Source organism: Hyphomicrobium sp., from assembly GCF_003987855.1.
Classification (GTDB): Bacteria; Pseudomonadota; Alphaproteobacteria; order Rhizobiales; family Hyphomicrobiaceae; genus Hyphomicrobium_B.
Genome location: NZ_RXIZ01000004.1, coordinates 8,220 through 64,328 on the forward strand (window position 1 = coordinate 8,220; position 56,109 = coordinate 64,328).

General features: G+C 60.6%; 56 protein-coding genes, 1 tRNA gene and 1 pseudogene (1 of these 58 cut by a window edge). 28 read left to right on the plus strand and 30 right to left on the minus strand.

The genetic code is table 11. The annotated features are described in order from the left end of the window. The 6 genes from EKK30_RS02235 to EKK30_RS02260 form a co-directional block, all read left to right on the plus strand. Positions 1-622, plus strand: a 622-nt coding sequence (locus EKK30_RS02235) for a hypothetical protein (protein WP_290979628.1), incomplete at its 5' end; no start/stop codon positions are given. Between the two features lie 74 nt (positions 623-696). Further along, a complete protein-coding gene (locus EKK30_RS02240; RefSeq protein WP_290979631.1) occupies positions 697-1,023 on the plus strand; it encodes an NIPSNAP family protein in 327 nt (108 codons plus the stop codon). After that, positions 1,024-1,647, plus strand: a complete 624-nt coding sequence (locus EKK30_RS02245; RefSeq protein ID WP_290979634.1) for a DNA-3-methyladenine glycosylase — start codon at positions 1,024-1,026, stop codon at positions 1,645-1,647. A 149-nt stretch (positions 1,648-1,796) separates the two neighbouring features. Further along, complete coding sequence (locus EKK30_RS02250) at positions 1,797-2,021, plus strand: hypothetical protein (RefSeq protein WP_290979637.1); 225 nt, start codon at positions 1,797-1,799, stop codon at positions 2,019-2,021. 287 nt (positions 2,022-2,308) lie between these two features. Further along, positions 2,309-2,689 carry a hypothetical protein gene (locus EKK30_RS02255; protein WP_290979639.1) on the plus strand — a complete coding sequence of 127 codons (381 nt, stop codon included), beginning with the start codon at positions 2,309-2,311 and terminating at the stop codon, positions 2,687-2,689. 81 nt (positions 2,690-2,770) lie between these two features. Further along, positions 2,771-3,505: a hypothetical protein gene (locus EKK30_RS02260; RefSeq protein WP_290979641.1), complete on the plus strand. Its 735-nt coding sequence runs from the start codon at positions 2,771-2,773 to the stop codon at positions 3,503-3,505. Positions 3,506-3,615: 110 nt separating this feature from the next. Here EKK30_RS02260 and EKK30_RS02265 read toward each other — a convergent pair whose 3' ends face one another. Beyond that, positions 3,616-4,995 carry a sensor histidine kinase gene (locus tag EKK30_RS02265; RefSeq protein WP_290979644.1) on the minus strand — a complete coding sequence of 460 codons (1,380 nt, stop codon included), beginning with the start codon at positions 4,993-4,995 and terminating at the stop codon, positions 3,616-3,618. Positions 4,996-5,473: 478 nt separating this feature from the next. After that, positions 5,474-8,065: an ATP-dependent chaperone ClpB gene (gene clpB, locus EKK30_RS02270; RefSeq protein ID WP_290979647.1), complete on the minus strand. Its 2,592-nt coding sequence runs from the start codon at positions 8,063-8,065 to the stop codon at positions 5,474-5,476. Positions 8,066-8,260: 195 nt separating this feature from the next. Here clpB and EKK30_RS02275 point away from each other — a divergent pair, with 195 nt between their 5' ends. Further along, positions 8,261-9,034, plus strand: coding sequence for an MOSC domain-containing protein (locus tag EKK30_RS02275; RefSeq protein ID WP_290979650.1), 774 nt, complete (start codon positions 8,261-8,263; stop codon positions 9,032-9,034). A 105-nt stretch (positions 9,035-9,139) separates the two neighbouring features. On the opposite strand, the gene EKK30_RS02280 is transcribed toward EKK30_RS02275, so the two are convergent. The 6 genes from EKK30_RS02280 to EKK30_RS02305 all read right to left on the minus strand — a co-directional run bounded on the left by EKK30_RS02280 (position 9,140) and on the right by EKK30_RS02305 (position 17,257). Continuing rightward, positions 9,140-10,159 carry a DUF4167 domain-containing protein gene (locus EKK30_RS02280; protein WP_290979653.1) on the minus strand — a complete coding sequence of 340 codons (1,020 nt, stop codon included), beginning with the start codon at positions 10,157-10,159 and terminating at the stop codon, positions 9,140-9,142. 433 nt (positions 10,160-10,592) lie between these two features. Next, a complete protein-coding gene (gene prmC, locus EKK30_RS02285) occupies positions 10,593-11,462 on the minus strand; it encodes a peptide chain release factor N(5)-glutamine methyltransferase (protein WP_290979656.1) in 870 nt (289 codons plus the stop codon). Positions 11,463-11,493: 31 nt separating this feature from the next. Continuing rightward, a complete protein-coding gene (gene prfA, locus EKK30_RS02290) occupies positions 11,494-12,573 on the minus strand; it encodes a peptide chain release factor 1 (RefSeq protein ID WP_290979659.1) in 1,080 nt (359 codons plus the stop codon). An 81-nt stretch (positions 12,574-12,654) separates the two neighbouring features. Further along, complete coding sequence (locus EKK30_RS02295; RefSeq protein WP_290979661.1) at positions 12,655-13,512, minus strand: helix-turn-helix domain-containing protein; 858 nt, start codon at positions 13,510-13,512, stop codon at positions 12,655-12,657. 102 nt (positions 13,513-13,614) lie between these two features. Then, positions 13,615-15,906 (minus strand): phosphoenolpyruvate--protein phosphotransferase, encoded by a 2,292-nt coding sequence (ptsP, locus tag EKK30_RS02300; protein WP_290979664.1) that lies wholly within the window; start codon positions 15,904-15,906, stop codon positions 13,615-13,617. An 88-nt stretch (positions 15,907-15,994) separates the two neighbouring features. Then, a complete protein-coding gene (locus EKK30_RS02305; protein ID WP_290979667.1) occupies positions 15,995-17,257 on the minus strand; it encodes an aspartate kinase in 1,263 nt (420 codons plus the stop codon). Positions 17,258-17,459: 202 nt separating this feature from the next. On the opposite strand from EKK30_RS02305, the gene ubiG reads away from it, so the two are divergent. Both ubiG and EKK30_RS02315 read left to right on the plus strand, forming a co-directional pair. Beyond that, positions 17,460-18,227: a bifunctional 2-polyprenyl-6-hydroxyphenol methylase/3-demethylubiquinol 3-O-methyltransferase UbiG gene (gene ubiG / locus EKK30_RS02310; RefSeq protein ID WP_290979670.1), complete on the plus strand. Its 768-nt coding sequence runs from the start codon at positions 17,460-17,462 to the stop codon at positions 18,225-18,227. 45 nt (positions 18,228-18,272) lie between these two features. After that, positions 18,273-18,932 carry a rhomboid family intramembrane serine protease gene (locus EKK30_RS02315; RefSeq protein ID WP_290979673.1) on the plus strand — a complete coding sequence of 220 codons (660 nt, stop codon included), beginning with the start codon at positions 18,273-18,275 and terminating at the stop codon, positions 18,930-18,932. Between the two features lie 66 nt (positions 18,933-18,998). On the opposite strand, the gene oxlT is transcribed toward EKK30_RS02315, so the two are convergent. Beyond that, positions 18,999-20,273 (minus strand): oxalate/formate MFS antiporter, encoded by a 1,275-nt coding sequence (gene oxlT / locus EKK30_RS02320; RefSeq protein WP_290979676.1) that lies wholly within the window; start codon positions 20,271-20,273, stop codon positions 18,999-19,001. Positions 20,274-20,434: 161 nt separating this feature from the next. Here oxlT and EKK30_RS02325 point away from each other — a divergent pair, with 161 nt between their 5' ends. Next, positions 20,435-21,439: a 2-dehydropantoate 2-reductase gene (locus EKK30_RS02325; protein ID WP_290979679.1), complete on the plus strand. Its 1,005-nt coding sequence runs from the start codon at positions 20,435-20,437 to the stop codon at positions 21,437-21,439. Positions 21,440-21,478: 39 nt separating this feature from the next. Next, positions 21,479-22,999 (plus strand): acyl--CoA ligase, encoded by a 1,521-nt coding sequence (locus EKK30_RS02330; protein ID WP_290979683.1) that lies wholly within the window; start codon positions 21,479-21,481, stop codon positions 22,997-22,999. Between the two features lie 82 nt (positions 23,000-23,081). Here the strand turns inward: EKK30_RS02330 and EKK30_RS02335 are convergent, their stop codons facing one another. Then, a complete protein-coding gene (locus EKK30_RS02335; RefSeq protein WP_290979687.1) occupies positions 23,082-24,386 on the minus strand; it encodes an MFS transporter in 1,305 nt (434 codons plus the stop codon). A 533-nt stretch (positions 24,387-24,919) separates the two neighbouring features. Then, on the minus strand, positions 24,920-25,201 hold the full coding sequence (locus EKK30_RS02340) for a hypothetical protein (RefSeq protein WP_290979690.1): 282 nt from the start codon (positions 25,199-25,201) through the stop codon (positions 24,920-24,922). Between the two features lie 2 nt (positions 25,202-25,203). Here EKK30_RS02340 and EKK30_RS02345 point away from each other — a divergent pair, with 2 nt between their 5' ends. From EKK30_RS02345 to EKK30_RS02365, 5 genes are all read left to right on the plus strand, one after another. Continuing rightward, positions 25,204-25,575, plus strand: a complete 372-nt coding sequence (locus tag EKK30_RS02345) for a hypothetical protein (protein WP_290979693.1) — start codon at positions 25,204-25,206, stop codon at positions 25,573-25,575. A gap of 100 nt (positions 25,576-25,675) precedes the next feature. Next, positions 25,676-25,939, plus strand: coding sequence for a hypothetical protein (locus tag EKK30_RS02350; protein ID WP_290979696.1), 264 nt, complete (start codon positions 25,676-25,678; stop codon positions 25,937-25,939). 241 nt (positions 25,940-26,180) lie between these two features. Continuing rightward, positions 26,181-27,617: a cytochrome ubiquinol oxidase subunit I gene (locus EKK30_RS02355; RefSeq protein ID WP_290979699.1), complete on the plus strand. Its 1,437-nt coding sequence runs from the start codon at positions 26,181-26,183 to the stop codon at positions 27,615-27,617. A gap of 9 nt (positions 27,618-27,626) precedes the next feature. Next, positions 27,627-28,634, plus strand: coding sequence for a cytochrome d ubiquinol oxidase subunit II (gene cydB, locus EKK30_RS02360; protein ID WP_290980602.1), 1,008 nt, complete (start codon positions 27,627-27,629; stop codon positions 28,632-28,634). Continuing rightward, positions 28,580-28,780, plus strand: coding sequence for a DUF2474 domain-containing protein (locus EKK30_RS02365; protein ID WP_290979702.1), 201 nt, complete (start codon positions 28,580-28,582; stop codon positions 28,778-28,780). The genes cydB and EKK30_RS02365 overlap by 55 nt, the downstream gene beginning before the upstream one ends. 4 nt (positions 28,781-28,784) lie before the next feature. On the opposite strand, the gene EKK30_RS02370 is transcribed toward EKK30_RS02365, so the two are convergent. The 4 genes from EKK30_RS02370 to EKK30_RS02385 all read right to left on the minus strand — a co-directional run bounded on the left by EKK30_RS02370 (position 28,785) and on the right by EKK30_RS02385 (position 33,081). Beyond that, positions 28,785-29,318 carry an RNA pyrophosphohydrolase gene (locus tag EKK30_RS02370; protein WP_290979705.1) on the minus strand — a complete coding sequence of 178 codons (534 nt, stop codon included), beginning with the start codon at positions 29,316-29,318 and terminating at the stop codon, positions 28,785-28,787. Between the two features lie 167 nt (positions 29,319-29,485). Further along, positions 29,486-30,019 carry an RNA pyrophosphohydrolase gene (locus tag EKK30_RS02375; protein ID WP_290979708.1) on the minus strand — a complete coding sequence of 178 codons (534 nt, stop codon included), beginning with the start codon at positions 30,017-30,019 and terminating at the stop codon, positions 29,486-29,488. A 90-nt stretch (positions 30,020-30,109) separates the two neighbouring features. Then, positions 30,110-31,561, minus strand: coding sequence for a S41 family peptidase (locus EKK30_RS02380; RefSeq protein ID WP_290979711.1), 1,452 nt, complete (start codon positions 31,559-31,561; stop codon positions 30,110-30,112). Next, a complete protein-coding gene (locus tag EKK30_RS02385) occupies positions 31,561-33,081 on the minus strand; it encodes a peptidoglycan DD-metalloendopeptidase family protein (protein ID WP_290979714.1) in 1,521 nt (506 codons plus the stop codon). Before EKK30_RS02385 ends, EKK30_RS02380 begins: the two co-directional genes overlap by 1 nt. Positions 33,082-33,408: 327 nt before the next feature. Here EKK30_RS02385 and EKK30_RS02390 point away from each other — a divergent pair, with 327 nt between their 5' ends. The 5 genes from EKK30_RS02390 (at position 33,409) to EKK30_RS02410 (ending at position 37,212) form a co-directional block, all read left to right on the plus strand. Then, positions 33,409-33,597: a twin transmembrane helix small protein gene (locus EKK30_RS02390; RefSeq protein ID WP_290979717.1), complete on the plus strand. Its 189-nt coding sequence runs from the start codon at positions 33,409-33,411 to the stop codon at positions 33,595-33,597. 95 nt (positions 33,598-33,692) lie between these two features. Continuing rightward, positions 33,693-34,274, plus strand: a complete 582-nt coding sequence (locus EKK30_RS02395) for a cob(I)yrinic acid a,c-diamide adenosyltransferase (protein WP_290979720.1) — start codon at positions 33,693-33,695, stop codon at positions 34,272-34,274. A gap of 272 nt (positions 34,275-34,546) precedes the next feature. Further along, complete coding sequence (locus EKK30_RS02400; RefSeq protein WP_290979723.1) at positions 34,547-35,302, plus strand: electron transfer flavoprotein subunit beta/FixA family protein; 756 nt, start codon at positions 34,547-34,549, stop codon at positions 35,300-35,302. 2 nt (positions 35,303-35,304) lie between these two features. Next, positions 35,305-36,249 carry an FAD-binding protein gene (locus tag EKK30_RS02405; RefSeq protein WP_290979726.1) on the plus strand — a complete coding sequence of 315 codons (945 nt, stop codon included), beginning with the start codon at positions 35,305-35,307 and terminating at the stop codon, positions 36,247-36,249. A 33-nt stretch (positions 36,250-36,282) separates the two neighbouring features. Further along, positions 36,283-37,212, plus strand: coding sequence for a 3-hydroxybutyryl-CoA dehydrogenase (locus EKK30_RS02410; protein ID WP_290979728.1), 930 nt, complete (start codon positions 36,283-36,285; stop codon positions 37,210-37,212). 12 nt (positions 37,213-37,224) lie between these two features. On the opposite strand, the gene EKK30_RS02415 is transcribed toward EKK30_RS02410, so the two are convergent. Beyond that, the gene (locus tag EKK30_RS02415; protein ID WP_290979731.1) at positions 37,225-38,058 is read right to left on the minus strand and encodes a zinc ribbon domain-containing protein; all 834 of its coding nucleotides are present in this window, start codon (positions 38,056-38,058) and stop codon (positions 37,225-37,227) included. A gap of 130 nt (positions 38,059-38,188) precedes the next feature. Here EKK30_RS02415 and EKK30_RS02420 point away from each other — a divergent pair, with 130 nt between their 5' ends. Further along, positions 38,189-38,947, plus strand: coding sequence for an SDR family oxidoreductase (locus tag EKK30_RS02420; protein WP_290979734.1), 759 nt, complete (start codon positions 38,189-38,191; stop codon positions 38,945-38,947). Positions 38,948-39,087: 140 nt separating this feature from the next. Here the strand turns inward: EKK30_RS02420 and EKK30_RS02425 are convergent, their stop codons facing one another. From EKK30_RS02425 to argB, 6 genes are all read right to left on the minus strand, one after another. Beyond that, a complete protein-coding gene (locus EKK30_RS02425) occupies positions 39,088-39,642 on the minus strand; it encodes a fasciclin domain-containing protein (RefSeq protein WP_290980605.1) in 555 nt (184 codons plus the stop codon). 125 nt (positions 39,643-39,767) lie between these two features. After that, entirely contained in the window at positions 39,768-40,484 is a 717-nt protein-coding gene (locus EKK30_RS02430) for an anti-sigma factor (RefSeq protein WP_290979737.1), read from the minus strand. Beyond that, positions 40,481-41,020 (minus strand): sigma-70 family RNA polymerase sigma factor, encoded by a 540-nt coding sequence (locus tag EKK30_RS02435; protein WP_290979744.1) that lies wholly within the window; start codon positions 41,018-41,020, stop codon positions 40,481-40,483. Before EKK30_RS02435 ends, EKK30_RS02430 begins: the two co-directional genes overlap by 4 nt. Before the next feature lie 130 nt (positions 41,021-41,150). Further along, entirely contained in the window at positions 41,151-41,819 is a 669-nt protein-coding gene (locus tag EKK30_RS02440; RefSeq protein WP_290979749.1) for a LysE family translocator, read from the minus strand. 11 nt (positions 41,820-41,830) lie between these two features. Next, on the minus strand, positions 41,831-42,568 hold the full coding sequence (locus EKK30_RS02445) for a pyrimidine 5'-nucleotidase (RefSeq protein WP_290979752.1): 738 nt from the start codon (positions 42,566-42,568) through the stop codon (positions 41,831-41,833). Further along, the gene (argB, locus tag EKK30_RS02450; RefSeq protein ID WP_290979754.1) at positions 42,568-43,521 is read right to left on the minus strand and encodes an acetylglutamate kinase; all 954 of its coding nucleotides are present in this window, start codon (positions 43,519-43,521) and stop codon (positions 42,568-42,570) included. The genes EKK30_RS02445 and argB overlap by 1 nt, the downstream gene beginning before the upstream one ends. 323 nt (positions 43,522-43,844) lie before the next feature. On the opposite strand from argB, the pseudogene EKK30_RS18140 reads away from it, so the two are divergent. Continuing rightward, positions 43,845-43,949 (plus strand): annotated as a pseudogene (locus EKK30_RS18140) (hypothetical protein); the annotation flags it as partial. Here the strand turns inward: EKK30_RS18140 and EKK30_RS02455 are convergent. Then, the gene (locus EKK30_RS02455) at positions 43,908-44,348 is read right to left on the minus strand and encodes a hypothetical protein (RefSeq protein ID WP_290979757.1); all 441 of its coding nucleotides are present in this window, start codon (positions 44,346-44,348) and stop codon (positions 43,908-43,910) included. The pseudogene EKK30_RS18140 and the gene EKK30_RS02455 overlap by 42 nt on opposite strands. 879 nt (positions 44,349-45,227) lie before the next feature. Between EKK30_RS02455 and EKK30_RS02460 the strand changes: the two genes are divergently transcribed. Then, complete coding sequence (locus EKK30_RS02460; RefSeq protein ID WP_290979760.1) at positions 45,228-45,947, plus strand: hypothetical protein; 720 nt, start codon at positions 45,228-45,230, stop codon at positions 45,945-45,947. Between the two features lie 11 nt (positions 45,948-45,958). Here the strand turns inward: EKK30_RS02460 and yihA are convergent, their stop codons facing one another. The 4 genes from yihA to rpmH form a co-directional block, all read right to left on the minus strand. Then, positions 45,959-46,618 (minus strand): ribosome biogenesis GTP-binding protein YihA/YsxC, encoded by a 660-nt coding sequence (gene yihA / locus EKK30_RS02465; protein WP_290979761.1) that lies wholly within the window; start codon positions 46,616-46,618, stop codon positions 45,959-45,961. Between the two features lie 51 nt (positions 46,619-46,669). Beyond that, the gene (yidC, locus tag EKK30_RS02470) at positions 46,670-48,565 is read right to left on the minus strand and encodes a membrane protein insertase YidC (RefSeq protein WP_290979763.1); all 1,896 of its coding nucleotides are present in this window, start codon (positions 48,563-48,565) and stop codon (positions 46,670-46,672) included. 90 nt (positions 48,566-48,655) lie between these two features. Further along, entirely contained in the window at positions 48,656-49,063 is a 408-nt protein-coding gene (rnpA, locus tag EKK30_RS02475; RefSeq protein WP_366927317.1) for a ribonuclease P protein component, read from the minus strand. Positions 49,064-49,105: 42 nt separating this feature from the next. Next, entirely contained in the window at positions 49,106-49,240 is a 135-nt protein-coding gene (gene rpmH / locus EKK30_RS02480; RefSeq protein WP_024275086.1) for a 50S ribosomal protein L34, read from the minus strand. A gap of 307 nt (positions 49,241-49,547) precedes the next feature. Here rpmH and EKK30_RS02485 point away from each other — a divergent pair, with 307 nt between their 5' ends. The 3 genes from EKK30_RS02485 (at position 49,548) to EKK30_RS02495 (ending at position 52,795) form a co-directional block, all read left to right on the plus strand. Then, positions 49,548-51,008, plus strand: coding sequence for an FAD-dependent oxidoreductase (locus tag EKK30_RS02485; protein ID WP_290979767.1), 1,461 nt, complete (start codon positions 49,548-49,550; stop codon positions 51,006-51,008). A gap of 29 nt (positions 51,009-51,037) precedes the next feature. Continuing rightward, positions 51,038-52,552, plus strand: coding sequence for a HAMP domain-containing sensor histidine kinase (locus tag EKK30_RS02490; RefSeq protein WP_290979770.1), 1,515 nt, complete (start codon positions 51,038-51,040; stop codon positions 52,550-52,552). A 166-nt stretch (positions 52,553-52,718) separates the two neighbouring features. Further along, positions 52,719-52,795: transfer RNA gene (locus EKK30_RS02495), tRNA-Arg, on the plus strand. 325 nt (positions 52,796-53,120) lie between these two features. On the opposite strand, the gene EKK30_RS02500 is transcribed toward EKK30_RS02495, so the two are convergent. The 3 genes from EKK30_RS02500 to EKK30_RS02510 form a co-directional block, all read right to left on the minus strand. Beyond that, positions 53,121-54,284, minus strand: a complete 1,164-nt coding sequence (locus EKK30_RS02500) for an acyltransferase (protein WP_290979773.1) — start codon at positions 54,282-54,284, stop codon at positions 53,121-53,123. Between the two features lie 305 nt (positions 54,285-54,589). Then, positions 54,590-54,796: a hypothetical protein gene (locus EKK30_RS02505; RefSeq protein ID WP_290979776.1), complete on the minus strand. Its 207-nt coding sequence runs from the start codon at positions 54,794-54,796 to the stop codon at positions 54,590-54,592. Positions 54,797-54,991: 195 nt separating this feature from the next. Then, positions 54,992-55,486, minus strand: coding sequence for an isoprenylcysteine carboxylmethyltransferase family protein (locus EKK30_RS02510; protein ID WP_290979779.1), 495 nt, complete (start codon positions 55,484-55,486; stop codon positions 54,992-54,994). A gap of 102 nt (positions 55,487-55,588) precedes the next feature. On the opposite strand from EKK30_RS02510, the gene EKK30_RS02515 reads away from it, so the two are divergent. Next, a protein-coding gene (locus EKK30_RS02515; RefSeq protein ID WP_290979782.1) for a TetR/AcrR family transcriptional regulator crosses the window boundary here: on the plus strand, positions 55,589-56,109 show its 5' portion. 79 nt of this gene lie beyond the right edge of the window; the window shows 521 of its 600 coding nt (coding positions 1-521); the start codon lies at positions 55,589-55,591; its stop codon lies off the right edge, out of view.

The window sequence follows — 56,109 nt, forward strand, 5'->3', positions numbered from 1 at the left end:
CGAGCGCAAACCGATTTGGGTGATCGTCGCGTTCGCCGTAGCTTGGAATGCCATTGTGCAGACGCTTCCGCCTCCCTTCCCAAATCTTTGGAAGGTCTTGCTGGGAGACATTCCGGCGCATCTCCTCTACGCCCCCGCCTTCTTCGTGGGATTTCTGATCGCAGGCAGCGAGCGCTTCTGGAACGGACTCACCGATGCGCGCCGATCTCTCGGCCTCTTGGCTCTCGCTGCGATGTTGCTGAACTTGACGTTGCTTCGCTTTTCACAGGTCCATCCCTCAGTAGAGGCGAACTTGGTCGCCAACATTTCGAAGGGCGTCTTTGGCGGCGCGATGGTCTTCGCCGTTTTTGCCTGGGGGCGATGGGCACTGTGCGAGCCGATTCCAGGCTTGGCATATGCGACCGACGCTATTCTTCCCGTCTATTTGTTGCATCAGACCGTGCTCGTCGTCGTCGCCTACGCATCCGGCGCAATTCATTGGCCCGTCATCCTCGCAATGCCATTTCTCGCGCTGACGTCATTTGCCCTGCCCCTGCTCGTTTATCATCTCCTCATCCGCAACGTGTCCTGGCTGCGTTTTCTTTTCGGCTTGAAGGCTCACCCCGCCAAAGCCGCCGCGTAGCTAAGAATTCGCCTCGCCTGTTCGATGTCTGCTACACGTCTCCCGATCGTTTAAGCACTGTCGGAGATTGAGCGATGATTTACGAGCTGCGCGTCTATCATGCGGTCGCCGGGCAGATGCCCAAGCTCCTCGCGCGGTTCAAGGACAAGACCATCCCGATCTGGGAGACACACGGCATTCGGCCCATCGGCTTCTGGACGACGCTGATCGGCGAGTCGAACCACGAGCTGACCTACATCCTGCAATGGGACTCGCTTGCCGACCGCGAGCAGAAGTGGGCCGCCTTCCAGAACGATCCGGTCTGGCATCAGGCGCGCGATGAGAGCGAGCGCAACGGCCCGATCGTCGCCTCGATCGCCAACCAGATCCTCACGCCCACCGCATTCTCGGCGCTGAAGTGAGTGGCGCCGCCTGTGGACCTTCCCCTAACGGTCAAGCCGCTTCCCCGCGAGCATCTGCCGAGTGCGACGCTCGCAATGGCGCGATTTCTCATCGGCAAGACGCTGGTCCATGAGTCGCCGGAAGGGATGCTCAGCGGCCGCATCGTCGAGACGGAAGGATATCCGCCGGGCGACGCCGCCAGCCACGCCTTTCGCGGCAAGACGAACCGCAATCAGACTTTGTTTCTCGGCCCCGGCCATTGCTACGTCTATTTCACCTACGGCTCGTCCTTCATGGTCAATGTCAGCAGCGAGGAAGCCGGCATCGGCGCAGGCGTTCTTCTGCGCGCGCTCGAACCCCTCGAAGGAATCGAGATCATGCAGCGCAACCGCAAGAACGCCTCCGTCCGCGATCTGACGCGCGGGCCCGGACGCCTTGCCCAAGCCCTGCAGATCGACAAGCGATATGATGGCGTCGATCTCTTTGCGAAGGGCACGCTCTGGCTCGGCACCCCCGCGCGCCGCACCGGTCGCATCGCCACCAGCATCCGCATCGGCATCACGCGCGAGGTCGATCGCAAGCGCCGCTTCTTCGAGGTTGGCAATCCGAATGTCAGCGGCCCGCGTGCCCTGTCGTTGTCCTGACACGGGCGAGTGAGAGATCGATGAAGTTTTATGCGACCTCGTTTAATACGACACGCTCGGCGTTAATGCAGGCTTCAGGATATCGAGTGAAACTGCGCGCCGCGTAACCGAACCGGTCTATATCGCGCCGTCCCCAAGGAGATGCTTACATGAACAAACTTTTCGCACCCCTCTTCGCTCTCGCTCTCATCTCGATCGATATGTCGGCTGCTGTCACGCCGGCTTCGGCTCTTGGCGGCTGCGGCCCGAACCGCCATCGCAGCAGCGTCACCGGCCGTTGCATCTGGGGCGGCCAGAACCAGTCTTGGTGTGTTCGCCACACCGGCCATCGCGCCGTCCGCACGCCGAGCGGCCGCCTCGTCTGCGTTCGCTAAACGCGCAATCCCAAAGACGACACCCGGACGCGATGCACCCGCATCGCGTCCTTTTCTTTTTCCGGCGCGCTCGATCGAGCAACGCTCAATCATACAGTCTCGTGACGAGACCGCCGCAATTTCGCCCGGGACGAACTCGCGCATCGCTGTCTGAGATAGATCCGTGAACGGCCTATGAATGCCTTGTTCAGACGCTCGCTCTGGCCGCAGCGGTAGATTGAAATCGTTCGACCGACATCGGTTGAACGATTTGAGGAGCGATCCGGCAAATCAAGGAGCATGGTCAAATGTCTCGAAAGGTCACCGGCATTGTCGGTACCGTTGCGGCCGTCGTCATGTGCGACGCCTCGGCGGCAGTTGTGCAAGCTCAACCCAATCCGGGAGATGCATTGCGCGCTGAATCTTACGCCGATCTGCTTACACCGATACCCAATGCGCTCGCAGTCCTGAAGGCTGTCGATCGAAGTGACGACGCTCAAGCGCCGCGCGTGCAGCTCGCTGATTACTATCATCACCACCACCATCATCACCGCTATTGGCAGCGGTGGTACGGTGAGCCCTACTATTATCACCACCATCACCATCATCATCACGGCTATTGGCGCTGGAGATACCATCACCACCATCATCATCACCACCGTTACTACCGTGACTGGGACGACAGATAGCCTGAGCGTCTTGAGAGCGTCGTCCATGCGGGCGACGCTCGCTTCTCCAACTGCAGTCTCGCCCGAAGCAGAGAAACTTTCATGCAAACCATCCGATTTCGCGCCTTTCAATCCGGCCTCAATCCGCGCCGAACGAAGCTTGAGGTGCCCGGATGGGGCGGCCCCGCTGAGCCCCGCCGAGACGGATCGCACGAGCAGGCCTGGCACTGCACGCCCTTCACCGAAGGCGCACAGTATGGGATCGAGGTCTTCTATCCTTACGCAAACGAACTGCGCGTTACGAAAGTCGGTGGCAAAGTCCATCTCGATGGAGATTTCGGTCCTCCGCCCGATGACGATCTACAGTGGCCGCCGTTTCGCGCTTTCGGCGACAACTACTATACCTATCAGCTGCTGTTGGATCTGAAAGTCTCTGACGACTTTGCGGTGCGTGCCGAACCGCATCCACGATTCTATACGTCCACGAGCGATGACGTGCCTCTCGCCGTGCCTGCGCTGGTCCGCACGAGTTGGTGGCCGATGTTATCGTTCGTCGTCTTCAAGGCGCCGCCGGCGGGCGTAACGCACATCTTCCGTCCCGGCGAGCCGTTCATGCAATTTCTCGTCATTCCGGCCGACTCGTCTTTCGAACTCAAGGAGATGGACATCGAGGAATCGGCCGAGCGCGAATTGCGCGGTCGCCGCATTCATGCTTCGCGCGAAACGCTCGGCAAGGATTCGACCTGGGTGTCGGCGACGAACACGGTATTTGACGGCACCTACCGGCGACTGCATCGCGCAGCGAAGGACCAGGCGCGTTCCGCCAAAGCGAAGTAGCCTGCCCACATCCTCTCGCAATTCAGCCAACGCGATCGCCGGCCGGCGATCCTTTAGCGGAACACGGATCTCCCTCCGCGGCCATGACGTTTTGTCGAAGAACTCTTGCGTCAGCCCAGCGCCCGAACGCTCGCGAGCGGCGCTGCGAAGCGCCAGAAAAATCCTTCGCGCGGGAAGCCGAGTTCGACCTCAGCATTCAGTGACATCTTCGGGCTGCGGCCGATCATGACTGTGCCAAAACCGGTGCGCAGCGGCGCAATAACCGGCGGCCCGCCCGACTCCATCCACTCGATCAGCAATCTGCCTTGCTCTCTATCGCCCTGGACGGAGCAGGTTATACGCACTTCGCCATTCTCATTAGAAAGGGCGCCATACTTCGTTGCGTTCGTGGCCAGCTCATGGATGGCGAGCCCAATCGTTTCTGCAGCGGAGGGCGAAAGGGTGAAGTCCAGCTGCCCGCTCACACGCACCCGGCTGCCCACGAGATCCGAAACCGAAGCGAGTTGAGACTCGATCAGGTCGCCAAGGGAGGCCCCTCCCCAGTTTCGACTGACGAGCAGATCCTGGTTCCGGCCCACGGCTCGTAGCCGCGCCGCTAGGCTTTCTCCGAAGTCCCTGCCGGCCGTACGCGAGACCAGCGCCTGAATGACGGAGATCATGTTCTTCGCGCGGTGGTTGACCTCTTCCATCAGCATTTCGATCTGCTGCTGATTGCGACGCTGATCAGTGATGTCGGTATTAGTGCCGAACCAGCGAGATACACGACCGTCACGCCCGCGCAGAGGCATGGCTCGTGATAAAAACCAGCGATATTCACCGTCGCGGCCGCGCAGTGGGAAAGTGTCTTCCCACTCCTCGCCGGTGTCCCAGCTGCGCTGAATGCGGATTTTCACTCTCTCGACGTGATCGGGGTGGTGGACACGCGTCCATCCCCACCCCTGCATGTCCTCGATGGTCGATCCGGTATACTCAAACCAGCGGTCATTGTACCAAAAGATCGAGCCTTCATTGTCCGCCATCCATGCGAGTTGCGGAATGCTGTTCGCCAGCAGCCGGAACTGATCGTCGCTTTCGCTCAACCGGTTGCGGGCTTCCACTAAGTACGTAATATCGTGCGCGATCTTAGAGGCGCCCACCACGACTCCAGCCGCGTTGACCACCGGCGAGACGGTGATCTGAACCGGCACAAGAGATCCTCGTTTGTGGACACGCACCGTCTCGAATTTGGAGACGACCTCTCCTGCTCGAATACGCTCGCGAATGCTGGCTTCTTCTCTCGCGCGATCTTCCGGTATGATGATGTCAATAGGCCGGCCGATGACTTCCGCCGCCGACCACCCGAAGACCCTTTCAGCCGCAGGGTTCCAGCTGTGAATGTTTCCGGACAGATCCTTCGATACGATGGCATCGAAGGAGTGAGCTAAGATTGCTGAGAAATGAGCACTCCAAAGGTCCGGCTCTAGGATCTTTGGGTTCGCTTCGTCCGACATACGCCCAGCCCCTGATCTCCGTCAGAGAGATGACAGCACACTGATGAAAATTCCATAAGTGGCGATTTAGCACGCAGTAAATTTTTTCAAAGGGGCGTGGTCTATGTCGATTTATGGCAGACATGCCAAAATTATTGAACCACGATAATGTCATACAACATCTTTATTTTGGCCGACGAGACGCAGGCGGGGCGAATAAGGAGCCTCCCCTTCGCCTCTCCCATTGGGAGAGGCCGACGCGACAGCGTCGGGTGAGGAGGGCGTCGATGGCGCACGAAAAATACGCGCCCCTCACCCTGACCCTCTCCCCAAGGGGAGAGAGAAAAGGTGCCAAGCTCGAAGCGAACAAAGACTCCGCAAGCCCGTCCCCGGGGGCCGGCTGCGCGGTCGCCGGGGACAACTAATGCGTCCGAAGAAAGAATCACCGAGCCCGCGCGGGCGGCCGGCTCCCCGTTAGGGGAGTCGCCCGCGCCAAAGATCAAGCCGCAGCTTTGATCGGCCAGCCGTTGATCGTCAGCGAGCCATCGCGCACCGACACGCGCACCGTATCGCCATCCTTCACGCCGCCCGCGAGGATCTGCTCGGCGAGCGGGTCCTGCACGTTGCGCTGGATGACGCGCTTCAACGGCCGCGCACCGTACGCGGGATCGTAACCGCGATTGGCGAGCCAGCTCTTCGCCTGCTCATCAAGCTCGATCGTGATCTTGCGATCGGCCAGAAGCTTTTGCAGGCGCGCCATCTGGATATCGACGATCTTCGTCATGTCCGCGCGCTGCAAGCGGTGGAACAGGATGATGTCGTCGAGACGGTTGAGGAACTCCGGCCGGAAGCGTGAGCGCACTTCCGCCATGACTTCCTCGCGCACGGCTTCCGTTTCCTCGCCTTCCTTCTGCTCGACGAGGTACTGCGCACCGATGTTCGACGTCAGCACGATCAGCGTGTTCTTGAAGTCGACGGTGCGGCCCTGGCCGTCGGTCAGGCGACCGTCGTCCAAGACTTGCAGCAACACGTTGAACACGTCCGGATGCGCCTTCTCGATCTCATCGAACAGGATGATCTGATACGGACGACGACGCACAGCTTCCGTCAGCACGCCGCCTTCCTCATAGCCGACGTAGCCCGGAGGCGCGCCGATGAGACGAGCGACCGAGTGCTTCTCCATGAACTCCGACATGTCGATGCGCACGAGCGCGGTGTCGTCGTCGAAGAGATAGCCCGCGAGCGCCTTCGTCAGCTCGGTCTTGCCGACGCCGGTGGGCCCTAAGAACATGAACGAGCCGATCGGCCGGTTCGGGTCCTGCAGGCCGGCGCGCGCGCGGCGGACGGCCGTCGAGACTGCGATGACCGCCTCCTTCTGACCGATGACGCGCTTGCCCAGCGCATCCTCCATCTTGAGAAGCTTGTCGCGCTCGCCCTCGAGCATCTTGTCGACGGGAACGCCCGTCCAGCGCGACACGACGGCCGCGATCTGATCCGGCGTCACCGCTTCCTCGACGAGAGCGCCCTTGCCCTCCTGGGCTTCGACGTCGGCGAGCTTCTTCTCGAGTTCGGGGATCTTGCCGTAGCGGAGTTCGCCCGCGCGTGCGAGATCGCCCCGGCGCTGCGCCTGTTCGAGCGCGTTGCGCAGGTTGTCGAGCTCTTCCTTGATCTTCTGCGCCGACCCGAGCTTTTCCTTCTCGGCCTGCCAGCGCGCCGTCATCGCCTCGGACTTCTCTTGCAAGTCCGCGATCGATTTCTCGAGCCGCGCCAGGCGATCCTTGGAGGCCGCGTCGGTTTCCTTCTTCAGGGCTTCGCGCTCGATCATCATCTGCATGAGATCGCGATCGATGGCATCGAGCTCTTCGGGCTTGGAATCGACCTGCATGCGCAGCCGCGATGCCGCCTCGTCGACGAGGTCGATCGCCTTGTCGGGGAGGAAGCGATCCGTGATGTAGCGGTTCGAAAGCGTCGCCGCGGACACGAGCGCGCTGTCGGTGATGCGCACGCCGTGATGCAGCTCATACTTCTCTTTCAAGCCGCGCAGGATCGAAATGGTATCTTCGACGTTCGGCTCGTTGACGAAGATCGGCTGGAACCGGCGAGCGAGCGCCGCATCCTTCTCGATGTGCTTGCGATACTCATCGAGCGTGGTTGCGCCGACGCAGTGCAGCTCGCCGCGCGCGAGCGCCGGCTTCAACAGGTTGCCCGCATCCATCGAACCTTCGGTCTTGCCCGCGCCGACGATCGTGTGCAGCTCGTCAATGAAAAGGATGATGTCGCCCTCGGCTTCGACCTCGGACAACACGGCCTTCAGACGCTCTTCGAACTCGCCGCGATACTTCGCGCCCGCAATGAGTGCACCCATGTCGAGCGACAGCAGCTTCTTGTGCTTCAGGCTTTCCGGCACGTCGCCCTTGACGATGCGCAAGGCGAGGCCTTCCGCGATCGCCGTCTTGCCGACGCCCGGTTCACCGATCAGCACGGGATTGTTCTTCGTCCGCCGCGACAGCACCTGGATGGTGCGGCGGATCTCTTCATCGCGGCCGATGACCGGATCGAGCTTGCCGCTGCCAGCCGCTTCCGTGAGGTCACGCGCATAGCGCTTCAGCGCGTCATACGCCTGCTCGGCGTTGGCGTTGTCGGCGGTACGGCCCTTGCGGATGTCGTTGATGGCGGCGTTGATCTTGTCCGGCGTCACGCCCGCATCGCGCAAGATCTTGCCCGCGTCCGTCGCGGTGTCGAGCGCCAGAGCAAGCAGCAGCCGCTCGGCGGTGACGAACTTGTCGCTCGCCTTGTCGGCGAGCTTCTCGACGGAATCGAACAGGCGCGCCAGTTCGGGCGAGACGTAGACCTGCCCCGATCCTCCGGTAACCTTCGGCTTCTTGGCTAGGTTCGCCTCGACCGCCTTCAGGGCCGCGCGGGAATCCCCGCCGGCCTTCTGGATCAGGCCGCTCGCGAGCCCTTCCGGGTCGTCGAGCAGGATCTTTAAAAGGTGCTCAGGCGTGACCTGTTGATTGTTTTCGCGGAGCGCCAGCGATTGGGCCGATTGAATGAAGCCCTTGGCGCGGTCCGTGTAGCGTTCGAAATTCATGTCGCGTTCTCCAGCACATTCGCTCCGCCCCATGAGGCTCGGAAAGAATGCCATGCGATTTGATATTTATCACCCGAGCGCGGCCAAAGACCCGATGTTCGGCATCCCCACCCGCCCGTAGACTGCTTCCGATATAGGATGGGGCAGCGCCCGAAAAAGAGGCACTGGCAACAAAATCTGAGGGATATGCGCAGCATGGCTACGTCCGGGACAGGCACGATCGAAGCCCTTTATCGCTATCCGGTTAAGGGTTTGACGCCGGAACCGCTCGAAAGCGTCGAATTGGTACCGATGGGCACCCTTCCCTTCGACCGTGCCTATGCAATCGAGAACGGGCCGGGGCCCTTCGACCCCGCCAACCCGCAGCACCTGCAGAAAATTCACTTCGTCATGCTGATGCGGAACGAGGAGCTGGCAACCGTCCGTTCGGCCTTCGACGACGAGACCGAGACGCTGGTCATCAGCAAGGCCGGCGCCGAAATCGCCCGAGGCGACCTGCGGACGGAAGCGGGACGCGCCGCCATCGAGGACGCCATCATCCGGATCGTGACGTCAGGTCTTCGCGGCAGGCCACGGGTCGTTGTCAGCCCCGGCCATAGCTTTTCCGACGTCAAGGACAAGTGCGTGCACATCGTCAACCGGCAAAGCCTGGCCTCGCTCGAAGGCATGCTCGGAACCCCTCTCGATGCCCGCCGCTTCCGCCCCAACCTCGTCGTCGACAACATCGCTGCCTGGAGCGAACTCGACCTCGTCGGCAAGAAGCTGCGGGTTAACGGCACGACGCTCGAAATCTTCAAGCGCACCGAGCGCTGCGCCGCCACCAACGTCGATCCCGAGACCGGCGCGCGCGACCAGAAGATCCCCTCGTTCCTGTCGAAGACGCTCGGCCATACCGACTTCGGCGTCTACGCCCGCGTGCTCGACGGCGGGCGCCTCACTGTAGGCGACAGCTTCGAAGTGACCGACTGAGCAATGTAGGTCGATAGCACCTTCGGTTCACCGTCTCTGGCGGCCGGCTCCGCGCAGCGGAGTCGCCAGGTCCAAAAAAAAGAGCCCGAACCGGGCTCTTTCTGATTACTCGCTGTCTTCGTTTGCTGCCGGCGGCACGGCCGGAGCTTCAGCTGGTTCCTCCCGGCGCGGTCGGCGAACCGGACGGCGCAGGAAGGCCGGTTGCTCCTGCTCAACCGCCGCCGGAGCTACCGCTTGCGGAGCGGCGCGCTCGGCCACAGCCGGCTGCGGCGGGGCTGCCGGTTGGAAGCTGCCGCCATTGGCGTGCTCGCGATCGGCGCCGTTGCCATTGCCGCTGTTCGGACCCTGATAGCGTTCGCGCCGGCGGAAGCCGCCCTCGCCTTGCGAACCTTCACCGCCATTGTTGTGCGGCCTGCGATCGTCGCGATCCCTGAAGCGGCCCTCGCCGCCACTCGAGCCGTTGCGCGGCTCGTAACGGTCACCGCGATCACCACGATCTCCGCGGTAATCCTGCCGGTCGCCACGGTCGTTCCTGTCGAAGCGCTGACCATCCCCACGGTCGCCCCGATCGCGATCACCGCGATCTCCACGATCGTGCCGGTTGTTGTTGTTGAACCGGTCGTGGCGCTGCGGACGATTGTCGTAGCGGTTCTGGTTATCGTAATTGCGCGGCTGTTGTTGCTGCGGGAATGCCTGACCCATATCCGGCTGGCCGCCCTGACCAGCGGTTTGCGGCTGCTGGCCGGCGCCGAACTCGTCGCCCTCGTCGTCGCCGAACTCATCGCCGTCAGCGCCTTCCGGCCCTGCAAGCGAATGCGTGCGCGCGGCGCCATTCCCCATCGGGTCCATGCCGCCCTGTTGCGCCATCTGCTCGCGATAGCCAAGGATGATCCGATTGTAATGCTCAGCGTGCTGCAGATAGTTCTCAGCAAGCACCGGATCGCCCGACGACAACGCATCGCGCGCCAAGCTGATGTACTTCTCGGCAATATGCGAGGGCGTACCGCGGATCTTTACGTCCGGCCCCGAGCTTTCAAAGCTGCGCATCAGGGGATTTTGCGATTTGCGGTTATTGTTATTGTTGTTGCGTCCGCGACCGCGACGGTTCTGTTGACCTTGCCTCATGGGCTCCCGTTCATGCTCGTTGGTATTAATCTCGGCGCCGCCCGGCTTCCTGCCCAGCTGTGCCTTTGGATCTTCCGATCCAATTCAAAAATTCGGTTCTAATGTCGCCAAGAGACGTGTCCCATGGATCGCAGCCCAGGCTCCCGCTCTGCGGCCTCGGGCAAAATCGCACTAATCCCAGTCATCACGCCTGCTAAGATACTAGAGCCGTCCTCAAAGGAGCTGTCTCAGCACGCGCGCCGGAATACTTAGGCCCGGCACTCCCCGTCAGCGGACTGATTGCCCGCGAAAGCTTGTGCTGATGATCTTGAGATGGGAAGGCAGGCTCGGTCGCCGCTTCAGCGGCATCATTGGCCACGCACATCCGATCAAACTCTTCATCCAGATATTACCCCGGAAACGTATTTCCGCAAATAAGAAATGAGCGGCCGGTTCAAGGATGTATCTCCAGCGCCACAGCCCGAATGTGACCACCGAGATCCTTGCGCTGGCCCACCGGCCGCGCCCCGACATCTGTAAACAATCGCTCAACTTGCCCGGCCTGGGTCGCGCCCACTTCAAGCACCACCAGCAAAGGCCGGATCAAACTCGCGGAATCACGGGCGATCTTACGGTAAACGTCCAGGCCGTCACCGCCGCCGTCGAGCGCCAGGAGGGGGTCATAATCCCTAACGGCGCGCTCAAGTCCGCCGATCTCTTCTGTGGATATATAGGGCGGATTGGAGACTACAAGGTCGAAAGGGCCCTGACAGCCTTCGAGACTTGATGTCGCAACAAAACGCACCCGGTCAGTCACCCCATGGATCTCGGCGTTTCGGCGGGCGACGCTGAGCGCCGCCTCGCTGAGATCGGTCGCCACACCCTGCGCCTGAGGAAGCTCCGCCAGCAGCGTAACCATGAGAACACCGGAGCCTGTTCCAATATCGGCGATCGAAAACGGCCGCTCCAATAGGCCCCGCGCCTTGAGCAGGTCCATCGCCAATTCCACCACCGCCTCGGTGTCTGGGCGCGGATCGAGGACGTCCGGAGTCACGATGAACTCGCGCCCATAGAACGCGCGCTGGCCGAGGATCCGTGACACGGGCTCATGCGCCATGCGGCGCCGGGCGGCATCTTCGACTCGTGCCGCGTCGGCCCCGAGTAAGCGGGTGCCCCCGCTGATGAGTAGCGCGCCGCCAATTTTAAGAAGTCCCTGCAGCAGGAAACGCGCATCGCGCTGTGGCGCATCGATTCCGGCTTCGACCAGGAGACGCGTGAGCTCGGCATGCGCATCTGCCAGGGATTGATCGGGACGAAAACGCATCGGCAAGACCTGTCGGCGCTAAGCGCGAGCGCTAGGCTGCGCTCAGCTCGGCGAGCATCGTCGCCTGATGATCCGTGATCAACGCATCGACGAGCGCATCAAGACCGTTTCCAGCCATGACCTCTTCGAGGTTGTAAAGCGTGAGATTGATGCGATGATCGGTAACGCGCCCCTGCGGAAAATTGTAAGTCCGGATGCGCTGCGAACGATCGCCCGAACCGACCTGCAATTTGCGCGCGTCCGATCGCTCCGTCGCCGCCCGCTCGCGCTCCAGTTCGTAGATGCGCGATTTGAGAACCGCCATCGCCAGACGCCGATTTTGATGTTGCGATTTTTCCGCCGAAACGACGACGATTCCGGTCGGCAGATGCGTCATGCGCACGGCGCTGTCCGTCTTGTTGACGTGCTGTCCGCCCGCGCCGCCTGCACGCATCGTATCGATGCGGATGTCTTCCGGCCGGATGTCGATATCGATGTCTTCGGCCTCCGGCAGCACGGCCACCGTCGCCGCCGAAGTATGGATGCGTCCGCTCGCTTCCGTCGCTGGCACCCGCTGTACGCGATGCACGCCGGACTCAAATTTCAGCCGCGCGAACACGCCTGATCCCGTGATCGACGCAATGATTTCCTTGTAGCCGCCGAGGTCATTTTCAGAAATGGAAATGATCTCCGTCTTCCAGCCTTTGAGATCGGCGTAACGCGAATACATGCGAAAGAGATCGGCCGCGAACAGCGCTGCTTCATCGCCGCCGGTTCCGGCCCGGACTTCAAGGATCGCGCTCTTCTCGTCAGCCGCATCCTTCGGCAGAAGCGCGATACGCAGCTGCTGCTCGAGTTCCGTGATCCGCTCCGCCAGCGAGGAACGTTCGGCATAAGCGAGATCGACCATCTCCTTGTCGGCCGACGGATCGCGGATCATCTGTTCGAGGTCGGCACTCTCCGCTTCCGCCTTCCGAAGCGCATCGATTTGCGCCACCACCGGATGGAGTTCCGCCAGCTCCTTCGAAAGCTTGACGAACTCCGCCTGCGGCACGCCGTGGTTCAGCAGGTCCTGAATGGCCAAGAAGCGTTCAGATAAACGTTGGAGTTTCTCGCGGGGTAGGGCTGACATGTATCCGATGAGGTTCAGGGCGGCGGATGAACTCCGGCCGCAAAAGAAATAGCGCGCGCCTAAGGCGCTCGGCGGCGGTATCTAATACGAACCGCCCGTAATCTGCAATTTATCACCCCGCCGGGTGCGCGGGTCGTCAACTTCTATATAGCGCAAACCGTCCCGGACCGGGCCGTAATGCTCTTGCATGTAAGTGCTGACCCACTGCACGCCCAGGCTGAACGGCTTGGAAATCGTCGCGAAAATCGACGAATGCATCAAAATGAAGAGCAGTCCGAGCGGCAGAGACAGCGCGTAGAGCGCCCGTTGCGGCCGCGCCCGCACACTGTCGATCGCCTCCTGGGGCAGCCGCCGCGCACCGCTCGCGATCGCTGACCCGGCCCTTAGAAGATTTCTGCTGGAATTTGCGAGCCGCGACTGGGCGGCATCGGCCTCGGCCACCTGGGTCGGCCTGGAAATCTGACGCGCTGGCAACTGCGCCCGTGGCTGCGGCTGAGGCGGGTACGGCTGCCGCACGAGAGGATGCGGCTCCTCGTAAAACTGAGGTGCGGCGGGGCGGTATTCGAGCTGTGGCAGCGCGGCCGGTGCTGCAGGAACGGATATATGCGTCAGCAGCGCGCCGACAGCGTTGAGCACCGGTCGGCCGTTGACCCCGGCCATGGACGTGTAGGTCATGATGATCGCGGACGTCTCGGACCAAGCCGGCAGATATTCGACCTGGCCCGTCTCGAGCGCTTCGACGAATTCCGGCCGAACCGCGAGATAATGAGCAGCCTGCGGCACCGTCAGCCGGAGCGCCTGCCTCAAATCGATAAAGAAACGCGCGATTAGTGCTCGGCTTTCCGTCTGCGCCTGTAAAGACGCGTCGTAGCGGCCCTGAATGGCCGGCCCACGCTCATGACTTCCAACCGAAACGTTCCGCCCAACGCCCCGACGCATACCCTCTTCCCGGCTAATACCCAGCCGAGCCCCTGTTAAGGATATCCTTGGCGAAAAAACGCTTGTTTGTCAAAGCCCAAAGCAAAAACGGGCTCGCGCGCGTTAACCGTCGATCGCGACGCGTTCATTTTCTGCAAACTGCTGCAAGGACATGCGCACGTCCTTCGCACCCTCTTTCAAAAGATTGTCGACGAGCGCGGTCACCTTCGCCGCGTCGAGCGTCAGCACCATGGATTTTATCGGACCGATCGAAGCCGGGGCCATCGACAGAGAACGGAAGCCCAATGCGATGAGCGTCATCGCCTCGAGCGGGCTCCCCGCCATCTCGCCGCACAACGTCACCGGCACGCCGTGGACGTTCGCCGTTTGAACAAGCGAACGAAGCGCCCGCAACGGCGCCGGCGCCAGCACGTCGAAGCGGCTGGCGACTCGAGCATTCGTCCGGTCGGCAGCGAAGAGGAATTGCATCAGATCGTTGGAGCCGACGGACACGAAATCGACGCGCGACAGGAAGGCGTCGAGCTCGAACAGCAGCGCTGGAACTTCAAACATCGCGCCGATGAGGATCGTGTCGGGTAGCTCGTGGCCATGTTCGGTGAGGAACGCTTTCTCCCGCTCGATCAGTGCGCGGATCGCACCGAGTTCGTAGCCAGCCGACACCATCGGAATCATCATGCGCAGCTCTCGCCCCGCCGCTGCCTTGAGCAGCGCGCGCACCTGCAAGCGGAACAGCTCCGGCCGATCGAGCGCCATGCGAATGGCCCGCCAGCCCATCGCCGGGTTCTCTTCCTTCGGCTGGCGCAGATAAGGAAGAACCTTGTCGCCACCGATGTCCAGCGTACGGAAAACGACGGGTTTGCCCCGCGCCTCGTCGATCACGGACTTGTAGAGCTGCGTCTGCCGGTCCAGACGCGGGAACGCTTCCGACAGCATGAACTGCAATTCGGTGCGATAGAGCCCGATGCCGTCCGCGCCCGATTCCTCAAGATGCGGAAGATCGACCAGCAAACCCGCGTTCATCATCAGCGCGATGTTGACGCCGTCCTTGGTGACCGCCGGCCGGTCGCGCAGCGATTGATAGCGCCTTTGCCGTCGAGCGCGAAACCGCACCTTGTCCGAGTAGGCCGAGATCAACTCGGCCGTCGGCCGCAAATGCACTTCACCCGTTACCGCATCGATGATCGCGGCATCGCCTGCCGAGACGCGATCGACGATGCCGGTCGCTTGTCCGACCGCAGCTATGCCCAGCGCTTTGGCGACGACCGCAACATGGCTCTGGCTCGAACCGTCCTCGACGACGAGACCGCGCAAGCGGCTACGATCATAATCGAGGAGTTCCGCCGGCCCCATCGTCCGCGCGACTAGAATGGTGTCAGGCGGCAGCCCGCCATCGTCCTCGGAACTCTTGAGGCGCCCGGCAAGCACCCGCAACAAGCGATCCGACAAATCGTCGAGGTCCCGCTGCCGCTCGCGCCAATAAGTGTCGTGCTGGCGGAGCATGCGCGTGCGCATGGCGTTTTGAACGCGGTCGACGGCGGCTTCCGCGGTCAAGCCGCCCTCGACGGCCTCACGCAGCCGCCGGTGCCAGCCCTTGTCGTGCGCGAACATGCGATAGGCTTCGAGCACGTCGCGATGCTCGCCGACGTTCGACAAATGCTCCTGCTCGAACATCTCGTCGATGTTCGCCTGGAGCTTATCGAGCGCGATCGCCAGGCGCTCCAGTTCGAGCGCGGGATTTTCCGACAGCAGCTGCGTGACGACGATGCGCGGCTCGTGCAGCACCACATGTCCGAGCGCGATACCCTCGGACAGCGGCTCGCCTTCGACGAGCAGCGGCTGCGATCGTGATGCCTCGACGGCCGCGACCGTGCCGGCGACCGCACCCGAGACAAGGTTCTCCGCGATCACCATCGCGGTCGCCTGCATCACCTCGACGTCCTCGTCGGAATACTCCCTCGGCGTACGATTCTGAATGACGAGCACGCCGAGCACCTGCCCTGAGCGCGCAATCGGAACGGCCAGCAGTGAGTGATAGATTTCCTCGCCCGTCTCCGGACGATACGAGAAGGCCGGATGGCTCGAGGCTTCCGGCTCGTTGACGGTGACCCCCAGCTCGGACGCCCGGCCGACGAGGCCCTCGCCGCGCTTCAGCCGCGTGGAGTGGACGGCAGTGGGATTGAGCCCTTCGGATGCGAACAGCTCCAAGGACCCGTCCTGCCGCTTCAGATAGATCGAGCAGACCTCGGCGACCATGACGCCGGATATCTGCCGCACGATGCGATCGAGCTTATCCTGCCCGTCGCCCTCGTCGGACATGATTTCCCGCAGATGGCGCATGATGACCCGGAGCGAGGTTTCGCTCGGAAGGGGTCTCGGATCGTCGCGCCGTACCATCTTGCCTGCCCATCGTCCCGCCGGCACGAGCTGTCCGGCAATGCTACTTAGTCACAAAGAGACGAGGCTGGTAAAGAGCGCTGCGTCTCTAGTCGTTGTCGAGGCCGTAAGCCGAGTGCAACGCGCGAACCGCGAGTTCAGCGTAGGCGGCGTCGATCAGCACGCTCACCTTGATCTCCGACGTCGAGATGGCGTGGATGTTGATGCCTTTTTCCGAAAGCGTCTTGAACATTTGCGCCGCAACACCCGCGTGGCTGCGCATGCCCACGCCGATAACCGAAATCTTGACGACGTCCGCCGAGCTTTTCACGTCGACGTGGCCGATTTCGCTTTTCGCTTTCTTGAGAACGTCGAGCGTGCGCGGCAGCTCGGCGGCCTGGACGGTAAAGGTCATGTCGGTATGCTTGCCGTCCGCTGATATGTTCTGGACGATCATGTCGACGTTGATGTTCGCATCCGCGAGCGGCCCGAAGATGCGCGCCGCGATGCCGGGTTTGTCGGCAACATTGAGAAGCGTGATCTTCGCTTCGTCCTTCGCATACGCGATACCGCTTACGACCTGCTGTTCCACGATCTCATCCTCGTCGCATACGATAGTGCCGATGTTTTCCATGTTGTCGGCATTGAAAGGTTGCATGGCGTCCGGAGCCACGAAACTCGAGAGAACCCGGGTTTTGACTTTGTAGACCATGGCAAGTTCGACAGAGCGCGTCTGCAGGACCTTCGATCCCAGCGACGCCATCTCCAGCATCTCTTCGTAGGAAATCTTCGACAGACGTTTCGCCTTCGAGACGATCCGCGGGTCGGTGGTATAGACGCCATCGACATCGGTGTAGATGTCGCAGACGTCGGCCTCTAGCGCGACGGCAACCGCAACCGCGCTGGTGTCAGACCCTCCCCGCCCCAGCGTCGAAATGCGGTTCTCGATCGGCTCGATCCCCTGGAAGCCGGTGACGACCGCGACCTCGCCGCCCTCGATCTGCTTACGGATGTTCTCTCCCGGAATATCGAGAATGCGGGCGGAGCCGTGCGCGCCGTCCGTCTTGACGGGCACCTGCCAGCCTGTCCACGACCGGGCGCGAAGCCCCATCGCCTGCAACGTGATCGCAAGGAGGCCGGCTGTCACCTGCTCGCCCGTTGCGACGACACTGTCATATTCCCGTGCGTCGTACAGCGGTGAGGCTTCCTTCACCCACGCAACGAGCTGATTGGTCACCCCGGCCATAGCCGAGACGACAACCGCGACTTTGTTGCCGGCGTCCACCTCACGCTTCACGTGACGTGCGACGTTCTGGATGCGCTCGATGTTGGCGACCGACGTGCCGCCAAATTTCATGACTACGGTCGCCATTCCCGAAAACGCTTCCTATGGCTATGCGCACCCGCTCGGTCCCAACTCAATGAGCCCGATGAGCGTTAAGATTTGGATTGAGTCCGGCGCTTATTAGCGGCTCGCGAGCCCCCCGGCAACAGCCGAAAGTCGGCCTTGCCAGGACAATCACTTGACAAGATGAGCGACCGGTTGACGTGTAGAACCGACGACGGAGACGCAAATGACGGCAACGCAGCAATCAGGCGCCGGAAAAAGCACGCTCGACCGCGAAGAGGTCGAGCGCTTTTCGCGCCTTGCCTCCGAATGGTGGAACCCGAAAGGCAAGTTTCGACCACTGCATCAAATCGGCCCGCCCCGGCTGTCGTTCATCCGCGACAATGCGGTCGAACGGTTCGGACGCGACCCTAAAGGACTGCGGCCCTTAACTGGCCTCTCGGCCGTCGATATCGGCTGCGGAGGCGGCCTCGTCTCTGAGCCGCTCGCCAGGATGGGAGCCACGGTCACCGCAATTGACCCGTCGGAAAAAAACATCGCTATCGCGAAATCGCACGCTGACGGTCAAGGCCTGACCATCGACTATCGCCCGGCCCGCGTCGAGGATCTCGTTGCCGAAGGCCGGACGTTCGACATCGTCGCCTGTCTCGAAGTTGTCGAGCACGTTCCCGACCCGGCGAAGTTCGTCGGCGAGTGCGCGGCTCTCGTTTCCCCGGGCGGCATCGCGGTGTTCTCCACTTTGAACCGCACCTTCAAAGCCTGGGCGCTCGCCATCATTGGCGCCGAATACGTGCTTGGCTGGTTACCACGCGGCACGCATCAGTGGGATCGGTTCATCAAACCCGACGAACTCGCGGGCTATGCGAAGGCGGCCGGCTTGGACGACATTCGTTTCGAGGGCATCACGTACAATCCGCTGCAGGATGTCTGGTCGCGCAATCCGGATACGGACGTGAACTATCTGATGTCGGCACGCCGGCCAAAAGCGCCGTAAAAACGTTCATTGGTTGCGTTGGGGCTTTAAGAGGGGAAGAGCACCATGTTTCCTATTGGCGACGATGACTCGCAGGTTCGAACATCGCCGATCATCACCACTGGATTGATCGTTGCCAACGTCCTCCTTTTTCTCGTTGAGCTGAACGGTGGCGACGCGTTCATTCAACGCTGGTCTTTCATTCCGAGCCACTTTGCTGCCGATCCCGCTTCGAACTGGCCGACGATATTCTCGGCGATGTTCATGCATGGCGGCTGGATGCATCTGTTCGGCAACATGCTTTATCTCTACATCTTCGGCGACAACGTCGAAGAGAGCTTCGGGCATGTGAAGTTCCTCGCCTTCTATCTGATCGCTGGAATCGCGGCGACGTTCGCGCAATTCTACTTCAATCCCCATTCCAACATTCCCAACGTCGGCGCATCCGGGGCGATCGCCGGCGTGCTCGGCGCCTACATTCTGCTGTTCCCACAGGCGCGCGTCGACGTGCTGGTCGGCCGGATGGTCTCTTCGATGCCCGCGCTCGTGGTCATCGGCTTCTGGTTCGTGCTCCAGCTGTTCAGCGGCGTGGGCTCGGTCGCGCGCACGGATGAGACTGCCGATACGGGAGGGGTCGCCTATATGGCGCACGTCGGCGGCTTCGTGGCCGGCCTCGCCATAGCGCTGCTGTTCAGAGGTCGCGGCGGCCCATCGCGGATCGCTTAAAGCTGAAGAAACAAAAAGAGCCGGAACAAGGTCCGGCTCTTTGCGATTTCAAGGCACTTCGCAAATTTAAACCCGCTGAGCCATCCGTCTGCGCAGTGGCCCCAGCACGAGGATGGCAAGCACCGCCGCGAGAATGTTCATCGCCGCCGCCGTATAAAACACTGCATGCCAGCTCCCCGTCGCCTTCGTCAGCAGGCTTGAGAAGGGTACGAGCAGAGACGCCGTGCCCTTCGCGGTATAAAGCAAACCCGCGTTGGTCGTGGCGAACTTCGATCCGAAGGTGTCGCCGCACGTCGCCGGGAAAAGGCTGTAGATCTCGCCCCAAGCGAAAAATACGAGGCCCGTCAGCAGAACGAAGAGAACGGGATCGTGTCCCAGATGCGCCAGCGACAACAGCCCGAGACCTTCGATACCGAAAGCTATGAACATCGTCGTCTCTCGCCCGATCTTATCGGACACCCAACCGAAGAACGGCCGCGTGATACCGTTGAGAACGCGATCGAGGGAAAGCGCAAACGTCAGCGCTGGCAGGGTAATGCCGACGAGCGACACCGGGATATCCGCGACTTTGAAATCCTTCGCGATCGGCGCGAGCTGCGCGGTTGCCATTAGGCCGCCGGCCGCCATCATCACGAACATGAGATACATGACCCAGAAGACGGGTGTCTTCAGCATCTCGAAGGGAGCGAACGAGCGTTTCGCCGACACGAGCACCGCTCGCGACTCCAGCGCTTCTTTCGACGGCGAGCGCAACAGGAACGAGGCAATGACGATGACGACGCCCTGCAGCACCCCAAAGTAGAGGAAGGCAGTCTCATATCCGCGCGATGCGATGAGCATCGAGATCGGAATGATCGTCAGCGCTGAACCCATGCCGAAACCGGCTGCGGTAATACCGGCTGCAAGTCCGCGACGATCCGGAAACCACTTGAGCGCATTGCCGACACATGTGCCGTAGACAGCCCCAGCACCGATGCCGCCGATCGCCTGCGCGACATAGAGCAGCGTGAGCGAATCGGCGAAGGAATTGAGAATCCAGGACAGCCCAACCATGATGCCGCCGAACAGCACGAGCGGCCGCGGCCCCAAGCGATCTTCCAGATACCCTTCGAACGGGATGAGCCACGTCTCAGTTAGAATGAAGATCGTAAATGCCCACTGGATAGCGGCCATTTCCCAACCGAACTTGGAGGCGATCGGATTAACAAAGAGCGTCCATCCATATTGCAGGTTGGCGATCATCGTCATGCACAAGACGCCGAGGGCAAGCTGCAGCCAACGGCTGGTCGCTGACGTCGCAATGCTTGATGCCGGGGCACGTGACCCCGCGTCGATAGTCATCCTTGGCAACCCCCTCGGACTTGTATTTGTTTTTCATTTCGCACTAAAAGCGCTGCGCACATAAAACGTGAAAAAACACATTCGACAAGTGCAGCGATAAAGCGAAGCGCCAACAAAGTTTTCTTGCTGCAACGCCACATGAAATCGAGGGACGAAACTAAATGAAAATTTGCGTCGTTGGCGCGGGCGGAATTGGCGGCCTGCTTGCCGCGCGCCTTGCGCAATCCGGCGAAGATGTCACCGTCATTGCGCGCGGTCCCCACCTTGCGGCGATCCGTGCCAATGGTTTGAAGCTCATCGAAGAGGACCGCACCGAGAACGTGTCGAAGATCGCCGCGACCGACAAGATCGGCGAGGTGTCGGAGCAAGATCTCGTTATTCTCGGAATGAAAGCGCACCAGGTTGCAGCGGTCGTCCGTGAGCTTCCCGCGATGTATGGTCGCGAGACGGCTGTGCTCACGGCTCAGAACGGAATCCCGTGGTGGTACTTCATGCGCGTCGGCGGCCCTCATGAGAACCGCCGTCTCGAAAGCGTCGATCCCGGTGGCGTCATCGCTGACAACTTGCCTGCCGAACGGGTGCTTGGCAGCGTGGTGTATCCGGCAGCCGAAATTACCGAGCCGGGCGTTATTAAGCATATCGAGGGAAATCGGTTTTCGATTGCCGAGATCGATAACTCCAAATCGGAACGCGTTACGCGCGTGTCGGATGCGTTGCAAAAAGCCGGGTTCAAAGCGCCAGTGGTCTCCGATATTCGCGCCGAAATCTGGACCAAGCTCTGGGGCAACTTGAGCTTCAATCCGATCAGCGCACTGACACATGCAACGCTGGAGGACATCTGCAGGTTTCAACCCACCCGCGACGCCGCCGCCCGCATGATGCGCGAAGCCCAGGCCGTGGGCGAGGCGCTCGGCATCCGCTTCCGCATACCGCTCGAAAAGCGCATCGCCGGCGCTGAAGCCGTTGGCCCGCACAAGACTTCGATGCTCCAGGATATCGAAGCCGGACGCGGCATCGAAGCCGACGCGCTGATCGGCTCGGTCATCGAACTGGGACAAGTCGCAAACGTACCGACACCTCAGATCGAAACGGTTTACGCCTGCGTGAAATTGCTTGCCGCGACCCTGGCGCGCGAGGGCGGACGTTTGAAAGTCGAAAAAGCTTGAAGATGCCGCGAAGGCGCGGGCACGGAGATTGAGAGACCGATGGCAACGACGACGACACTTCATCAACTCCTGAACGCCGGGGCCGATGCCGCTCCTGCGATTCGCGCGTCCGGCGTCCCGCCGCTCACCTATGCCGCTTTTCGAAATCTGGTCGCACACACGATCGATCAGTTGAACAGCTTTGGCATCGGCCGAGGCGATCGCGTCGCCATCGTTCTTCCGAACGGACCCGAAATGGCGACGTCGTTCGTGGCCGTCGCATCGGCCGCGACTGCCGCGCCGCTCAATCCTGCCTACCGCCATGATGAGTTCGACTTCTACATGTCGGATATCAACACCAAGGCTCTGATCGTCGAGGAGGGCAGCACCTCTCCCGCGGTGCGTGTCGCTGAAGAACGCGGCATCATGTGCATCACGCTGAAGCTCGATTCGCAGAATGGTGCCGGCGCGTTCACGCTCACCGCCTCCGGGTCAGGAACGCCCCCGTCTCAAACCGGCGCCGCTGAGAGCGGCGACATCGCGCTGATCCTCCACACGTCAGGCACAACGTCTCGTCCAAAGATCGTTCCCCTGAGCCATCGCAACGTGGCGGCATCCGCTGGAAACATCGCGACCGCTTTAGGCCTGACCGCCGACGACCGGGCGCTGAACATTATGCCGCTCTTTCATATTCATGGATTGATTGCCGGCGTTCTCGCGCCGCTGTCTCGCGGAGGCTCGATCTTCTGCACGCCGGGCTTCAACGCGCTGAAGTTCTTCCATGCGATGGATGAAGCCGCACCGACTTGGTACACGGGCGTGCCGACGATGCACCAGGCGATCCTCTCGCGCGCCAGCCACAATCAGGAGATCATCGCCCGTCACAAGCTGCGGTTCATCCGCTCTTCTTCGTCGTCGTTGCCGCCGCAGGTTTTGAGCGAACTCGAAGCAACCTTCAACGCGCCGGTGGTCGAAGCCTACGGCATGACGGAAGCAGCCCACCAGATGGCGTCGAACCCGATCGGCGCCAAGCGCAAACCGGGCACGGTCGGCATCGCCGCGGGACCGGAAGTTGCCATCATGGATACGGACGGCAATTTGTTGAAGGCTGGAGAGATCGGTGAAATCGTCATTCGCGGTGCCAACGTCACCGGCGGCTACGAGAACAATGCGAAAGCGAACGGCGAAGCCTTCACCAATGGTTGGTTCCGCACCGGCGATCAGGGCACCATCGACGCGGATGGCTACATCACGATCACCGGCCGCCTGAAGGAAATCATCAATCGCGGCGGCGAGAAAGTTTCACCGCGCGAAGTCGATGAAGTCCTGATGGATCATCCTGCCGTGTTGCAGGTCGTCACGTTTGCCATCCCGCACGACAAACTCGGTGAGGACGTCGCCGCAGCCGTCGTCCTTCGCGAAGGCCAGGAGGCGACCGAACGGGAATTGCGCGACTTCGCCAACGAGCACCTCGCGCATTACAAGGTCCCGCGCAAAATCCTGTTGTTGCCGGAGATCCCGAAAGGCGCGACGGGCAAGCTGCAGCGCATTGGCCTTGCGCAGAAGCTCGGGCTCGCCTGAGCTTCCCCCGCATTAAAACCCAAAAACGAAAACGCCCGGACAACATGCCGGGCGTTTTGTTAAGCGGTGAAAAGCGCCGCCGCTACTGAAGTTGGCGGCTGAGGCCAAGCGCAAGAAGCGTGCAGACGGCGCCCGACAGCAGATAGAGACCCGCAGCCATCAGTCCGAAGTGGCTCGACAGCCAGAGCGCAACGAATGGGGCGAACCCGGCGCCGAAAAGCCAGGCGAGATCGGCTGTGAAAGCTGAGCCGGTGTAGCGGTAGACCTTCGCAAAATTCTCAGCGAGCGTGCCGGATGATTGTCCGAACGACAAGCCGAGGAGAATGAAGCCGAGCACCATGAAGGCCACTTCGCCGGCATCTCCGCCGCTGAGGAGCTGAGGCGCGAAGCCGCTGAACACGGCGATCACGGCAGCGGTCGCAAACAGCAGGTTTCGGCGGCCGACGAGATCGGCGACGTATCCCGACAGCACGATCGTGATGAGACCGACGATGGCGCCGATAAGCTCGATGACAAGGAAGCGCGCCGGGCTCTGGTTCGTATAGAGGAACACCCACGACAGCGGAAAAACCGTGACCATGTGGAACAGCGCGAAGCTCGCCAGCGGCGTGAACGCGCCAAGCACCACATGCAGCCCTTCATGTCTCATCGTCTCGCTGATGGGCTTGGGCTCCAGTTCCCGCTTGCCGAAGTGTTCAACATATTCAGGCGTATCGACCATGCGCAGACGGGCGAAGAGAGCGACGACGTTGATCGCGAACGCGACGAAGAACGGATAGCGCCAGCCCCAATCGAGGAAGTCCTCGCTCGACAGGTTCGAAGCGAAGTAGGCAAAGAGCGCGGCAGCCACCATCAGACCGAGTGGCGCGCCAAGCTGAGGGATCATCGCGTACCAGCCGCGGCGGTTCGGCGGCGCGTTCATCGCGAGAAGCGACGGCAGGCCGTCCCATTCGCCGCCGAGCGCCAATCCCTGCCCCGTGCGGAAGACCGCGAGCAACAGCGCCGATACCCATCCGATCTGCTCGTAGCCGGGCAAGAAGGCGATCGCGACGGTACAGGTTCCGAGCAGAAAGAGCGTAATTGTGAGTTTCACGCTGCGGCCGTAGCTGCGATCGATGGCCATGAAGACGCCGGTGCCGATCGGGCGCGCAATGAAAGCCAGCGCAAAGATCGCGAACGAATAGAGGGTTCCCGTCAGCGGATCGAGATGCGGAAACACCAGCTTCGGGAATACGATCACCGAAGCAATTGCGTAGACGAAAAAGTCGAAGAACTCCGACGTACGTCCGATGATGACGCCAATCGCGATTTCGCCCGGGCTGACGTCGCCATGTCCGCTATGCGCTGAACGCCCATTCCGTTCGAATGTGGCTGAGGCTCCACTCATCGGCCGTTCCGCTCCTTGAATAGATCAACGGGCAGCGTGCAACGTCTCGCGAGCCCTCTTTTTAGCTTCTTGTCCCGGCATTATCCATGAGGGCATTGGGCAAATTGTCCAACGTGCCGATGCCGCAGCGCATACGCTCTCGTGCGCCGCGGATCGAAAGCCGGACCCGGACGGCTTTGGCTTATTGGCGATGATCGCCTCAGCAGTCCTGGGAAGCGCCGCCCGCGAGTGACGAGTTGGCGGCCGCAGGTGCAGCGTCGAGGCCGCGGCGGCGCAGCCATGTCCCGTCCAGCCATCGATGTCGAGGGTGGGAAAGCTTGTAAATCAACAGCCGTGCACGCTCGGACCAGCTCGGACCGACCTCAATCAATACGCGGCGTCTCTGATAGCGCAGGGGAAGCATCAACTTGTCTCTCAGACGATGCACCAAATTTAGGAGAGGCGATTTAAAACCCCATTCCGAAGATCGTCGGGATTTTACGCATCGACCGCCTATTCTCCGAGGTGGCACAGACTAGACGGCCGCCGGTCGGTTAACGGTTGCTGTCGCGCTGCTCGGACGGGGGCTGCGGAGGCGGAACCTGGAGCGGCAGATCGTCGCCGCTCTGTTCATCTTTCCCGAAGTCGCGGTGGTGTGCGTTGCCCCGCTCGATCGGCCGTACCGGCGCTGTAGCGTAGGCCTTTTCAGCTTGCTCCTGGATTCGGATGCTCTCAGGAACCGAATCCGCCAACGAAAGCGCGGCCAGGGATGAAATACCCGCTCCGGCCATCGTGATCATAAGACAACCGCGCCAAATGTTGCTGAGACGCCGCATCTATGAAGCTCCTCAACCCTCGGAAGACTTCTACCGTCTGCCGCCCAAATTACGCGAAAGAGCTGGATTATTCAAACGGATCGGTCATTTCCGAACGTTATTTTGATGTCATTGGTAAGCGCGCCCAGGGGAGATACGAACCTTCACCAAACATCAACGAACTCTCCCTTGAGTTCGCCCGGCCTTTGAAAATGCGACTAAAGTTTTTTGCATACTGGCTTCAAAACTCTTCCAATTTGAATCGATCGATGTCCAATTTTCCAGATCCTCCAGACAAGCGCCAACGTCCGCCGGCAAGCAGTCCGGTTTTGCTGGCGCTTCTCTGCGCTGTTCTAGTTGCGCTTGCCACCTGGACGATTTTTCTCGTCCGCTGAGAGTGCGAGGCCGCACGTTTTTTGCGGCGCGTTCTCGCTTGCGGCGAACCGGTCAGACCCCATGTACGTTTCAGGTGGCCGATATGAGGAGCGCCGGACCATGAGCCCGATAACGAAAACTGTTTTGATCTTGGCGGTCACGTGCGCGGCATCGTTCGAGGCACAGGCGCAAACAACTGCAAATCCGCAAACGCAGGGTGGATCGGGTTCGATCATTCGTATGCCGCCGAGCACGGGTGCAAGCAGCGGCAACTCCGGCAACATTGCACCGGCGACGCCCTACTATCCCCCACCCGTTCGAAACCTCACAAATCCCGCGACTGGCTATCCTAGGTACGTCGCACCCAACGGGCAGCGGCGTTGAGTTGATCCAGTCGCCTTTCATGCGCCTAGCGCATCGGCCGGCATACGCGAGCACGCATCGCATTCTGTAGCGCCTGCTCGCGCGTCTCGCGGTTTGTCTTTCCCGACAACTTCACGATCCACGCGCTGAACTCGTTGAAACACCGGCTTCCTATTGCTCGACAACTGGCTCAAAAAGGAGCCGCAGTTTCGCCGCCCTGATTCTCGCAGGGCGACGCGGAGCTGGAGCAACGACCAGGAAGGTGCCAGCAGTGAGCGCGCTCGATCTCGCCCGTATCCAATTCGGGTTCACGGTTTCCTTCCACATCCTTTTCCCGGCGATCACGATCGGGCTTGCGTCCTACCTCGCGGTACTCGAGGGCCTGTGGTTGGCAACGCGGGACGCGGTGTATCGCGACCTGTATCACTTCTGGTCGAAGGTGTTCGCCATCAACTTCGCGATGGGCGTCGTCTCCGGATTGGTGATGGCCTACGAGTTCGGCACCAACTGGAGCTACTTCACGGCCTTTGCCGGCGGCGTCACCGGTCCCCTGCTCACGTATGAGGTGCTTACCGCATTCTTTCTCGAAGCGGGATTTTTGGGCGTCATGCTATTCGGCTGGAACAAGGTGGGCCCTGGGCTGCACTTTTTTGCAACCTTGATGGTGGCGCTCGGCACGCTCGTTTCCGCTACCTGGATCTTGGCGTCCAACAGCTGGATGCAAACACCTCAAGGGTTCGAGATCGTTAACGGACGGGTCGTTCCTGTCGATTGGTTGAAGGTCATTTTTAATCCATCCTTCCCATATCGGCTCACCCACATGGTCTTGGCGTCGTTCTTGTCGACCGGCCTATTCGTCGGCGCGTCCGCTGCTTGGCATCTCCTGCGTGGCCGGTCGTCACCGCCGATCCGAACCATGCTTTCGATGGCGATGTGGTTGGTTGCAGCGCTCGCGCCGCTTCAGATCCTGGTCGGCGATCAACATGGTCTCAACACCCTGAAATACCAGCCTGCCAAGATCGCGGCCATGGAAGGCCATTGGCAGAACACTCCGGGCGAAAGCGTGCCTCTCATCTTGTTCGGATGGCCGGATATGGCCGCCGAGACGACGAGATACGCGCTCGAGATTCCATATCTCGGCAGCCTCATCCTCACGCATAGTCTCGATGGCGTCATTCCTGGCCTCAAGGAATTCAAGCCCGAGGACCGACCGGATTCGACTGTCGTCTTCTGGACGTTCCGTATCATGGTCGGATTGGGAATGCTGATGCTCGCACTCGGCGCCTGGAGCCTGTGGCTGCGCTGGAAGAAAGACCTATTCTCCTCCGAGTTGTTCCTTCGCGCGGCACTGGCGATGGGACCTGCCGGACTGATCGCGCTGCTCGCTGGCTGGGTGACGACGGAGATGGGACGTCAGCCATGGGTCGTCTACGGCATCATGCGGACCAAGGACGCCGTCTCGAACCATTCCGCCCTCGCCATTACGATTACGCTGACAGCTTTCATCATTCTCTACTTCGCCGTGTTCGGCATGGGCGTAGCGTACATGATGAAGGTCATCGCCAAGGGACCTGACGATGATAGCGGCGGTGGTCAACCCGATCCGGAAACCGATCCGCACGTGCGCCCGGCCCGACCGTTGTCGGCCATCAAGACGCCCATGGATGCGCCGTCCTTTTCAAATCTGCGGGGAGAGTGAGCCATGGATATGGGTATCGATCTTCCGCTGATCTGGGCCGGCATCATTGGCTTCGGGTTGATGATGTACGTCATCATGGACGGATTCGATCTCGGCATCGGGATCCTCTTTCCCTTCGTCCAGGATCCCGGCGACCGCGATACAATGGTGAACACCGTGGCGCCGGTGTGGGATGGCAATGAGACCTGGCTCGTGCTCGGCGGCGCCGGTCTCCTCGCCGCATTCCCCATCGCCTACTCGGTCATCCTGTCCGCCGCTTACCTGCCGATCATCGCCATGCTCATGGGCCTGATCTGTCGCGGCGTCGCCTTCGAGTTTCGCTTCAAGGCGGACGAAGCGCACAAGCCGATTTGGGACCGCGCCTTTACCGGCGGCTCATACGTGGCGACGTTCTCGCAAGGCGTCATCCTCGGCTCATTCATCAACGGCTTTTCGGTAACCAACGGCGCTTATTCCGGTAGCCCGCTCGATTGGCTGACGCCCTTCGGCATCTTCTCTGGTTTCGGCCTGATCATCGCCTACGCGCTGCTGGGTACGACTTGGCTGATCCTCAAGACGGAATCGGACCTGCAAACGCGGATGCGTTCCCTCGCTCGCCCCATCGCCTTCGCGCTGCTCGCGACGATCGCTGTCGTCAGCCTCTGGACGCCACTCGCGCACCCGGAAATCTCGTCGCGCTGGTTCTCGTTCCCCAACATCGTGTTCTTCTCACCCGTTCCGATCCTGGTCGTCCTCTCGACCTTCGCGATCCTTTGGGCGGTCGGCCGCGATACGCACGCGCTTCCGTTCGTTCTCGCGCTGATCCTCATCTTCCTTGGATACACCGGCCTCGCGATCAGTCTTTGGCCGAACATCGTGCCGCCATCGATCTCGATCTGGGAAGCAGCCTCTCCGCCTCAGAGCCTCGGCTTCACACTCGTGGGGGCGCTCTTCATCATTCCCTTCATTCTCATTTACACGGCGTGGGCCTATCACGTGTTCCGAGGCAAGGTGAAAGCGGGCGAGGGCTATCATTGAAGGCCGATGACCAGGGAACGCACCGGCCGTCGTGGACACGCCGGTTCGGCTGGCTCGTGCTGATCTGGACCGCGAGCGTGCTCGCCCTCGCCGTGGTCGCGGGAATTATTCGACTTTTGATGTCTTGGGCCGGCCTGACAGTATGAAGACTTAGTCGGCCTTGGGCCGCGCCAAGTGCGCGAAACCTTGGGTCACTTGCTCGTAGACGCCGCGCTTGAACCGCACGACGAGGTCGGGAACCGTCTCGATTGGCGCCCAGCGCCACGTGTCGAACTCGGCCTTGGTGCCAACTTTCGGCGAGATGTCGATGTCGCCGTCCTCGCCTAGGAAGCGCATTGCGAACCACTTCTGCCGCTGCCCGCGATAGCGTCCCTTGAGCGCGACCCCGAGCAGTTCGGGCGGAAGCTCATAGCTCAGCCAAGTCGGGTATTCCTGCAGGACCTCGACCTGGGTGACCCCTGTCTCCTCACGAAGCTCTCGCAGGGCCGCGATGCGCGGAGCTTCGAACTTCTCGATCCCGCCCTGGGGCATCTGCCAGATATGCGCCTGCTGGTTTCCCGCCCACTTCGGACGACGACGTCCAACCCAGACCAGACCGTCCCGATTGAGCAGCATGATGCCGACGCAGATGCGGAACGGCAGGCCGTCGTGTGCGAGACTGGAAGGGTTGGTCAGCAACGTCATGTCTTCGGAGCACCCGACAGGATTTCGATGCGCAATTTCGTTACGAATCACATCTCCGCAGAAATTCGTAGCAGGCATATGACATTAGAGTGTCATATATGGGGGCAAGGCAACTTCAAGCGGCATTTTTAGGCAATACGTGCTGAATTGCAGCCAGTTCCCCGCTCCTATCCACCGATTGGGCGCGCTAGCGGACCAAAATCAGCGAGCACCTGCCGGTAGACCTCCCGTTTGAAGGGGACGATCGAATCGAGAAGTTCGTCCGGCCGTGACCACCGCCAAGCGATGAACTCGCGCTCGAGACCCGGCCCCGGCTCGATGTTGATCTCGCTCTCGTCGCCGATAAACCGGTACGCGAACCACTTTTGCTTTTGTCCCCGGTACCGGCCGCCCCAAGCGATGCCAATCAGCTCCGGCGGGAGGTCGTAGGTCACCCAACCAGACTGCTCCCCGATCTGTTCGACCGACACGATGGCCGTTTCCTCGAAAAGCTCTCGGCGCGCGGCAGCGGCCGGATCCTCGCCAGGATCTATCCCGCCTTGCGGCATTTGCCACCACGTTCCGCGGCCTTCGGCATCACCTGGAGTGTCGGCACGGCGCCCAACCCATATGAGCCCCTCGCGATTGATGACCATCTGCCCGACGCAGAGGCGATAAGGCAGATCGTCCGCATTGATCGTTGGCTTGGGCGTGTCCGTCATGGCGCATTCCTGTGATTGTTGCGCAGGCCAGATAGCACGAAGGGCGCCACAGGGGACGCCCTTCGCAATTCTCGAAAGTTGCCGAAGCCGTTAGTTCGGAGTGACCTTCTTGTCGTCATCTGACGAAGGCACCGGAACCTTCTTATCCTTATCCGTACCGCTCGAAGGAGCGGCGGCCGGCGCGGGAGTTTGGCCCGACGGCGTCGCGCTGGACGTCTCCGGTCCCTTCGCCTTGCCGTCGAGGAAGCTGATTGCATACTGCAACTGCGTATCCTTGTCGGCGTCCTTGGCGACGTAGGACGGCGAGCCTGAAGGTTCGCCCAGATCATCGTCCTTGGTCTGGTCGCTGCCATCGGGGTTCTTCAAGTGGCCGCGAAGGCTCGCTTCACCGCGCGGCTTCTCCGATGCGATCTTGTCCTTGAGATCATCCGGCACGGCTTCCTCGACCGCGATGTCCGGATCGATGCCCTTGGCCTGAATCGACCGGTTCGACGGCGTGTAGTAGCGCGCCGTCGTCAGACGGATCGCCCCATTTGCGCCGAGCGGAATGATCGTCTGCACCGAGCCCTTACCGAACGAACGCGTGCCGATGACGGTCGCGCGCTTATGATCCTGCAACGCGCCCGCGACAATTTCCGATGCCGAAGCCGAGCCGCCGTTGATCAGGACGACCATCTTCTTGCCGTCGGTGATGTCACCCGGACGAGCGTTCGCACGCTGCGTCTCCTCGTTGTTGCGGCCCTTCGTCAGAACGATCGCACCCTGCTCGAGGAAGTCGTCGGAGACGGCGATGGCCTGGTCGAGAAGTCCGCCCGGATTGTTGCGCAGATCGATGATGTAGCCCTTGATGTTCGGGCCGATTTGCTTGTCGAGGCTCTCGATCGCCTTCACGAGGTTGGCGTGCGTCTGCTCGTTGAACGTCGAGATCTTCACGTAGCCGATGTCGCCTTCGACACGCGACTTGACCGGGTTGATGCGGATGACGTCGCGGGTGACCTTGACGTCGAATGGCTCATCTTTGCCCTTGCGGACGATCGTCAGCGTAATCGGCGTGTTGACCGGGCCGCGCATCTTTTCGACGGCCTGCTCCAGCGTCAGACCCGAGATCGCTTCGTTGTCGAGATGCGTGATGAGGTCGTTCGCCTGCAGACCGGCCTTGGAGGCGGGCGTATCGTCGATCGGAGACACGACCTTGATGACGCCGTTCTCCATCGTCACCTCGATGCCAAGCCCGCCGAACTCGCCGCGCGTCTGGACTTGCATATCCCGGAAGTTCTTCGGGCTCATGTACGAGGAATGCGGATCGAGCGATGACAGCATGCCATTGATCGCCGATTCGATCAGCGCGGTATCGTCCGGCTTGTCGACATAATCGGACCGCACGCGCTCGAGCACGTCGCCGAAAAGGTCGAGCTGCTTATAAAGTTCCGAATTCTGCGATGCCGTCGCTGAGTACGTTTGGGTGACGTTGAGGAGCGTCGTCGCCCCGGCCAAACCCGTCATCAGCAGGAATGTCCAGAATGCATAGTCTGTCTTGCGCATTAGCCTTGTACCTTCTGCTGACCTGATGCCCACCAGGGATCGGGATCGATAGGACGTCCATCTTTACGAAGTTCAACATATAAAACGGGTCCGCTTACTGGTGTCGCGGACGACGAATTCTTTTGACCACCACTCATTGTACCGACGGGCTCCGCGGTCAGCACGAACTGTCCCGGCTGGACATCGATCTGAGACAATCCCGCGAGAAGGACATGATAGCCGTCGCCCGCGTTGATGATCAAGAGTTGCCCATAGCTGCGGAATTCACCCGCATAGACCACCCACCCGTCGCACGGCGAAGTGACCTGCGCGGCCGACCGCGTCTCGATCACGATACCTTTCGACTGTCCGCCAAATTGTGTTCTTTCGCCGAACGTTAAGGCCCGTCGGCCCTGAGCGGGCAGAGGCAGCTTGCCCCGCGCATCCGAAAAGGGGATCGCTGGTTTGATTCGCCCAGCGCTGCCGGGGATAAGCGAGGCGCCAGCTGGTGCGAGCTCGACCATAGCGACTTTTTGGCCATCGGCAGTCGGCCTAGTGCTGCTGGCAGAGGCGGCAGCAATCTGCGGAGCTGCATCGGCGGCAGCGGATTGAGGCGGCGCTGGCGCTTTGGAATTGCCAGCGGCGTTGGATGCGGCCTTTGCGGCAACGGGCGCCGCTGCTGTCGCCTCAGCCGTCTTGGCAGCAGCATCAACCGGCGGCGGCATGATGATTTGCGGGCCGGACGCCACGGCAGCTGACGCGGACCGGATACCTTCGGCCTGATGACGCTTCTTCAGCTCTTCGTCGTAAGCGCCGAGACCGGTTTTCTCGGTCACCGCGGCGTCAAGCTTGTCGATGAGATCTGACAGACCCGACACGCGTTTGGAGATGTCTGCCGATTCCTGTTTGACGGCAGCCAGCTGCGATTGTCTGTCCGCCAGCGTCAGCTTCTTGGCTTCCATCAGACTAGCGAGCCGCGTCCGTGCTTCGTTGAGCCGGTCCGTCTCCGCCTGCAGCCGCGCGCCTTCCGTGCGGATGTTGCCCATCACGCGCTGGAGGTCCGCGAGTTGCGTTCCAAGGCTCAACGCCTGATCGCGAAGATCCGGAAAGGCCGAAGCAAGCAGCATCGCGCTGCGCACCATCTTGAGAGCATCCTCGCGCCGGGTCACCAGCACCGGCGGAGGATTGCGGCCCATCTTCTGCAAAGCGCTGAGCAGAGCCGCGATTTCACCGTGACGCTGCGCGAGCGACCCCCGGACAATACGTTCCTGCTCTTCGAGTTCGGACAGACGACCCTCGATTGCCGTCATCTGGCCTTCGCTGCGCTGAATGAGACCTGCCGTGTCGATGAGGCGGCTGTTCAGCCGCTCGCGCTCCGCGCCGAGTTCCATGACGTCCGACTGGATGGTCAACTGCTTCGCGCTGTTGACGTCGAGTTCGTGTTTCTTCTCCTGGAGAATGCGCTTTGCCGTTTGCGGATCTGTCGGCATCGCATCTTGGGCGAAGCCCGAATGCGGCAGGAGGAAGAGCGAGGCGGCCATGAACCCGGCGATTCCGGCACGCGACGTCGCCTCGCCAAAGCGAGACCGATATGTGCGCGACGCCGGTTGGTTCTTTGACACGAGGCCTCAGATCTCAGGGTGCTCAGGACCGGGAAGATCGGTAGGTGCCCGTCTTGAAGCCGGAAGTGCGGATAATGCCGCCGAAAAATTAAGGCATTTGCGGCCGAGAGCAAATTTCAAATGCGTAATGCTTCGCCGACGGACGCTTTTGCGCGTTAACCGCTGAGGACGCCAGCCATATTGAAGATTGCCGGCCTCCCCCTGAAGGCTTAAGCAGCTTGATCGCTCCGATCGCGGATACGACAGATGCAAACATTTCTCTACCATGCCACGACGGTTGCCGTTTTCGCCGTCCTCATCGTGTTGCTGCTCGGCCTTTGGAACATGATGAGGGGCGGTAATCCCAACCTCAGCCAAAAACTGATGCGCCTGCGTGTCGGCCTGCAGTTCGTGGCAATCCTCATTATCATTGCCTACGCCATTGTGACCCACTAATGGCCGCTTCCGGTCGCACCGGGGGCAAATCCTAGGGCGCCGGTGTAGTATTCACCGTTTTCTCGGGCAGGTAAGCCAACGCAGGTAAGATACCCATGGTCGTTCTCAATCGCATCTACACCAAGACCGGCGACGCCGGAACGACGGCCCTCGGCAGCGGCGAGCGCGTTCCAAAGACGTCCCCACGCATCGCCGCCTACGGCACCGTCGACGAAACCAACGCCGCAGTGGGCGTCGCTCGCACCCATCTTGCCGGCCGCGAGCCTGAAGTCGATGCGATGCTTCTGCGCATTCAGAACGATCTGTTCGATCTCGGCGCCGATCTCTGCGTGCCTGACAAGGGCGAGAAGCTTCCCTACGAGCCGCTCCGCGTATCCGAAAGCCAGGTGACGCGGCTCGAGTCGGAGATCGATCAGATGAATTCCGAACTCGAACCTCTGAGATCCTTCATCCTGCCCGGTGGTACGGCCGCCGGAGCCGCTCTGCACGTCGCCCGCACCGTATCCCGCCGGGCCGAGCGCCTGATGGTCGAATTGGCGAACGTTCCAGGCGAGACCGTGAGCGCCCCCGCCCTGAAGTACGTCAACCGCCTCTCCGATTTCCTTTTCGTCGCCAGCCGCTACGTCAACGACCGCGGCAAGGCGGATATTCTCTGGGTACCAGGGAAAAACCGCTAGGTATCGCCAAGGCAGTGCCTAAACCGGAAACACGTAACTTAACTGACTTTTTTGCCCACGCCGCGACGCACGCGACGATTGACTTGAGCAAAACCCACCCGTAGCTTTCGCTCTTCGCAGTTGCGAGAATTGCCCTTTCAACCAGAATGTGTGTTCCGGCGCGAGGGCATTGATCACACTTAGATTTGTGGACCCGCGCTGCAAAGAAACCCGCGTTCGTCCGAAACGCGGGAAACAACAAACAGGGGAGCGCCAGCATCCTGGCGAGTGGCATGAAGATCGTTGTGCCGGTCAAACGCGTCGTCGACTATAACGTTAAAATTCGCGTCAAATCCGACGGCTCGGGCATCGACCTGGCAAACGTCAAGATGTCGATGAACCCGTTCGACGAAATCGCCGTCGAAGAAGCCGTGCGTCTGAAGGAAAAGAGCGGCGCGCAGGAAGTCATCGCGGTCTCGATCGGCACCACGAAAGCGCAGGAAACACTACGCACTGCCCTGGCCATCGGCGCTGATCGGGCCATTCTGATCGAAGTTCCCGAAGGCACCACGGTCGAACCGCTCGCAGTCGCCAAGCTTCTGAAGGCCCTCGTCGAAGCCGAAAAACCCGATCTCGTCATTTTGGGCAAACAGGCGATCGACGACGACAGCAATCAGACAGGCCAGATGCTGGCGAGCCTGCTCGACTGGCCGCAAGGCACGTTCGCGTCCAAAGTCGTGACTGAAGCTGGATCCGTTTCCGTCACCCGCGAGGTCGATGGCGGCCTCGAGACGATCAAGCTCAAGCTACCGGCAATCGTCACGACGGATCTGCGCTTGAACGAGCCGCGCTATCCCTCGTTGCCCAACATCATGAAAGCCAAGAAGAAGCCGCTCGATGTCAAGAAGCCGGAAGACTTTGGCGTCGACATCGCCCCGCGGCTGAAAGTCCTGAAGACTGCCGAACCGGCCACGCGGAAGGCTGGCGTCAAAGTCGGTAGCGTCGCAGAGCTGGTTGAGAAGTTGAAAAGCGAAGCGGGAGTACTTTAATAATGGCGACACTTCTTCTCGCAGAGCTTTCCGGCACGACGCTGGCTCCGGCTACTGCAAAAGCGCTTTCCGCGGCGAAGGACCTTGGCGGCGACGTTCACATCCTTGTTGCTGGCTCCGACGTTGGTAGCGCCGCCGAGACCGCAGCTAAGCTTGCCGGCGTTTCGAAGGTCCTCGTCGCGGACGCTCCTCAACTGGCGAACGGTCTCGCCGAGGAGCTGGCAGCGGTTATCCTCTCCGTTGCTAAGGATTATTCCGCCATCGTCGCTCCCGCGACGGCGTTCGGCAAAAACGTTCTGCCCCGCGTTGCGGCCAAACTCGATGTGATGCAGATCTCCGACATCACCAAGGTTGTCTCACCCGATACCTTCGAGCGGCCGATCTACGCCGGCAACGCCATCCAAACGGTCCAATCGCCTGAGGCGACGAAAGTCATCACCGTGCGGACGGCCGCCTTCGCCTCCGCGCCGGAAGGCGGTTCAGCGAGCATCGAGAAGATCGCCGCGCCCGGCGCCATTGGTGTCTCGACATTCGAGAAGGCCGAACTGTCGAAATCCGATCGCCCAGAGCTTACATCGGCCAAGATCATCATCTCGGGCGGCCGCGGCATGGGCAACGGCGAGAACTTCACGAAGTACATCGAGCCGATCGCCGACAAACTCGGCGCCGCGATGGGTGCCTCGCGCGCCGCTGTCGACGCCGGCTTCGTTCCCAACGACTGGCAGGTGGGGCAGACCGGCAAGGTCGTCGCCCCCGACTTATACATCGCCGTCGGCATTTCCGGCGCGATCCAGCATCTTGCTGGCATGAAGGATTCCAAAATCATCGTTGCGATCAACAAGGACGGCGACGCACCGATCTTCCAGGTCGCCGACTATGGGCTCGTAGCTGATCTCTTCCAGGCGTTGCCCGAGCTTGATGCCGAACTTCAAAAAGCTGGTCGCTGAGTGACGACGTAAACCCGCGAGGACACGACTTTCATGCCGCAAGCTCAGAAGCTGATGGAAAAAGGCAAGGTCGGCGTACAGCCTGCCCGGACGATCAGCAAGGTCGGCGTCATCGGCGCCGGCCAGATGGGCAGCGGCATCGCCCACGTCGTGGCACTCTCAGGCTACGACGTCGCCATCAACGACCTGAAGAGAGAGTCCTTCGACAAGGGCCTCGAGGCCGTCACGAAGAACATGGCGCGTCAGGTCGCAAAGGGCCTCATCACCGAAGAGACCCGCAATCAGGCGCTGGAACGCATTTCCTTCGCACCCTCGCTCGAAGCCTTCGGTGATTGCGACCTCGTCATCGAAGCCGCCACCGAAGACGAGGCGCTGAAACATAAGATTTTCGCTGCCCTTTGCCCGCATTTGAAGCCGACAGCGATGCTGGCTTCGAACACCTCTTCCATTTCGATTACACGGCTGGCGTCGAACACCGATCGCCCGGAAGACTTCATCGGCATGCACTTCATGAATCCGGTGCCGCTGATGGAACTCGTCGAGCTGATCCGGGGCATCGCCACGGAAGACGAGACCTTCGCCACCGCCAAGACGTTCGTCGAAAGCCTCGGCAAGACCACCGCAGTTTCCGAGGATTTCCCGGCCTTCATCGTCAACCGCATCTTGCTGCCGATGATCAATGAGGCCGTCTACACGCTCTACGAAGGCGTCGGCACGGTCGAAGCGATCGACAAGGCGATGAAACTCGGTGCGCATCATCCGATGGGTCCGCTGGAGCTCGCGGATTTCATTGGCCTCGACACCTGTCTAAGCGTCATGCAGGTGCTCTACGAAGGTTTGTCGGATTCAAAGTACCGCCCGTGCCCGCTGCTCGTGAAGTATGTCGAAGCAGGTTGGCTCGGCCGCAAAACAAAGCGCGGCTTCTACGATTATCGCGGCGAAAAGCCTGTTCCGACGCGCTGACGCCGCTGAACGTTATCCTCCGACCACTCCGCTCAGCACACCGGCGATCCCGCCTCTGGTGATGAGCATCCCCAGTCCCGGATAGACGACCAGCCAGGACAACGCTGCGATCAACAGCGTCACGCCGATTGCGATCGGCCAGGACATTCCCCAGAACCGCCGGTGGCTTGCCGTGACAAACACGAGCACACCCAGAAGCGTCAGGACCACGAGTCCTTCCCAGAAAGCCTTGAAGTCAAAGTTGATCTGGTTTTTCAGCAGAGCGACGCTGACGACAAAGAAGACCAGCGATGCCAACATCCAAAGAATGGCGCCATAGCTGACGCTGAGGACGCACAGCTTCACGTATGACATCGGCGTACGCCGCCGCGTTCCAAGCCATCGGCAGATATAGAACTGGATCGGCGTCAGGATCGCCATGCCGATGTACTGCACCACCTCGTTGCGGATGACTTCCGAACTGTCGGCGGTGTTCTGCAAATTGAACAGCGCGGCGTACACCCGCGGCAGAATCACGAACGATAGGGTCAGCTGGGCGCCAACCGTCGCGGTCAAAAATCCCCACTGCGAGCGATACGTCGGATCATCCGTCAGCCGGATGATGGTATCGACGGGACGCAGAAGGAATGACAGCGCGACCGCGAACACGCCGTTGCTTCCGTGTGAACTCAAGAACTCGGACGTGAGACTGCCCCAGCCTTCTGAGACGTGCTCCGCGGAAGATGAGGGGCCGATCGTCCCCGCCGGAGATCCGCATGCACCGCAGAATTTCCCGTGCAAAGCGGCACCGCAGTTCGAACAAAAACGAGCGTTCGCCGTCCCCGCCTGCGCCGCCGAATCCGCCATGGCCGTGAACCCCCGTGCCGTCCTATCGGAACGGTCTTCTAACATGAGCGTTTGACGCCAGAAACTGGCGCCTGCCGCCGTTCCACGATATGCAGCCCCTTTCTCGATCTTACTGCAGCGGAATGGAAACATGGTTCAAGCCAGACGCGTGGCTTTGGTGACGGGCGCGGGCTCAGGCATCGGCAGAGCCGTGGCCATAAAGCTAGCAGGAGCCGGCTTTGACGTGACCCTTCTCGGCAGACGCCGCGAAGAGCTCGAAAAGACCGCTGATGCCGTGTCCGCCTCGGGAACGCGCATGCTCATCACCCCAGCCGACGTGAGCGTCGAGGAATCGGTGATCGGTGCGTTCAATCAATGCCGAGAGGTGTTTGGACGGCTCGATGTGCTTTTCAACAACGCAGGGACGTTCACTGAAGGTCTGCCCATCGACAAACTGCCGTTGGCCGAGTGGAAGCGTGTTGTCGATGTCAATCTGACGGGCTGCTTCCTGTGCGCGCGGGAAGCCGTTCGGATCATGAAGACGCAAAATCCGAAAGGTGGGCGGATCATCAACAACGGCTCGATTTCCGCTCAGGTGCCGCGGCCGTTTTCCGTCGCCTATACGGCAACGAAGCATGCGATCACCGGCCTGACCAAATCTCTGTCGCTCGACGGCCGCTCGGACAACATCGCCTGCTCGCAGATCGACATTGGCAATGCCGCGACCGACCTGACGGCCAAGATGGGAAGCGGCATTCTACAGGCGAATGGCAACACGATGGTCGAACCGCGCATGGACGTGGCTCACGTCGCCGATGCGGTGCTCTACATCGCCAACCTGCCACTCGACGCGAACGTTCAATCGATGACGCTGATGGCGACGGCGATGCCGTTCGTCGGCCGGGGCTGACGGGATCGGCGAGTAACAAAAAAGAGAGCCGGCCAGAAGAGAGATGCGCTTCTTCTGGCCGGTTCCCCGCTACCCTGCGGCGGCACTCCGGGGGCAAGACATAGCCGTCACGCCGTTCGCAGAGATTTCAAACGGACGGATCAGTTCGGCAACAGCACGCCGTCGATCACATGGATCACGCCATTCGACTGATTTACGTCAGCGATCGTAATCTTGGCTTTGTCGCCCTTGCCGTCGACGACCCACCAGCCGCCCATGTTGTCGCCTTCGATTTTGATGTGCTCGCCCTCGACGGTCTTAAGATCGACCTTGCCGCCATTGGCCTTCGCTTCCTTGGAAAGCTTCGCTGCGGAATAGTCGCCAGCGACCACGTGATACGTCAGCACATTCGTGATCTGCGTCTTATTCTCGGGCTTGAGGAGATTAGCGACCGTCCCGTCAGGTAGCTTGTCGAACGCCGCATTGGTCGGCGCGAACACCGTAAACGGGCCTTTTCCTTCGAGCGTCTTGACGAGACCGGCAGCCTTGACCGCTGCGACGAGAGTCGTGTGATCCTTCGAGTTGACGGCGTTTTCAATGATGTTTTTGGAGGGGTACATTGCGGCTCCCCCGACCTCGACGGTCTTTTCCATGGCGAACGAGTTGGCCGCGATGCCGGTCGACAAAGACAGGGCAAAAACGGCGGCGCACAACATTTTTGTGCGGTTCAGACTGGGCATTCGAGTTCCTCCGGGTTGCAGCCTCCGTTACTGGAGGTCCCCGGAGTTACGGATCGATTTTGCGAGAGTTTCAGACGGTGGACTTTTTTTTAATCGCAAATTCAGCGGGTGCTTGGAACAAGCTTGCCTGCAAAAACGACAGGTCCCGTCGGCTTGCCGGTCGGCGACCCGCCCTCAGGCTCGAGACTGACGGCGTAGGTTGCGCTCGCTATGACGTCAGGCTTGTAAGCCGCGAGCGTTGGCCGCGTCGCAGCCGTTCCCTGGTCGATCACGCCGAGCGACTTGGGCGCGCCGAGGCTATCCTGCACGATCCAGAGTTCATAACTCTTGCCCTCCGGATGTTTTGCCGCGATCGGCTGCACGGTCATCAGCCGATCATCGATATTGACGGTGACGAGAAATGCGGGCGATGCCGCATCCTTCTGAAGCACGGCAACAAGATTTGGCTGCTTTGATCTTGATGCGAACTGACCAACGCCGACAAAAAGAACGAGCCCAGCCGCGATCGCCGATGCGGCGAGTGCCGTTGCGCGCCAGAATTCAAGCCTTCGACGCAGCTGAACGACCGTCGATCCGTCGAGCGAAGATTCTGATTGCCCGTCAATCCGCCGAAGAAGCTTCGCAAACAACTCATCTCGGGGCGGCGTTTCTCCAACGATCTCATTGAGCGGCGATAGCCTGCGCTCCCAAGCAAGAATGGCGCTGTCGAGGTCCGGCTCACGCAAGCGCCGTGCGGCGACCATTGTTCTCTCTTGAGCATCGAGAGTTCCGATGACGAATTCACCGGCAAGAGCATCGATATCTTCGTTGTCCGTCATGACAGACAACCTTTCAGCTGAACAAGCGAACGCCGAAGCCACGTCTTGATCGTGTTCACGGGCTGAGCATATGACGCGGCCAGCTCATCGCGCGTCATTCCTTCGCAATAGGCCTGAACGATCATGCTGCGGCGATCGGGTTGAAGCCGATCGAGGCACTCCCAAAGCTTTTTGCCGTCTTCGGAGCGCAGCAGAACCGCGAGCCCGGTTTCCTCCTCTGAAGGCATATCCTGAACTTCCGGATGATCCTCGATCGAGTCGGGTGTTCTTCGACGCACCTCGTCGAGCGCGCGGTTTCGTGCGATCGCCGCCATCCACGAGATGGGCGATGCCTTGTCAGCCCTGTAATCCCCCGCGCGTTCCCAAATCCTCACGTAGACCTCTTGAAGTACCTCGTCAGCAAGATCTCTGCGTCGCAAGATACGAAGTACGATTCCGTAAAGTTTCGCGCTCGTCGCCCGGTAAAGACCAGCAAAGGCTTGCCGATCCTTGCGGGCAACAAGTTGTAGAAGCGCTGTTATGTCTTCGGCAGCCATCGTTGTCGATCTTCTATCGCCATGGTCGGGAGGCTGAGTGCTTGGTTTCCTACCAGCTTCCACCTTATGTACGTTAGCCCGACGTTCCGCGGATGACTCCATGCCGGCGTCCCGAGATGGCGAATGACGTTCATCTCCCGTGATTTACGTGCGAACCGGGCTCTGCGGTCGACCACAACAGCCAAGCGGCGACAAACAATAGACTGACGGCGAGGATACGCCGCGTGATGCGCATTCGGTTCGCGTCTTGCAACGACGGCCGCATTGTCGATGCCAGCATAACGATCGTGGCATGAACAAGCGTTGCGACGCCGGCATAAGCTATCGACAATGCCAGCGTCTGCTGCAAGAGATTGCGGCTCGGGTCGACGAATTCGGGCAGAACCGCAACGTAGAAAACAGCCGCCTTGGGGTTCAAGACATTCGTGATGAACCCACGGCCGAAATACGTGCGGATCGACTGGGACTGGCCATCGTGGTGAACGCTGGGCTCGCCTCCGCTCCAGATGTCGTAAGCGAGCCAGACCATGTAAAGGACGCCGAACCAGCGCAGCAGCGTAAAGAGGAATTTTGATTCCGCTACGAAGGCCGCAATTCCGAAGGCTGCCAGGATGCCGATGACGAGGAGGCCCGACGCAATCCCCGCCACCATTGCGAAGCCGGCGCGCCTCCCATCCACCAGACTGAGCACGGCCAGGTAAGTCATGTTGGGACCAGGCGTCAGCTCGATGATGAACGACACCCAGAGGAAGGCCAACGGCACGAGCGAAGATGATGTCTCCGAAAGCGCGGGCGACATCCTGGCCTTTCCTACCCGGTTTTCAGACCGGTTTCGGTCTTCAGAAACTCTGTGAGATCGCGCGTCATATAATGAACGTGCTCCGGCAGCTCGCGCCATTCGCGAACTTTGAGTTGTGCGGGATGATCGATGTAATCGGAATGCACAAGAACGGTCGTCATTCCAAGAGATGAGGCTGGCTCGAGATTGTGCGGCATGTCCTCGAACATCGCTGCCCGCGCCGAAGTCACGGCATGCAGCTTGAGCATGCGGTCGAAAGCTTCGCGCTCAGGCTTCGGAATGAACTCGAGTGCCGCGATATCGCAGATGTCTTCGAACAGGTGCAGCACCCCGAGCTTTCGCGCAACGTTCTCCGCGTGACGCCGCGATCCGTTCGTGAATATCAGCCGCCGCCCGGGAAGAGCCTCGATCGCCGCTGCGAGATCCGGCAGCTCGGGCACGACGGAGAGATCGATGTCGTGCACATATTCGAGAAACGGACCCGGCGGCAGCTTGTGGACTTTCATCAGTCCAGCAAGCGTTGTACCGAACTGACGATAGTACGCTTTCTGCAGATGACGCGCGTGCTCGCGAGGCACGCCCAGGGACTTGGCGATATACGCGCTCATCCGCTGGTCGACTTGCGAGAAGAGATCGCAAGACGCGGGGTAGAGCGTGTTGTCGAGGTCGAAGACCCACACCTCAACCTGACCGAAGCCGCGCCGCGCGGCCGCGCTCGGCAAATTCGCTGCTTTCGCCGCGATCGCCATCAGGTCTTGCCCTTCTTCCGATCCGGCCGTTTGACCAGCGTGCCGACGCCGTGCTCGGTAAAGAGTTCGAGCAGCACGCAATGGGGCACGCGTCCGTCGATAACGACAACGCCTTCGACGCCCGCCTCAACGACTTCAATGCAGCCCTCGATTTTCGGGATCATGCCGCCTGAGATCGCGCCGCTTTTGATCATCGCCCGCGCTTCATCGATCGTAAGGCTCGGAATGAGCTGTTTGTTGCCATCGAGCACGCCGGTGACATCCGTGAGCAGCAGCAGGCGCTTGGCCTGCATGCGCGCCGCCAGCGCCGAGGCAAAGGTGTCGGCATTGACGTTGAGCGTCTCGCCCTCGCGGCTGATCGCGACGGGCGCGATCACCGGAATGAGATCCGATTTGGAAATCACCTCGACAATGTGCGGATTGATCTCGATCGGATCCCCGACATAGCCAATGTCGACGTTCGTCATGACGTTCGACTGCGGGTCCGGCATCTCCGTGATCTTTTTAGCGATCATGAGATTGGCATCTTTGCCCGAAATGCCGACCGCCTTGCCGCCCTGCTGGTTGATCGCCGACACGATCTCCTTGTTGATCTTGCCGGCGAGCACCATTTCGACGACCTCGACCGTCGCCTTGTCGGTCACGCGCAAGCCGTGCACGAAGTCTGATTTGATGGCGAGCTTCTGAAGCATGTTGCCGATCTGCGGTCCCCCGCCGTGCACGACGATCGGATTTATGCCCGATTGCTTCAGATAGACGATATCCTGGGCGAAGGCGCGGAACAGAGCTTCATCGCCCATAGCGTTGCCGCCGAATTTGATTACGACGTTCTTCTCGTCATAATCGATAAGATGCGGGATGGCTTCGGCAAGGATACGCGCCTGCTGATGCGCCGTAAGCGGAGCTTCGACGGGCGCGGCGGCAACTGTTTCCGAATGGCTTTTTGCTGACATCTCGAAGCTCCCCCTATATCACAATTCGGCGCGCCGGCGGGGAGCCGGGCGTCTGGTCGCGGTCTTATAACCTCTCGGTGGACGGCCTCAATCGATTTAACCGGCGCGATGCCCGGCGGGCGGTCCTGACGCAGGCGTTTGTGGGGCTTCTGGGGACGAAAGACGTTCCCAGCCTGCCAACAGCCGTGCCATTGCTATAACCTTGCCATCCGCGCGTGTTTTCGACACGCTATCGCAATGAGTCTTGGCCAGTCTTGCCCGTCTTGGCCTTCGTTTCAGGAGATCCCGTGGGCGTGACGGCAACAGACATTGCGCAGATTCCGATGTCGCCCGAGTTGGCGGGAACATTGGCTCGCGGCGCTGAATTTGCCGGCGAGACCGGGAGTTCAGAGGTGTCGCTTGAGCATTTGCTCGCCGCCTTGTGTGACGATCCCGATGCCCTCGCCGTGCTCGATGCGAGCCATATCAGCAGCGAGCGAATCAAAGGCGACGCAATTCATCGCGTTCTGCAAACGGCTGAGCAAGACCCGGTCCCACAGGATTCTCTTGGCGTATCGGCTGAGGTGCGTCGCATCCTTGAAGCGGCGGCAGCGGCGGCGCGGGGCAGCCGCCGGCGCGATATCAACGGCGCAATTGTGCTTGCCGCGATCGTTGGCGACGCCAGAAGCGTCGCGGCCGAGATCCTGGAAACCCACGGGCTGACATTCGAGAACGCCATCCGCGCCCTGCAGCAAGCCCTCCAGCCGCCACGCGAAGCTGCACCTCCGCAACAGCCGCAGCCGCCGCTGGCCGACGACGTTCTGGCGCGGGCGCGCGAGCGCGTCCAATCGCGCTCCGCTCCCTCCCTGCGCGATATAATGAAGGATATGCCGCGGCCGGCGCCAATGATGCCGCCGCACGAGCCAATCCCCGAACCGCCGATGCCACAACCACCGGCAGCGGAGCAATATTCACCTCATGACCAGTCATCCGCCGATCCATCGTTCGCCGCTACGGATGCCGAGGATCGCGCGGCGGACCGACACAAGCAGCCCGATCACCAAATTCCGGACATGAACACGGCCCCATCTTTTGAGCCGACATTCGGTGGTGGTCCGATCGGTCCGCCTGCGCCCGCCCCCACGTCACTCGACATCGGTGGGACCTCGCGGGAGGAAAACGCCGTCCCATCAAAAGCAGAACCGCGAACCGAACCCCGGCGATCGCCGTTCGCCGCCAGCCCCGTTCCGGGTTCCCACGACCAATCCCCGCCCCAGCCCGGACCTCATAACCCGAGATCGCGCGCGCATTCCGGTCCTGCGCCCCGGCCTGATCCGTCCTTCGGCGCTCCGCGTCCAGGACCGAATACGAGCCCAAGCGTCGCGCCTCCTGGGCAGAGTGGCTATCCGCCCGAGCCTTCGCTGCCGCTTCCGGCGCGTCCCACAAGCCCGCCTCAGGCGGGTCCAGAAGGCGGCCAGGACGGTCCATCTTTCCAGCTGCCGTTCCCGTCGGCTCCGCATCAAGCCGCCCCGAATCCCGCAGCGGTATCGGCCCCTGCACCGCCGCCGGAAATTTTCAGTCTGCCGCCGCGGCCACAGCCTTCCCGCGTCCAGCCTCCGCCGATCCCAGCAGGACCGCGACCGGGCGCTTCCTCTCCGGCCCCCGCTCCGCAGGGACAGCCGGGCCGATACCCTCCCCAAGGGCCAAGCTTTTCGACCGGCGCGCCAGTGCCCGGACCCAACCTCGGGGCGCCGGGCCCGCAGCCGAATCTCGGCCAAGGTACCGTCTTTCGTCCTGATGCCCTTTCCGGAGCTCCGGCGGGACAGCAGCCCACGGCCAAAGCACCGCCTCAGCCTCAAGCTCAAGGCCAGCCGCGCCGGGCGGCGAAGCGCAGCAAGGGCGCACACGTCGAAACGGGCCAGCTTGCCGAGAACATCCCGCGCACGATGCGCGTCGGAAAAACCGTGCGCGCCGAGGTACGTATCGCGAAGGCATCGATAAACGCGCTGACGGAAGGCCTCGATGGCGGCGGTAAAGTCTGGCAGCACGCCGTCGCCGTCACCAAGGCGATGTCGGTCCGCCTGCGCGCGCCCGATGGCGGCTTCTTCATCGAATCGGCTTCCCCAGAGACGCAATGGATCGAGGGCAATCTCGGTTATGCGAGCGACGACTTCGCGAGTTGGCGGTTCCTGATCACGCCGCAGGCGCGTGGCTGGTCGGATCTTCAGATCATCGTTTCAGCGCGAACTGTCGGAACAGACGGCGTCGCGGCCGAAACGGCGCTTCCCGATCAGATCGTCGAGGTCAAAGTCCGCACCAACATCGGCAGGACGGTGGCGCGCATTCTAGGTTGGACCATCGCTGCGGTGATCGGCGGCGCACTCGCAACGTTCGGAGAGACGGGAATGACCGTCGGTACGGCACTTCTAAAGAAGTTCGGTCACTAGGCGCGTCAGCCTTAGCCGCCGTGCGCTTCGAGAAGCTGTGCGATCGTTCCCCGCAGCTCTTCAAAGCCCAGCGCCTTCTCCGACGACGTCTGAATGATGTGCGGAAACGCGGCGGGATGTTTCGCGAGCGCCTTCTGCGTGCTGTCCGCGACTTTCTCAAGATCAGTCTTGCTGATTTTGTCGACCTTGGTCAGGACCACCTGATAAGAGACCGCCGCGCCGTCGAGCAGCGCCATGATCTCGTCGTCGACGGGCTTCAGCCCATGGCGCGCGTCGACCAGTAGAAACACACGCAACAACGTTCGCCGTCCGGCCAGGTAGGCCCGGAGAACTTTGTTCCACGCGGCAACCTTGTCCTTCGGCGCCTCGGCAAATCCGTACCCTGGCATGTCGACCAGATAGAGATCGTGATTGGGCTCGGTGAAGAAGTTGAGCTCTTGCGTCCGCCCCGGCGTATTCGACGCGCGGGCAAGACGCAGCTGTCCTACGAGCGCGTTGATGAGACTTGACTTGCCGACGTTGGAGCGCCCCGCGAACGCAATCTCGGGCCGGTCGTCGGGAGGCAGATGATCGAGATCCGGCGTGCCGCGCGAAAACGTCCAGGCGCGCGTGAAGAGACGGCGACCGTCCTCGATCTCTTCAGCCGATAGCGTCCGCTCGTCGCTCGTCATGGGCGATGTCCAAAAACGAAGGCCTGAGAGAGCTCAGGCCTTTCGAATATCCTACTTGCCGGAGGTTCCGTCCCCACTCGCTCCGAATAATCGCAGGAGTGGCGCAAAGGTGCGTCTGAGATTTCCGAATAGATGAATCTCAGCCCCGTTCTTCTTGTTGATCCAGAGCTGCTGCGAGATCGACAGCGTGTTGCTCCAAGCCCAGTAGATCACGAGGCCCGCCGGGAAGCTCGCCAGCAGGAATGTGAACATGACCGGCATCCATTGGAAGATCTGCTGCTGGATCGGATCAGGCTGCGGCGGGTTAAGTTGCATCTGAACCCACATCGTTATGCCCATGATCAGCGGCCATGCTCCCAAATGCAGGAACGTCGGCGCGTCGAACGGCAATAGTCCGAACAAGTTGAACACGGACGTCGGATCCGGCGCCGAGAGATCGTGGATCCAGCCGAAGAACGGCGCATGCCGCATGTCGATGGTGACAAACAGCACCTTATACAGCGCAAAGAAGACGGGGATCTGCAGCAGGATCGGCCAACAGCCAGCCAACGGATTGATCTTCTCCTTGCGATAGAGCTCGAAGATTTCTTTCTGCTGGCGCTGAGAGTCGTCTTTGTACTGCTCTTTGATCCGCTGCATTTCGGGCTGCATCTTCTTCATGCGCGCCATGCTCTCATACTGCTTGTTGGCGAGCGGATAGAAGGCAGCCTTCACGATCACCGTCAGGATGAGAATGGTGATGCCGAAATTGTGGACGATGCCGTTGATGAACTCCATCAGGCGGAAGAGCGGCCGCGTGATGAAATAGAACCAACCCCAATCGATCAAACGATCAAAGCGCAGGATATTGAGCGCCTTTTCATAGCCATCGATCAGCGACGCTTGCTTGGCCCCGGCGAACAGATGGCCCTCGATGCCTTTGCGCTCTCCCGGAGGCACCGCGAGCGAGCCGCGCAGATAGTCCGTTTGGAACGCATCGCGGCCCGACGGATCGCGCGCGGGGAGAGCAGAATAGGTGGCACGATATGGCGTCTTCTGATCTGGAACGAGAGCGGTCGCCCAATATTTGTCGGTGATGCCAAGCCAGCCGCCGACGACATTCTCAAACGTCTTCGGCACGCTTTCCTTCAGCGCATTGGCGTAGGTGTCTTCGACAAGCCCATGGTCGCCCGATACGCCGACCAGGCCTTCGTGCAGCACGCTGTAGACTTGCGACGGCGGGTGGCCGCTGCGGTGGACGCGCGCGTAAGGAAGCAGCGTGATCTCGGCGTTCGTCTTGTTCTCCACCTCGTCGACGACCTTGAACATGTAATCCTGGTCGAGCGAAATCGTGCGATGGAACAGAACGCCCTGGCCGTTGTCCCAGACGAGGGTGATCGGCGTCTCGGGCGTCAGCGTCGTGCCGCTCTCAACCTTCCAGAGAGCGTCTCGATCCGGCACCTTCAGCGATGAGCCAACCTGCGGCACCCAGCCGAATTCGGCGAAGTACGGGTCGAACGACCCTGCCGGTGAGAGCAGTGTCACCATGGGGCTGTTGGGGTCCACGGTCTCCCGGTATTTCTTCAGGATGAGGTCGTCGATGCGCCCGCTTTTGAGATCGATCGACCCTTCGAGCGATGGCGTTGCGATCGCAATGCGAGGTGTCGACTTCAGGATTTCGTCGCGCGTCATCGCCGTCGTCGGGGCCGGCTGCTGACCAGCACCTGGCACAGCGGTGGACGGGGGCGCGACAGGGTTGGCTGGCGAATTGGCAACGTTCGGCGGGCTCTCCGACGTCGCCTTCCCCGCGTTCTGCGCATCGAGCTGTTTGTTGAATTCCTGGCGCGCCTGCTCGTGCTTGATCTGAGGGCCCGCGAAAAAGTACTGCCAGCCCATCAGCACGAGGATCGAAAGCACCACGGCGATGATCAGGTTATTCTGGTCTTTTGGATCGCTAGGAGAGCTCATTCAATCCTCGGGTCAGGCCGGGCTTCTCGGGGCCGGTTCAGGTCCGGAAGCGATGGGGGAAACTGGTCATAAAAGGAAGGGGACACCCAGTCACGCTGCCCCTTTTTTCTTGGGCTGGACGTGCTTGCTGGCGTGGAGAGCGGAAATCGCTCGGTCGACGTCTTGAAGAAGCAGATCAAAGGGCCGCTCCAGTGCGGCATGCCGCGCAACGACGACGTAATCGCAGGCGCCCAGCGTCTTATTCTTGATCTCGGATGCGAACGCAGCTTTGAGCCGCCTGCGGATGCGATTCCGCGTGACGGCGTTGCCGATTTTCTTGGTGATTGTGAAGCCGAACCGTGGGCCGATGGCGTCGCGGGACCCGCGGGCCGGACCTGCAGCGGAACGTTCCCGCATCTCGATGAGAAACGCCGGCGTAGACTGACGCCGGCCGCCGCGAACAGCGAGAAATTCGGAACGCGCCTTGAGAGTTGGCAGGATAGGAATGACAGCCTCCAGAGCCGCGTACGAGCGACAGCGGGGCCTAAACGCTGGACCCGACTAGGCCGAAAGGCGCTTACGGCCCTTAGCGCGACGGCGTGCAAGGACCTTCTGACCACCGGCAGTCAGCATGCGTTTGCGGAATCCGTGGCGGCGCTTGCGAACAAGGCGGCTCGGTTGATATGTGCGCTTCACGGAAGTCTCCGTCCAAGTCTCTCAGGCCGAAGTCCAAGCGGAAACAACGGCGAAATTGTTGATATTTTTCCGAACCTTAACAAATACGCATCGCCTGGGCGGAAAACCCCAGCCGATTTCGCATGTCTCCGGAATTCGCGCTCTTATAGTGAGCGGTTGAGGGCAAGTCAACGCACCCGCCCGTCCGATCCAGAAGCGGGTTGCCCCACCGGTACGCTCGCGGCAGGGGATAGCATCCAATCTGCCACGCGAAAAGTTCGCTGCCGTATTAAGGTGCGCACACTCGCCGCTACTTCTGGACGCCCTCATGCCTAAGGACATGGCCGAAACGGCCTCGCCCCCGCAGACCATCGATGCCGACATCTGCGTGATCGGCGCCGGTTCCGGAGGCATCGCGCTGGCAACCGCCGCCGCCGCGTTCGGGCAACGCGTCGTTCTGATCGAAAAACATCGGATGGGCGGCGACGGCCTGAACTATGGAAGCGTCCCGGCCAATGCACTGCTCGCCGCCGCGCATCGCGCCGAAGATATGCGCCAAGCATCGCTTTTTGGCATCGAAGCTGTCGAGCCGACGGTCAATCACGCTGCCGTCAATCGCTATATTGCTGGCGTTATTGCCGCGATCGCGCCCAACGTATCGGTCGAACGTTTCGGCGGCATGGGTATTCGCGTCATCTCGGCTGCGGCCAAATTCGTGAATCGCAAGACCATCGCGGCCGGTGAATTCCAGATCTCAGCGCGCCGCTTCGTGATCGCGACGGGCTCGTCGCCGGTCATCCCTCCCATCCCGGGACTGGCGGATGTTCCCTATTTCACCAACGAAACGATCTTCGACAACAAGGCGCCGATCGCGCATTTGATTGTCGTCGGTGCCGGCAGAACTGGACTTGAGCTTGCACAAGCCCATCGCCGGTTGGGGTCGCAAGTCACCGTCATCGATCAGGGCCGTGCAATCACCGACGAAGATCCAGAACTTTCCGTCATCTTGCTCGCTCGACTAGCCGCGGAAGGCATCGCGCTGCGCGAAGACACCCGCATCAAGCGCATTTCTGGAACTGTCGGGCGTATGCTCGTGGAAGTCGACGGGGCTGAATCAGGCAACGTCGAAACGATCGAAGGCACCGCCGTGCTCATTGCAGCCGGTCGCAAAGCAAACGTTGCCGACCTCGGTCTCGACACGGCTGGCATCAAGGTGAATGGCAAAGTCATAAAAACCAACGATGGCCTGAGAACGACGAACAAGCGGGTCTTTGCCATTGGCGATGCCGCCGGCCGTCAGCGATATGCCCATATCGCGGGCGAGCACGCCGATGTCGTTTTAAGGCGCCTTCTTTTCCGCTCTTCCGCCAAGACGACTGGTCGCTCCGCCCCCCGCGTCATGTTCACCGAGCCGGCCCTCGCCAGTGTCGGTTTGAGCGAAGCGGAAGCCCGGGACAAGCACGGCCGCGTGAATGTTTTGCGCTGGCCCTACCACGAAAATGATCGTGCCCAAATCGAGGGCAAGATCGAAGGCCACATTAAGGTCGTCACCACCACGCGCGGCCAAATACTGGGCGCCGCTATCGTCGGTGCTCACGCCGGCGAACTTATCCAAATGTGGTCGCTCGCGATCTCCCAGCGCCTCAATATTAAGGCAATGACCGAGTGGATTTCGCCCTATCCGACTTTTTCCGAGATCAACAAACGCGCCGCTATTCGTTACTTTGCAACACTTCCAAGTAACCCCTTTTTGCGCAAAGTGATCGCCTTGCTGGCGAAGCTCGGTTAATGATCTCCGCCTAGGAGATGCCCGACCCAGTGCAGCGCGCGATAATCAACGGCAACGATCACGATAGCGATGACGGCAAGAAAGGGAGATCTCTCTTGCTGGCGCCATGGCACGCGATCACGCGCTTCTGGGAAAGCCGTGGCCTTCCGACAAAGCTCATCATTCTGACAGCCGTCTTCGTCTTGGTTGCCGAAGCACTGATCTTCCTGCCGTCGATCGCCAGCTATCGCGTGACATGGCTGCAGGAGCGATTGACTGCCGCCCAGCTTGCGGCCTTGACGTCGGACGCATTTCCCGGCGGACAAATTCCATCCGCGCTGCGCGCCGACCTACTCAGAACCGCGCAGGTGAAAGCAATCGCCTCGCGTTCCGCCGGCGAACGTCGCTTGGTGTTTCCGCCGGAAGGCGATCTCACGATCGATTACGTCTATTATCTTCCACCCGAAGCAGATTCATTCTGGGACAGCCTCTCGACCCGTTTCGAACAAGCGCGGGACGCGGTCACCACGCTGCTTTCCAATAACCGCACCATTCGCGTGATCGGTCACAGCGGCCCCGACAACAACGCACTCATAGAGATCGTCATCCCCGAGGCGCCGCTGAAAGCCGCGATGATCCGCTACGGCATGAACATCCTGTGGCTTTCGATCGTACTGTCAGTGCTGACGGCCATTGTCGTCTATTTTGCCTTGAGCCGCCTGTTCGTAAAGCCGCTGACGCAAATCACCACCAACATGCTGCACTTCGCAGAAAATCCCGAAGACCAAGCGCGCATCATGCCGAACACTGGACGGCGCGACGAAATTGGCGTGGCGGAACGAGAACTTGCGAGCATGCAGCGTCAGCTCTCGAGCCTTCTCGCGCAAAAGAACCGTCTCGCTCAGCTCGGAATGGCTGTCTCCAAGATCAACCACGATCTTCGCAACATGCTGGCGAACGCGCAGCTCATTTCCGATCGCCTCGTCGCCATTCCCGATCCTACGGTCCAGCGCTTCGTGCCGAAACTCATCGCGTCTCTCGACCGCGCCATTCAGTTCTGCAATTCCTCCCTGCAGTTTGGCGGCGTCTCGGAAGCCACGCCGCGGCGCGAGCTCATCCCGCTGAAGCCGTTGGTCGATGAAGTTGCCGACAGCCAAGGCCTTCCGCGTGAGGGCTCCGTGGCTTTCGTCGAGAACGTCGAGCCGGGACTTTTGATCGATGCCGATCGCGAGCACCTGTTTCGCGCCTTGAGTAACCTCATTCGCAATGCCGTACAGGCGATCGAGAGCATCGAAGGCAAGACCGACGGCGAGGTCCGCGTCGACGCGCGCCGCGAAGGCCGCCGCGTTTTCATCGACGTCGCGGACAACGGATCTGGCGTTCCCAAGAAGGCGCGCGAAAATCTCTTCAAGGCCTTCCAGGGATCGACCAAGAAAGGCGGCACCGGCCTCGGCCTTGTGATCGCCGCCGAACTTGTCCAAGCGCACGGCGGCTCTCTTACGCTTCTCGACAGTCAAAGTGGCGCGCGTTTCCGGATCGAGCTCCCCGACCGCGCGTTCGATTGAACGCACGCAGGCCCGGAAATTTGGCTGCGAATCGGAAGCGCGGCGACGCGTCACCGCCCGGATAAAAGAGGGGCCTTGCGCTCGGCGACGCGACCCACTAGAGAGGGTGCCTTCGTCGCCCGGCCCTGCCGCCGGATGGGCTTCCAGCCCCAACGCAACGAAAAAAGCGCCGGTAGCTCAGTTGGATAGAGCACCAGACTACGAATCTGGGGGTCGTGGGTTCGAATCCTTCCCGGCGCGCCATCTAATTTCACATCGCCTCGAACATCACTTCGAACCCTTTGCGGTTTCCCCTACTATTGAACCGTGAGCCGCCGCACATCCTCGTACGAGGATATCTTGTACACAAGATTTCCTTTGATCAGATATAGCCAGTCCAGCTTTTCTGTTTGTGCCAGATCTTCTGGCGTCACCGCGTAGAGTTCATCATTGAGAAGATCTCGGAAATTGTCGGAACAATACGCGGGAGATAACCCTACGAGTTAGACCTGCCTGCCCTCAAAGCCGCACTGGTTCCGATATCGGCAGGGCGACAGCGGATCGGATGTCATTTCTCCTTTGACGCAGTCTAGGTAGGGGAATGATCGGCTCCACGGCTACCGCTAGCAGGAACAAAAAGCTCGCGTATCCAGCGGTCGAGCGCGCGCAAGTACCGCGCTTCCAATAGTTCCGCCCCGTAAGCGACGAAAACAGTGATGATCACGCTCGTTACAATAACGAGAGGTGCTGACTTCCAGGCCGAGTGCGGATGAGCCTGCGAATGAACAAGACACCAAGATGTCCAGCTGGCGATTACCGGAAACTGCATGAAATACAGTGGAAATGAGATCCTCCCAAGAAATTGGGAGGCGTTGGAGCGCATGAATCCTACACAGTCGCTTGACGCATAAAGAACGAATACGAGAACTGCCGCTTCGACGTATCTGCCTGCATCATTGGGAGTGACATAGGGGTTGGTGAATACATTGAAACCGACCAGTCCGACCAAAGATAAGGCGCAAAGCAAGCGACCGAAAGGCAGTTCCTGCAGGTCTACAAAAGTCCCTTTCGCACGCAAAATACCGAGGCTAATGCCAACGAAAAAAAGTGAGAATACCGACCCAAGGATCATCAGGTAGACCGAAGCGCTCAAGCAGACAGTCAGCGGACTCACCAAGCGCCGATAAACCATCCCTACTGAAAACACGATCAGCGACCCAACCAATTCGATCCCCATCGGCCAGAGGAACGGATTGTAGGATTTCTGAAACGTGGGATCGGTGAAAACTCCCATCAAGCTGTACCGAAAAACGTCCCCGAGGGAGGGCTTGAAAGGCAAGAACAATCCAAACCAATCCGCTCGTTGCGCGATAGGAGATGCCTCATGATTGAAAGTTAGCCCCAACTTCATCAGGGCATACACTGTCAGGCTCGAAAACAATATAGGTCCGACAAGACGAAAATAGCGCTTTACAACAACTCGTTCGTTTAGGCCGCTCCGAGAGGGATCGGTGAACGTCAGCGATAATGCGTCTCCCGATAAAATGAAGAAGACATACACGGCTAGTGTACCATCGAGCGCCGAATGGATGAGTGGCGACCTGTAGCTAGGGCGGATAACGCCGAATACCTCCCACACCAGATGAAAAAGTAAAACGACGAGGGCCGCCCAACCGCGTATTCCGTCGATCTCGATCTGTCGGCGTGGTGTCTGAAGCGAACTGCGGCTAGTGACAGAGCGTACCGTTTGCATGCACACCAGATCGAAAGGCGAAACTAACCCGCCGCCCAATGCCGTCTTGGCGGGCGCTCATGCTTGTCTATCGCGATGGTATCTACCGCCCAGTACGCCTTTCCAAGGTGTACGAAGGGAGGTTGAGCAGGCTGGCCTACTGACAGCCCGGCCGCAAAAATTCGCGGAACAAACTGAACATTAATCGCCGAGCTTATAATAGGTGACCGCTTGACGCCTAAATCGTCGGCGCGAGCGTAATGGAACGGCAAAAAGCGCCAATCGGAATAGGGAAATGCTCGCGCGCGAACGAATGAGCCCGGAACTTACGCCGCTTCCCGGGGCTCAGCTGCCGTCTCGGCAGGCGCGGGCAATGCCGCGTTATCAACGATCTTCGCGAACGGATGGGTGAGCTTGTGCAGAGCATCGCGCTCCAAGGCCCAGGCGAAATTTACAATCGCCTCGGCGAGCGACGGCGCATCGACCTTTGGAGCGACCTTCGGCGCCTTCGTAGATTTTCTGGGTTTTGCCATCGTCATGTCCATTCGAGGAGACGCGGCACTTCGCACAAGTATAGCTGACTCGCGGAGGCCCCTGCTCGCAAATTCTTGCTGGCTCGCTCCTGAAAATGTCGGGCACCTAGGGCTTGGTCGAGATTTCGGGGCCCCTCCGGTTTCACCAAAAGGTAAGCCCCGCCCAAAGTGCGGAAAGTATCTGATTACATGATCTCAGAGGGGCCCGAGATACCGCGGGACGCGTTGCTGGTAGAGCCTGTACGCCTCGCCGAACCGGCCGGCGAGATAGGATTCTTCGGGTCGCACCACGCCAAAATGCAGGATGAGCACGCTCGGAGCCGTAAGGACGACGATCCAGTCCAAGCCGCCCAATAGGGCCAGCCCCAGCATCACCAATGTTCCCCCCGTGTAGATGGGATTGCGGCTCCATCGAAAGATGCCGCTGGTTACGAGGTTCGTTGTCGGAGCAAAGGGACTGACGTTCGTCTCGTGACGTCGCAAGGAACTCAACGCGACGACGAGCATGAGAACGCCAATCGGGAGTATCACGCAGCCAACCCACCTCCCCGCTGGCCATGAATTCAAGACATGAAGGGGAACTAACCACTGCAGTCCCATCCCCAGAAGAATGGCTGCGGCCGGAATGAGCGGTGGAAAGACAATAACCTCAGGATGATCGTTGTTATGAATGTTAGGATGCGCTTTCATGTGCAAATTCCCGCAAAAGTCTCCATCGGAGACATAAATGTGTGTTATGGCAATTTTTGGCCAGGCACTGCTAGATGTTCAACGACGTGTCTATCGAGACCAATGACCAAGAACTGGCGCAATCATCGGGAGAGCTTCCGGCACGGCAATCTACCGGAAGCGCTTATCGCGGCCGCCCTTCAGCGACTGGAAGACGACGGGCAAGAGGCGATCAGCTTGCGGGAGCTATCGCGAGACGTAGGTGTAAACCATCGCGCGATCTATCGACACTTTCCGGACAGGCTTTCTTTGATGGCGCGCGTGGCCGAAGAGGGCTGGCGACTGCTCGGCGCCACGATGAGGTCAGCAGCCACTTCGCAAAAGCCGGGCACGCGATCGCTCGTTGCAGCTGGCGTTGCACTCTTCGTGTTTGCGCGCAACCGTCCGAACCTATTCGCACTAATGGGTGGACCCAATTTCCAGGGCCGAACCAAGTTTCCTGCGCTCGACAGATCGATCGGCCAGACGCTGGAGTTGCTGAGGCAAGGTTTTTTGGCCGCTGGTACCTCGCAGGACGCGGCGCTGAAACAGGCTCTCATATATGCTTCGGCGCTGCAGGGCGTCGTCGGGCAGATATTGTGGAA

Excerpts from the sequence above, each read along its gene's own strand:
- EKK30_RS02415 (WP_290979731.1), bottom strand. The coding sequence starts at position 38,058 with ATGGCGGATTCGGCGGCGCAGGCGGGGACGGCGAACGCTCGTTTTTGT.
- clpB (WP_290979647.1), bottom strand. The coding sequence starts at position 8,065 with ATGAATTTCGAACGCTACACGGACCGCGCCAAGGGCTTCATTCAATCG.
- EKK30_RS02340 (WP_290979690.1), bottom strand. The coding sequence starts at position 25,201 with ATGCGGCGTCTCAGCAACATTTGGCGCGGTTGTCTTATGATCACGATG.
- EKK30_RS02370 (WP_290979705.1), bottom strand. The coding sequence starts at position 29,318 with ATGACGTTGCTGACCAACCCTTCCAGTCTCGCACACGACGGCCTGCCG.
- EKK30_RS02430 (WP_290979737.1), bottom strand. The coding sequence starts at position 40,484 with ATGACGGACAACGAAGATATCGATGCTCTTGCCGGTGAATTCGTCATC.
- EKK30_RS02440 (WP_290979749.1), bottom strand. The coding sequence starts at position 41,819 with ATGTCGCCCGCGCTTTCGGAGACATCATCTTCGCTCGTGCCGTTGGCC.
- EKK30_RS02400 (WP_290979723.1), top strand. The coding sequence starts at position 34,547 with ATGAAGATCGTTGTGCCGGTCAAACGCGTCGTCGACTATAACGTTAAA.
- EKK30_RS02425 (WP_290980605.1), bottom strand. The coding sequence starts at position 39,642 with ATGTTGTGCGCCGCCGTTTTTGCCCTGTCTTTGTCGACCGGCATCGCG.
- EKK30_RS02510 (WP_290979779.1), bottom strand. The coding sequence starts at position 55,486 with ATGAAAGCGCATCCTAACATTCATAACAACGATCATCCTGAGGTTATT.
- EKK30_RS02500 (WP_290979773.1), bottom strand. The coding sequence starts at position 54,284 with ATGCAAACGGTACGCTCTGTCACTAGCCGCAGTTCGCTTCAGACACCA.
- EKK30_RS02405 (WP_290979726.1), top strand. The coding sequence starts at position 35,305 with ATGGCGACACTTCTTCTCGCAGAGCTTTCCGGCACGACGCTGGCTCCG.
- oxlT (WP_290979676.1), bottom strand. The coding sequence starts at position 20,273 with ATGACTATCGACGCGGGGTCACGTGCCCCGGCATCAAGCATTGCGACG.
- EKK30_RS02295 (WP_290979661.1), bottom strand. The coding sequence starts at position 13,512 with ATGCGTCGGGGCGTTGGGCGGAACGTTTCGGTTGGAAGTCATGAGCGT.
- prmC (WP_290979656.1), bottom strand. The coding sequence starts at position 11,462 with ATGCGTTTTCGTCCCGATCAATCCCTGGCAGATGCGCATGCCGAGCTC.
- yihA (WP_290979761.1), bottom strand. The coding sequence starts at position 46,618 with ATGACGAGCGACGAGCGGACGCTATCGGCTGAAGAGATCGAGGACGGT.
- EKK30_RS02305 (WP_290979667.1), bottom strand. The coding sequence starts at position 17,257 with ATGGCGACCGTAGTCATGAAATTTGGCGGCACGTCGGTCGCCAACATC.
- EKK30_RS02250 (WP_290979637.1), top strand. The coding sequence starts at position 1,797 with ATGAACAAACTTTTCGCACCCCTCTTCGCTCTCGCTCTCATCTCGATC.
- EKK30_RS02330 (WP_290979683.1), top strand. The coding sequence starts at position 21,479 with ATGGCAACGACGACGACACTTCATCAACTCCTGAACGCCGGGGCCGAT.
- EKK30_RS02350 (WP_290979696.1), top strand. The coding sequence starts at position 25,676 with ATGAGCCCGATAACGAAAACTGTTTTGATCTTGGCGGTCACGTGCGCG.
- cydB (WP_290980602.1), top strand. The coding sequence starts at position 27,627 with ATGGGTATCGATCTTCCGCTGATCTGGGCCGGCATCATTGGCTTCGGG.
- prfA (WP_290979659.1), bottom strand. The coding sequence starts at position 12,573 with ATGTCAGCCCTACCCCGCGAGAAACTCCAACGTTTATCTGAACGCTTC.
- EKK30_RS02325 (WP_290979679.1), top strand. The coding sequence starts at position 20,435 with ATGAAAATTTGCGTCGTTGGCGCGGGCGGAATTGGCGGCCTGCTTGCC.
- EKK30_RS02485 (WP_290979767.1), top strand. The coding sequence starts at position 49,548 with ATGCCTAAGGACATGGCCGAAACGGCCTCGCCCCCGCAGACCATCGAT.
- ptsP (WP_290979664.1), bottom strand. The coding sequence starts at position 15,906 with ATGGTACGGCGCGACGATCCGAGACCCCTTCCGAGCGAAACCTCGCTC.
- EKK30_RS02255 (WP_290979639.1), top strand. The coding sequence starts at position 2,309 with ATGTCTCGAAAGGTCACCGGCATTGTCGGTACCGTTGCGGCCGTCGTC.
- yidC (WP_290979763.1), bottom strand. The coding sequence starts at position 48,565 with ATGAGCTCTCCTAGCGATCCAAAAGACCAGAATAACCTGATCATCGCC.
- EKK30_RS02395 (WP_290979720.1), top strand. The coding sequence starts at position 33,693 with ATGGTCGTTCTCAATCGCATCTACACCAAGACCGGCGACGCCGGAACG.
- EKK30_RS02505 (WP_290979776.1), bottom strand. The coding sequence starts at position 54,796 with ATGGCAAAACCCAGAAAATCTACGAAGGCGCCGAAGGTCGCTCCAAAG.
- EKK30_RS02410 (WP_290979728.1), top strand. The coding sequence starts at position 36,283 with ATGCCGCAAGCTCAGAAGCTGATGGAAAAAGGCAAGGTCGGCGTACAG.
- EKK30_RS02380 (WP_290979711.1), bottom strand. The coding sequence starts at position 31,561 with ATGCGCAAGACAGACTATGCATTCTGGACATTCCTGCTGATGACGGGT.
- EKK30_RS02315 (WP_290979673.1), top strand. The coding sequence starts at position 18,273 with ATGTTTCCTATTGGCGACGATGACTCGCAGGTTCGAACATCGCCGATC.
- EKK30_RS02435 (WP_290979744.1), bottom strand. The coding sequence starts at position 41,020 with ATGGCTGCCGAAGACATAACAGCGCTTCTACAACTTGTTGCCCGCAAG.
- argB (WP_290979754.1), bottom strand. The coding sequence starts at position 43,521 with ATGTCAGCAAAAAGCCATTCGGAAACAGTTGCCGCCGCGCCCGTCGAA.
- EKK30_RS02385 (WP_290979714.1), bottom strand. The coding sequence starts at position 33,081 with ATGGCCGCCTCGCTCTTCCTCCTGCCGCATTCGGGCTTCGCCCAAGAT.
- EKK30_RS02345 (WP_290979693.1), top strand. The coding sequence starts at position 25,204 with ATGAAGCTCCTCAACCCTCGGAAGACTTCTACCGTCTGCCGCCCAAAT.
- EKK30_RS02280 (WP_290979653.1), bottom strand. The coding sequence starts at position 10,159 with ATGAGGCAAGGTCAACAGAACCGTCGCGGTCGCGGACGCAACAACAAT.
- ubiG (WP_290979670.1), top strand. The coding sequence starts at position 17,460 with ATGACGGCAACGCAGCAATCAGGCGCCGGAAAAAGCACGCTCGACCGC.
- EKK30_RS02375 (WP_290979708.1), bottom strand. The coding sequence starts at position 30,019 with ATGACGGACACGCCCAAGCCAACGATCAATGCGGACGATCTGCCTTAT.
- EKK30_RS02390 (WP_290979717.1), top strand. The coding sequence starts at position 33,409 with ATGCAAACATTTCTCTACCATGCCACGACGGTTGCCGTTTTCGCCGTC.
- EKK30_RS02275 (WP_290979650.1), top strand. The coding sequence starts at position 8,261 with ATGGCTACGTCCGGGACAGGCACGATCGAAGCCCTTTATCGCTATCCG.
- EKK30_RS02445 (WP_290979752.1), bottom strand. The coding sequence starts at position 42,568 with ATGGCGATCGCGGCGAAAGCAGCGAATTTGCCGAGCGCGGCCGCGCGG.
- EKK30_RS02335 (WP_290979687.1), bottom strand. The coding sequence starts at position 24,386 with ATGAGTGGAGCCTCAGCCACATTCGAACGGAATGGGCGTTCAGCGCAT.
- EKK30_RS02265 (WP_290979644.1), bottom strand. The coding sequence starts at position 4,995 with ATGTCGGACGAAGCGAACCCAAAGATCCTAGAGCCGGACCTTTGGAGT.
- EKK30_RS02260 (WP_290979641.1), top strand. The coding sequence starts at position 2,771 with ATGCAAACCATCCGATTTCGCGCCTTTCAATCCGGCCTCAATCCGCGC.
- EKK30_RS02240 (WP_290979631.1), top strand. The coding sequence starts at position 697 with ATGATTTACGAGCTGCGCGTCTATCATGCGGTCGCCGGGCAGATGCCC.
- EKK30_RS02420 (WP_290979734.1), top strand. The coding sequence starts at position 38,189 with ATGGTTCAAGCCAGACGCGTGGCTTTGGTGACGGGCGCGGGCTCAGGC.